Here is a 57,671-nt window from a genome sequence, read left to right as displayed (position 1 = left end):
CGCCGCTCAGCGAGACTGTAGGATCCCGCCAATCCTGACGCGGGGCTCCCACCGCCACTGGGCCCGAACGAGAGTACGAGCACCCTTCATGCGTGAGCGCCTGGAAGAAGCACCTCCCCCCACGGGCGACCTGCCCTCGGAACCCCTCAGCCACAGCCTCAAGCAGCGCCACCTGACCATGCTGGGCCTCGGCGGCGTCATCGGCGCCGGGCTCTTCGTCGGCTCCGGCGCCGGCATCGGCATCGCCGGTCCCGCGATCATCTGCTCCTATCTGCTCGCGGGCCTGCTCGCGATGCTGGTGATGCGGGCGCTGGGCGAGATGTCGGCCGCGATGCCCGCCTCGGGCTCGTTCTCCGTCTACGCGGAGCGGGCGCTCGGGCGCTGGGCCGGCTTCTCGGCGGGCTGGCTGTACTGGTTCCTGCTGGTCGTGGTGCTGGCCGTGGAGGCCACCGGCGCGGCGAAGATCGCGAACGGTTGGGTGCCCTCGGTCGACCAGTGGGTCTGGGTGCTGCTGTTCATGGTGGTCTTCACCGTGAGCAACCTGGCCGCCGTGAAGAACTTCGGCGAGTTCGAGTTCTGGTTCGCGGGCATCAAGGTCGTCGCCATCGTGCTCTTCCTGATCCTCGGCACCCTCGCGGTCTTCGGCTTGCTCCCGGACACGGAACCGGTCGGCACGGCCAACCTCACCGGCCAGGGCGGTTTCTTCCCCGAGGGCTTCGGCGGAGTGGTCGCGGGCATGCTCGCCGTCATCTTCGCCTTCGGCGGCCTGGAGGTCGTCACCATCGCCGCCGCCGAGTCGGACGACCCGGCGCGGTCGGTGTCCCGGGCGGTGCGCAGCGCGGTGTGGCGCATCCTCTTCTTCTACGTCGGCTCGATGGTGGTCATCGTGACCCTGCTGCCGTGGAACTCGCTGAAGCCGGGCGAGAGCCCGTACGTCGCCGTCCTCGACTCCATCGGCATCCCGGGAGCCGGCCAGATCATGAACATCGTGGTGTTCGTGGCCCTGCTGTCGGCGCTGAACGCGAACCTGTACGGGTCCTCGCGCATGGTCTTCTCGCTGGCCGAGCGCCGTGAGGCGCCGCAGGCGCTGCTGAAGGTCTCGGGCGGCGGGGTGCCGCGCCGGGCGGTGTTCGCCTCCGTGGCCTTCGGCTTCGTGTCCGTGGTGCTCAACCTGCTGTGGCCGGACACGATCTTCCTCTACATGCTCAACGCGGTCGGCGCGGTGCTGCTGTTCGTGTGGGCGCTGATCGCCGTCTCGCAGCTGAAGCTGCGCCGCCGGATCGAGCGGGACATGCCCGAGCGGCTGACCCTGCCGATGTGGCTGTTCCCGTACGCGACCTGGGCGGCGCTGTTCGGAATGGCGGCGGTGCTGGTCCTGATGCTGTTCGACGATTCCGCGCGGCCTCAGCTGCTGTGGTCCTCGGGTGCGGCCGCGCTGGTGCTCGCCGTGGCGGGGATCCGCGAGCTGCGGGCCCGCAGGGCCTGACGCCGAACCGGACGAACAGGACCCCCGTGCCGCCGGCGCGGGGGTCCTGCCGTTCTCAGGTGCGCAGGTAGGAGGCCCCGTTGACGTCGAGGACCGTGCCGGAGCTCCAGACCGCCGCGGGCGAGGCCAGGTAGAGCACCGCGGAGGCGATCTCTTCCGGGTCCGCGACGCGCCCGAAGGGGCTCTGCGCCCGGATGCCGGCGCCCTCGGGCCCCTCCAGCCGGCCGGCGACCCGCTCGGTGGCGACGAAGCCGGGCGCCACGGAGGCGACGGCGATGCCGTGCGGGGCGAGGGACACGGCGAGGGACTGGCCCAGGGCGTGCAGCGCGGCCTTGGTCGCGCCGTAGGCGGGGTGGTCGGGTTCGCCCCGGAAGGCGCCGCGCGAGCCGACGTTGACGACGCGTCCCTCGCGTCCCGCGTCGATCATGCGGCGGGCGACGCAGTAGCTCAGGTTGGCGGAGCCGAAGAGGTTCACGTCGACGGTCCGCCGCCAGGCCTGCTGCCAGTCCTCGTAGGAGGTCTCGGGCAGCGGGTGGGCGAGCATCACGGCGGCGTTGTTGACCAGGACGTCCACCCCGCCGAGCGCCTCGTCCGCCGCGGCCGCGAGGGCCTCGACACCGGCCGGGTCGGCGAGGTCGGCGGCAACCAGTACGTGTCCCTCCCCCTCCAGCGAGGCGAGGGTCTCCTCCGCGTCGGCCTGCCGGGTCGAGCAGTGCACGGCGACCCGGTCGCCCTGCCGGGCGAAGGCGGTCGCGATCGCCCGGCCGATGCCCCGGGAGGCGCCGGTGACGAGTACGCCCCGGTCGGTGCTGCGAAGTCCTGCCACGGTCCGACCCATCGACTGCCCCCTCGATCCGGTGCGTCCACCACATCCGGTGGCTGAGACGTCGCCGTGAGCGTACGGGCGTGATCGCGAACCGTGAAGTCGTCGTCCGAATATCGGACGCAGAATGTCCGGCGATCGGACGATCGGCAGACTGGCGCAAATGAGCCAGAGCACCCTCACACCCCCCGAAGCACCGCAGACCGGCGCCGGTTCGCCCCTCGGCAACGGACTCAAGCAGCGCCACCTCTCGATGATCGCCCTCGGCGGTGTCATCGGCGCCGGACTCTTCGTCGGCTCCGGCGCCGGCATCGCCGCCGCAGGTCCCTCGATCGTGCTCGCGTACGCCGCGTCCGGGCTGCTCGTGATGTTCGTGATGCGGATGCTCGGCGAGATGTCCGCCGCCAACCCCGCCTCGGGCTCCTTCTCCGTGCACGCCGAGCGGGCGATCGGGCCCTGGGCCGGATTCACCGCCGGCTGGATGTTCTGGATCCTGCTCTGCGTGGGCGTGGCCATCGAGGCCATCGGCGCGGCGCACATCATGACCGGCTGGTTCCCGGGCACCCCCTCCTGGATGTGGGTGCTGGTCTTCATGGCCGTGTTCTGCGGCTCCAACCTCGCCGCCGTCTCGAACTTCGGCGAGTTCGAGTTCTGGTTCGCCGCCCTCAAGATCGGCGCGATCGCGCTCTTCCTGGGCCTGGGCGTGCTGGCCGTGCTCGGCCTGCTGCCCGGCACCGACTCCCCCGGCTCCACCAACCTGCTGCACGACGGCGGCCTCCTGCCCCACGGTGTGGACGGCCTGCTGGTCGGACTGCTGGCCTCCGTCGTCGCGTACGGCGGGCTGGAGACGGTGACCATCGCGGCCGCCGAGTCCGAGGACCCGGTCAAGGGCGTGGCCAAGGCCGTGCGGACCACCATGTGGCGGATCGCGATCGTCTACGTGGGCTCCATGCTGGTCATCGTCACCCTCCTGCCGTGGAACGACCCGGCCGTCACGGCGGACGGCCCCTACGCCGCGACCCTGGACCGCCTGGGCATCCCGGCCGCCGGCGAGATCATGAACGTGGTCATCCTGATCGCCCTGATGTCCGCGATGAACGCCAACGTCTACGGCTCCTCGCGCATGGCCTACTCCCTCGTCTCCCGCGGCCAGGGCCCGAAGGCGCTGGGCAAGGTCAGCGGCGGGGTGCCGCGCCGGGCGGTCCTCGCCTCCTGCGGCTTCGGCTTCGTCACGGTGCTGCTGTCCTACTGGTACCCGGACACCCTGTTCGCCTGGCTGCTGAACATGGTGGGCGGGGTCATCCTGATCGTCTGGGGCTTCATCGCCGTCTCGCAGTTCGTGCTGCGCCGCCGGCTGGAGCGCGAGGCCCCCGAAAAGCTGGTCGTGAAGATGTGGGGCTTCCCGTACCTGACCTGGGTGGCGCTGGCCGGGGCGGCCGGGGTCCTGGTGCTGATGGCCTTGGGCGAGGACACGCGCGTCCAGGTGGTCTTCACCGGCGGGCTCACCGTCGCCCTCGCGGTGACCGGCTGGGCCGTGCAGCGCCGGGCGGCCGCCGCCCGCTGACAGTCCCTCAACCGCAGGTGGGCCCCGTGCGAACGCACGGGGCCCACCCGTGTTTTACAGAGGTAACCCTTACGTGTGGGGTGGAATAGATACTGCTAGCGTGCAGTTGCGCATTAATTGCAATAAGCGATTGGCACGCTGAGGGGACCGGATAACACGCATGGCCATCTACACGCTTCCTGAGCTTCCGTACGACTACGCGGCGCTGGAGCCGGTGATCAACCCGCAGATCATCGAGCTGCACCACGACAAGCACCACGCGGCCTACGTCACGGGCGCCAACAACACGCTGGAGCAGCTGGCGGAGGCGCGCGACAAGGAGAACTGGGGCGCCCTCAACGGCCTGGAGAAGAACCTCGCGTTCCACCTCTCCGGCCACATCCTGCACAGCATCTACTGGCACAACATGGCCAGCCCGAAGACCGGCGAGGGCGGCGGCGAGCCCACCGCGGCCGACGGCCTGGGCGACCTGGCCGACGCGATCACCGAGTCCTTCGGCTCCTTCGCGAAGTTCAAGAAGCAGCTGACCTTCGCGTCCTCCGCCACCCAGGGATCCGGCTGGGGCGTGCTCGCGTACGAGCCCGTCAGCGGCCGTCTGGTCGTCGAGCAGGTCTACGACCACCAGGGCAACGTGGGCGTCGCCAGCACGCCGATCCTGGTCTTCGACGCCTGGGAGCACGCCTTCTACCTTCAGTACAAGAACCAGAAGGTGGACTTCATCGAGGCGATGTGGAACGTCGTCAACTGGCAGGACGTGTCCAAGCGCTACGCCGACGCCAAGGCGAACACCCCGCTGCTGATCCCCGCCAAGGGCTGATCGCAGCACCACGAACCCGTCCGCCTCGTGATCGTCTTCTCAACCTTCACCGGCGGGCGTGTCGAACGGAAGACCCCCGTGAGGACGTGACTCACGGGGGTCTTCTGTGTGGTGTGCCGGCCGGGCCGGCGGGTCCGCCTACTCGAAGGACGGGCTCGCGGTGCGGGTGCGCTTGATCTCGTAGAAGCCCGGAGTCGAGGCGACGAGCAGGGTGCCGTCCCAGAGCCGGGCGGCCGCGTCGCCGCGCGGGGTCGGGGTGACGACCGGACCGAAGAAGGCCACATCGCCCTCGGCGCCCGGCACGGAGATCACCGGGGTGCCGACCTCCTGGCCCACCCGGTCGATCCCGTCGTTGTGCGAGGCCCGCAGGACCTCGTCGTACTCGTCCGAGTCGGCGTACGCGAGCAGCTCGGCCGGCAGGCCGACCTCGGCAAGCGCCTCGGCGATCACCTCGCGGGTCGGGCCCTTCTCGTCGTTGTGGATGCGGGTGCCGAGCGCGGTGTAGAGCTTGCCGGTGACTTCCTCACCGTGCTTCTGCTGGGCCGCTATCACCACGCGCACCGGAGCCCAGCCCTTGGGGCCGAGCAACTCGCGGTAGGTCTCGGGCAGCTCGTCGAGCTTGTTCTCGTTGAGCACCGCGAGGCTCATCACGTGCCAGCGGACCTCGACGTCGCGGACCTTCTCGACCTCGACCATCCAGCGGGACGTCATCCAGGCCCAAGGGCAGAGCGGGTCGAACCAGAAGTCGACCGGGGTCTTCTCGCGCACCTGGGTGTCGGTCATGTCTCTCCTCAGTCTCGGCATGGGTCGCACAAGGGCATCACTGGGCTCACGTTCCCCGTCACCAACCAGTACCGGGTGGCGCGCATTCCCCCGTGCGAGGATTCGACGCAACAACGCGATCACGCACGAAGGAGTGCACGTGCCCGGAGAGAATCTGTCCCGCGACGAGGCCCGCGAGCGGGCCGAGCTGCTGTCCGTCGACGGGTACGAGGTGGTCCTCGACATCCGGTCCGCGGTGGACGAGACCGAACCGGCCGAGGGCCCGCGGACCTTCCGCTCGGTGACGACGGTCCGCTTCCGGGCGGCGGGCACCGGCGCTTCCACCTTCGCGGACCTGATCGCGCCCTCGGTGAACGCCGTGACCCTGAACGGGCGCGCGCTGGACGTGGCCGCCGTCTTCGACGGCGCCCGGATCTCCCTCGACGGCCTGGCCGCCGAGAACGTCCTCGTGGTGGACGCGAACTGCGCGTACAGCCGGACGGGCGAGGGCCTGCACCGCTTCGTGGACCCGGAGGACGGCGAGGTCTACCTCTACACCCAGTACGAGCCGGCCGACGCGCGTCGGGTGTACGCGAACTTCGAACAGCCCGACCTGAAGGCCCCGTACCGCTTCGAGGTGACGGCCCCCGCGGGCTGGCAGGTGTGGAGCAACGGTGCGGAGGAGTCCCGCGAGGCGGGCGTCTGGCGGTTCGCGCAGACCGCGCCGATCTCCACGTACATCACGTGCGTGGTCGCGGGGCCCTACCACTACGTGACGGACTCCTACACGCGCGGGGACCTGACCATCCCGCTGGGCGCGATGTGCCGCAAGGGGCTGGCGAAGCACTTCGACGCCGATGACGTCTTCCTGATCACCAAGCAGGGCTTCGACCTCTTCCACGAGATCTTCGACTACCCGTACCCCTTCGGGAAGTACGACCAGGCGTTCGTGCCGGAGTACAACCTGGGCGCGATGGAGAACCCGGGGATGGTGACCTTCCGCGAGGAGTACATCTTCCGCGGCAAGGTCACGAAGGCCTCCTACGAGCGGCGCTCGAACACGATCCTGCACGAGATGGCGCACATGTGGTTCGGCGACCTGGTCACCATGAAGTGGTGGGACGACCTGTGGCTGAAGGAGTCCTTCGCGGACTTCATGGGCTCCTTCGCACTGGTGGAGGCCACCCGCTTCGACCAGGCGTGGGTCACCTTCGCCAACAACCGCAAGGCGTGGGCCTACCGGGCCGACCAGCTGCCGTCCACGCACCCGATCACGGCCGACATCCGTGACCTGGAGGACGCCAAGCTGAACTTCGACGGCATCACCTACGCCAAGGGCGCGGCGGTGCTCAAGCAGCTGGTCGCCTACGTGGGGCGGGAGGCCTTCCTGGAGGGCGCGCGGCGCTACTTCAAGGCCAACGCGTACGGGAACACCACGCTCGACGACCTGCTGTCCGTGCTCGCGGAGGTCTCCGGGCGGGACATGGCCCAGTGGTCGCGCGCCTGGCTGCAGACCGCCGGCGTGAACGCGCTGACCCCGGTGGTCGCCTACGACGCGGGCGGTCGGGTGACGGAACTGGCGGTCGTGCAGGAGGGCGACGAGCTGCGCCCGCACCGGGTCGCGGTGGGCCTGTACCGGCTGGATCCCGACGGGACGCTGGTCCGCTACGCGCGGGCCGACGCGGACGTGTCGGGAGTGCGGACGGTCGTCACGGAGCTGGCGGGCGCGGAGCGTCCCGACCTGGTCCTGGTCAACGACGAGGACCTCACCTACTGCAAGATCCGGTTCGACGAGCGCTCGATGACCACGCTGCGCACGCACCTCGGCGACCTGACGGACCCGCTCGCCCGGGCCCTGTGCTGGTCGGCGCTGTGGAACCTGACGCGCGACGGCCTGCTGCCGGCGCGCGACTTCGTCTCGCTGGTCCTCGCGCACGCGGGCCGCGAGAGCGACGTCGGCGTCCTGCAGATGCTGCACGCGCAGGCCCTGACCTCGGTCACCCACTACGCGGCCCCCACCTGGCGCGAGCAGGGCGGCCGGGAGCTCGCGGCGGGCGCGCTGCACGAGCTGCGGGTCGCGGCGCCGGGTTCGGAGCACCAGCTGACGTGGGCCCGTTTCTTCGCGGCGAGCGCGGCGACGGAGGGCGACTTCCAGCTGCTGCTGGGACTGCTGGAGGGCTCGGCGCGGATCGACGGGCTGGAAGTGGACCAAGAGCTGCGCTGGGACTTCCTGCTGCCGCTGGCCGCGCACGGGGCGGTGGACGAGGCCGTGCTCGCCGCCGAACTGGCGCGCGACGACACGGCCTCGGGCAAGCGGCACCAGGTGCGGTGCCTGGCGGCGCGGCCCTCGCAGGCGGTGAAGGACCAGGCGTGGGCGGCGGTGGTCGAATCGGACGCGCTGTCCAACGCGCTGGTCGAGGCGACGATCGCGGGCATGCAGCAGTCCTCGCAGCGGGGTCTGCTGGCGGGCCACGCGGGGCGCTACTTCGAGGTGATCGAACGGGTGTGGGCGGACCGGTCGATCCAGATCGCCATGGACGTGGTGAAGGGGCTGTACCCGTCGCTGCAGAGCGACTCCGCCACGTTGGACGCCACCGACGCGTGGCTGTCGGCCCACTCCTCGGCTCCGCCGGCCCTGCGCCGCCTGGTGCTGGAGTCCCGCGACGACCTGGCCCGGTCCCTGCGCGCCCAGGCTTGCGACGCGACGGCTGCCCACTAGCTGCGGCACCGCTGCGGGGACGCTGCCCCCCGAACCCCGGTCCTCGAACGCCGGACGGGCTGAAAGATTCAGCCCCGCCCGGGGGCCCCTCCCAGCGGTAGCTGGGGGAGTTCGAGGCGCGGGGTCTGGGCGGAGCCCCAACAACGGCGTAGCGGTAGCCCATACGGGCGCACTCCATCGGCAGTCGAACGCCCGTACTTTAGCCCCGGCTTGTCCGGATTTGTCGACGGGCGTGTAACAGGGGTTAGTAGGGCCGCGGCCCGAGGGAATCACCGCGTCATGAACCACAACGCGCCCCTCCCCCTCGCCCACCTCACCGGCAGCCGCCCCCGCGTGCTGACCCTCGCGCAGCTGCGCGAGCACGGCGTCACCGCCTCCGACGCGGCCGAGCGACCCTGGCAGCAGATCCTGCCCGGGGTGTTCCTGCTCCACTCCGGCCCGGCGACCAGCGAGGAGCGGCTGCACGCGGCGCTGCTGTACGCGGGGCAGCGCGGCGGGGAGGTCATGATCACCGGGCTGGCGGCGCTCGCCCTGTACCGGTTCAGCGCCGCGCCCCCACTGCTCGCCCTCTCGCACATCGACGTCCTGGTGCCCGGCACCCGGCGGCTGCGCTCCACCGGGGACGTGCGGATCGTACGGACGCACACCCCGCCGAGGTCCCAGGAGGTGACCGGACTGCCGGTGGCCCCCGTCGCGCGGGCCGTCGCCGACGCCGTCACCCAGCTCTCCGACGCCGTCACGGTACGCCGCCTGCTGAGCGAGACCGTCCGCGGCGGGCACTGCGAACCGGCCGCCGTCGTGCGGGAGCTGACGGTGGCCCGGCTGCTGAACCGGCCGCACGTGGTCGACGCGGTCGAGTCGCTGCTCGCGGAGGGCCGGGCCATCGCCGAGGACCGGCTGTACCACCTCGTACGCGGCTGCGAGCTCCCCGACCCGGTCTGGAACGTCGACCTGCGCCTGCCCGGCGGCCCGCACCTCGGCGGGGTCGACGCGTACTGGCCCGAGCACTCCGTCGCCGTGGAGATCGACACCCGCGCCCCGCGCCAGGGCGAGGACGAGCAGTGGTCCGAGTCCGTGCGCAAGCGCGAGACGCTGGAGCGGCTCGGGGTGACCGTCATCCACATCACCCCGCGCAAGCTCCGCGACTGGCCCGAGCAGCAGGCCGCGGTCATCCGGACCGCCCTGACGGCCGCCGACGACCGGGAACCCGCGGCCTACCTGGTGGTCCTGCCCAGGTGAGGCGAGTATTCCGGGGTGCTCCACAGCAACCGCCCGGGATGCACGCCCTCCACCACCGACTCCACCCGGAAGCGGGTGCGGCGGCTCCCGTCGGCCCCGAACTCCGTCCGGGCCCGGCCGCTGAGCTGGAGGACCGCCCCGCTCTCCCAGTCCGGGAAGAGCAGCCCGGCCCGCGGATCGGCCGTCAGGTTCCCCAGCGTCAGGAACATGGCGTTGCCCGCGTAGTCCGGCCAGGCCAGCTCGACCGGCGAGAGCACCTCCACGAAGCCCGGCAGCCCGCCCCGGTGACTGGCGTCGGCCCCGTCCGCCTCCGCCGTGGTGGCGATGAAGAAGGTGTCGGCGCCGTGTACGGTCCGCTGCTGGCCCGGGGTCAGCGCCTCCCCGCGCCGCACCACACCCGCCCCCTGCCGGACGAGCTCCAGCGGCTGCCGCGCTTGCAGGTACTTCGGGCAGTTGGCGAAGACCTGTTCGACCTCGACGGCGAAGCCTCCCCGCGTCACCTCCAGGGTCCCGTTCAGCCGCATCCGGCGCCGGGTGCGCGGGTCGAGCGCGATGGTCCCGACCCGGGTCCCGGCCGTGGCCAACGCCCCGGCGAGCGGATCTCCCACCGGTGGACCGCCGGCGACCGCGACCCGGTCCGGCCCGGTGGCCCGTACGAAACCGGGCGCACCGGTGAGCAGGGTGGCCCACATCCGCCCCGCGCCGTCGGCGGCGCCGACGACCAGGTGCGGCTGGAGCCCGAGGAAGGCTGCGGCGACGTCCCGGACGCCCGTGCCGATCGAGCGGCCGACGTGCTCGGCGAGGTCCCGTACGCCGACCCGCTCCTGCACGGCCAGCGCGCCCCAGTGGTATGCCCCGGACATGAAAAGCACCTCCGTCGCAAGAAGCCGCGGCTAGAAGAAGCCGCAGGTGGGGGCGGATTCGGTGGGGGCGGGTGCGCCTTCCGCGCCGGTCGGGACCGAGATCTCCAGACGGGTCCCGTCGGGGTCGTGGAAGAAGATGCCGCCCGAGGCCGCGCCCTCTCGGTGGGCGACGACGCCCTCGTAGGCGAACTCGACGCCCAGGTCGTGCAGCCGCGCCTCGTACTCCCGCACCTCTTCGACGGCACCGGCGGAGAACGCCAGGTGGTGCAGACCCGCCGCAGTGGGAGCGTACGCGCCCTCGGCCTGCTGCCAGAGGGTCAGGACGAGCTCACCGTCCTGGCCGAGGAAGGCGAAGCGGCGGTCCTCCTCCTTGCCCTCGCCCAGCACCTCGAAGTCGAGCGCGCCCCGGTAGAAGGCGAGCGAGCGCTCCAGATCGGTGACGTTCAGGCCCACGTGCCCGGTGCGGAGCTTGCTGATGGCAGTCGTCATGACGGGTTCCTTCCCCCAGAGGACCGCACGGCGTTCCCCTGCGGTTCTAACCCTCTAAAGTGAGATTAGAGGTTAGGTGCACCCCTGTCAACCGGTCACGTACCCTTCAGGGGTTAGCACGGCTCGAGGAGACGAAAATGACGGCGGCGGACCCACGACCCCTGACCGGGGAGCCGGTCGCGCTCGACCTGCTGAACACGCGGTGGATGCGGGAGGGCGAGCTCACCGACCTGTTCGCCGGCGCCTTCGGGCTCGGCCGGGTCGAGGGGCTGCGGATCTGGCTGGAGTCCACCGGGCTGGCCGACCGCTTCCGCGCCGACGCCTCGACCCTCGTTCACCTGATGACCGCCCGCGAGGCCCTGGCCCGCGCGGTCGCGGATCCGGCGGACGAGAGCGCCCGCGCCCTGATCGACGCGGTGCTGGACCACGGCCGCATCCGCGCCACCCTGACGGCCGAAGGGCCGGGCGAGCGCGCCGAGTTCGACGATCCGACCTGGGGGCCCGCCTGGACGGCCGCCCGGAACTACCTGGAACTGCTGAGCACCGCGCCCGACCGGATCCGCACGTGCGCCTCCGAGACCTGCGTCCTGTACTTCCACGACACCTCGCGCAACGGCACGCGGCGCTGGTGCTCGATGGCCGCCTGCGGAAACCGGGCGAAAGCCTCGCGCCACTACGCGCGCACGCGCGAGCGCTGAGCGCTCGAAATCTGTCACACCTGCACCGGGGCGCGACCGCGTCCCGGTGCTGACGCATGGCCACCAAGTCGATAAATCGACCGATCAGCCCCTGCGGTTCGCACCACTGTGCCCCGGTAAGGCCGTGCTGGCGCATTCTTCGCGCTGGCGAGGTTCCGCCATGGCAGGTCTCGGTCAATGACAACTCTCCCCAAAGAGCTGTCGCTTAGGCCAAGCTGACCGGTCATCCGGCACCGAAATCCGGACCGTATCTTTCACTTACCAGGGATGCTGATGACCCTCGAATCCCCCAGTTCCATATCCGGGGCCAGACGCGTCGCGCGCGTCGCGGCCGCGGCCGGTCTGGTCGCCGCGCTCGCGGCCACCGGCGCCGGGCCCGTCTTCGCGGCGACCGGCGCGGACACCCCGGGCACCTCGCCCGCGGTCAAGTCCGCAGACCAGAAGCTCGGTTCGGCCGACGCCGAGCTCCTTCAGCAGGCCAAGGCCAAGGGCGACGCGAACGTCACCGTCATGGTCGCGACCGCCCCCGGCCAGACCAAGCAGGTGGCGGACCAGCTCGGCTCGGTCCAGGGTGCCTCGGTGGGCCAGACGTACGACAACCTCGGTTACGTGCGCGCCACCCTGCCCACCGACAAGGCCGACGCCGCGCTGAAGGCGGCCACCAAGCTGTCCTCGGTGCACGGCATCGACCTGCGGCACGAGATCCAGCTGCCGGACCCGCGCCCCGACGCGGACCGCGAGACCGGCACGGTGAAGAAGACCGCCGCCGAGACCTACGCGGCGCCGGACAAGAACACCCCCGCGAAGAACCCGTACAACCCGTCCTTCGAGACCGGTGCGGTCGACTTCGTGAAGGACAACCCGCAGGCCGACGGCCGCGGAGTGACCATCGGCATCATGGACTCGGGCATCGACCTCGGTCACCCGGCCCTGCAGAAGACCTCCACCGGCGAGCGCAAGATCGTCGACTGGGTGACGGCCACCGACCCGATCACCGACAACGACGCCACCTGGCGCCCGCAGATCACCCCGGTCACCTCCAGCGGCGGCAGCTTCACCGCGGGCGGCCAGAGCTGGAAGGCCCCGGAGGGCAGCTTCCAGTGGAGCCGCTTCAGCGAGTCGATCACCGCCACCGGTGACATGAAGGGCGACGTCAACCGCGACGGGGACACCACCGACCGGTTCGGCCTGCTCTACGACGCCGCCGCCGGCACCGTCCGCGTCGACACCGACCAGGACGGCGACTTCACCAACAACGAGCCGATGAAGCCGTACAAGGACGGCTACCAGATCGGCTACTTCGGCACGGACAACCCGGCGACCGACGTCGCCGAGCGCATCCCGTTCGTGATCGAGATCCGCAAGAACGTCCCGATGGACCCGCTGGGCGGCGACTGGGTCGGCAAGAAGGCCGACTTCGTCAACGTCGGCATCATCGAGTCCGAGCACGGCACGCACGTCGCCGGCATCACCGCCGCCAACAGCCTCTTCGGCGGCCAGATGAACGGTGAGGCGCCCGGCGCCAAGCTCGTCTCCTCGCGGGCCTGCTCGTGGTCCGGCGGCTGCACCAACGTCGCGCTGACCGAGGGCATGATCGACCTCGTCGTCAACCGCGGCGTGGACATCGTCAACATGTCCATCGGTGGCCTGCCGGCGCTGAACGACGGCAACAACGCGCGCTCCGAGCTCTACAAGAACCTCATCGACACCTACGGCGTCCAGCTGGTCATCTCGGCCGGCAACTCGGGCCCGGGCGTCAACACCATCGGCGACCCCGCCCTCGCGGACAAGGTCATCTCCGTGGGCGCGTCGGTCTCCAAGGAGACCTGGGCCGCCAACTACGGCTCCGGTGTGAGCACGAAGTACAACATGTTCCCCTTCTCCTCGCGCGGTCCGCGTGAGGACGGCGGCTTCACGCCGACCATCAGCGCCCCCGGCGCGGCCATCAACACCATCCAGACCTGGCTGCCCGGCGCCCCGGTGAAGGAGGCCGGCTACACCCTGCCGGCCGGTTACGGCATGCTCCAGGGCACCTCGATGGCCTCGCCGCAGGCCGCGGGCGCAAGCGCCCTGCTGATCTCGGCCGCCAAGCAGAACAACATCAAGCTGACGCCGGCCTCCCTGCGGGTCGCGCTCACCACGGCCGCCAAGAAGATCGACGGCGTTCCCGCGCACGCGCAGGGTTCGGGTCTGATCGACATCCCCGGCGCGTGGGAGTCCATCCAGCGCGACGCGAAGGCCAACGAGTTCACCGTCAAGGCGCCGGTCGACACCGCGATCGACCAGTTCCTGAAGACCCCGGGCTTCGGCACCGGCCTGTACGACCGCGAGGGCGGCCTCAAGGTCGGCCAGAAGAAGGTCTACAACGTCGTCGTCACCCGCACCACGGGCGTCAAGTACGGCACCCGGCACGACCTGAGCTGGCGCAACAACGACGGCACCTTCAAGGTCATCGGCGGCTACGACTACGTCACCCTGCCGCTGAACAAGCCCGTCACCATCAAGGTCGAGGCCAACGCCAAGACCGCCGGCGTCCACAGCGGCATCCTGCAGCTGGACGACGAGACCACCGAGGGCATCGACAAGCAGATCCTGACGACCGTCGTGGCCGCCGCCCCCCTGGCCGCGCCGTCGTTCGCCCTGTCCGAGACCTCCTCGGTGCAGCGCAACAGCCACAAGTCGTACTTCGTGACGGTCCCGCCGGGCGCCAAGAGCCTGGAGGTCGCCCTCGGCGGTCTCGCGGCGGGCGCCCAGACGCGCTTCATCGCGATCCACCCGCACGGCGTGCCGGTCGACCCGACGGCCACGACCAACTGCTACCCGAACTACGACAACCCGGCCAACACCTGCCGCCCCGACGTCCGCTCGTACCCCGAGCCGACCCCGGGCGTCTGGGAGATCGAGGTCGAGGCCCGTCGTACGTCGCCGGTGCTCGACAACCCGTTCAAGCTGGACGTCTCCGTGCTCGGCGCGGCCTTCGACCCCGCGGTCAAGGTCCTGCCCGAGGTGAAGCAGGGCACCCCCGCCCCGGTCCAGTGGAGCGTCAAGAACGCCGGCGCGGCCATCTCCGGCGGCAAGCTCGCCGGCGGTCCGCTCGGTTCCGCGAAGGTCGCCAAGCCGACCATCGCGCCCGGCCAGACCCACTCCACCGAGATCGCGGTCCCCGCGGGCACCTCGCGCCTCGACGTCGCGATCGGCAAGGTGTCCGACACCGCCGCCGACCTCGACCTCGAGGTCTACAAGGACGGCATCAAGGTCGGCTCGGCCGCCGACGGCGACTCCGAGGAGGCCGTGAGCCTGGTGAACCCGGCCGCGGGCACCTACACCGTCAAGGTGATCGGCTACGCGATCCCGTCCGGCTCCACCACGTACGACTACCGTGACGTGTTCTTCTCGGCCGCCCTGGGCTCCGTCCAGGTCGACGAGGCCGCCGCGGTGAACCTCGCCACCGGCGCCACCGCGCAGGTCTCGGCGAACGTCCTGGTCAGCAGCGCGGCCCCCGAGGGCCGGCAGTTCTTCGGCCAGGTCCAGCTGCTCAACGCCCGCGGCACCGCCGCCGGCACCGGCAGCGTGCAGATCGAGAAGGTCCTCCCGTAGGACCCCGCAGTACGGAAGACCCCGAGGGGGCGGCGCTCTGACGAGCACCGCCCCCTCGGGCCGTTCCCCCGGTCCTGCGACGTGCGGTCCGACTACGTGCCGAGCGGGCGCAGCGACTCGGCGTAGGTGCCGACCGCGTGCGCGATCACGTCCAGGTTGGTGTCGAAGACCTTCAGGTCCAGGTTCTTCAGGTCGTCCCCCGCCCCGTGGTAGTTCGGGTCGTACGGGGCCCCGGCCGTACCGCCGTAGCGCCCGGCCTGCTCGACGGTCTTGATGCCTTCGGCGCCGGTGAAGGTGCCTCCCGCCGGGATGCCGTTCGCGATGAACGGGCCGTAGTCGGAGCGGCCGTCGAAGTCACTGCCCTCGTGCGGCTTGCCCTTCTTGTCGAGGAAGCCGTTGATCAGCGCCTCGATCTCGGCCGAGCCCGCCGGTCCCGCGCCCGCGCCCGTCTTGTCCGAGTCGTCACCGTCGTAGACGAACTGCACCGGGTTCGGCGAGGCGATCATGTCGAAGTTCAGGTACAGCGCGATGTCCTTCTTCTGCTTCTCGGACAGCTGCGCGACGTAGTGCTCCGAGCCCAGCAGGCCCAGCTCTTCCGCCGACCACCAGCCGAAGCGCACCTTGTTGGCCGGCCCCTTGCCCTTCTTGTTGGCGCCCTCGTCCGCGAGCTTCAGGGCCACCTCCAGCAGCCCGGCCGAACCGGAGCCGTTGTCGTTGATGCCCGGGCCCTCGGGCACCGAGTCCAGGTGGGCGCCCACGGTCACCACGCGGTCGGAGCGGCCGCCCCGGGTCTCGGCGATCACGTTGCGGGTGGTCTTCTTCACGTGCTCCTGGTCCAGCTCCAGCCGCACGCTCACCTCGCCCTTCGCGGCGGCCGCGGTCAGCGCCTCGCCGTCGGCCAGCGTGATGCCGGCGCTCGGGATGATCCCCTCGGCGGGCGAGGAGAACCCGCCGCGCACCGGGGTGGTTCCGCTGTGGTTGTAGACGATGACGCCGAGCGCGCCGGCCGCAGCCGCGACCCGCTGCTTCTCGACGAAGGTGCACGCACCCCGCTTGACCAGGGCGATCTTCCCGGCGAAGGCGCCGGCCGGGTAGTCGTCGGCCGTGCAGCCGGGGGTCTCGTCGACCCGGGCCGGGGCGAGCGGCGCGGCCAGGCCGCCGGCCGGGGTGGATTTGGTGAAGGTGAAGGCGGCGGTGGCCAGCTCCCGGGAGTCCGGGCCGAGGACCGTGGTCTTCTCCGCCTTGGTGTGCGCCTCGTAGATGTCGAAGTCCTGGTACGAGACCTGGTACCCGGCCTTCTTCAGCGTGTCGTACACGTAGGCGGCGGAGGCCGCGTGGCCCGGCGTACCGGCGGCGCGGTTGCCGCCGTTGGCGTCGGCGATCTGCTGGAACTTCTTCAGGTGGCGGTAGGCGCCCTTGGCGGTGACCTCCTCCACCAGCTCCTTGGCCAGCCGGCCCTCGCGCGGGTGGGCGGCCGCCGGCGCGGCGGTCAGCAGGACGGGCGCGGCGACGGCGGCGGCCGCGAGGGCGGCGAGCGCCGGTATGGACCGGCGGCGGTGGCGGATGGCGCGCACGGTGGATCTCCCCGAATCGGTGGTTCGTTCTGCGGTCGGTCATGTCCGGATAGCGGTCATGACCGACCGGACGCTAACCGGCTCCGACCAGGCAAAACGGGTGTTCAGGGGCCCTGCAACAGGCCCGCCACGAACTCGCCACGGGGGTTCACATTCGGGACACCGTCCGCACCTCGGACAATGGATTGGACAAGGCTCGTGGGGTGATACGCATGATGGCTCCACGCGCGCCCGCGTCGTACGGAGCAAAAGGAGTCACCGTGAGGGTCGGAATCGTCGGAGCCACCGGTCAGGTCGGCGGAGTCATGCGCAGCATCCTCGCCGAGCGCAAGTTCCCGGTGGACGAGCTGCGCCTGTTCGCCTCGGCCCGGTCCGCCGGCTCGACGATCGCGTGGGAAGGCCGGGAGATCACCATCGAGGACGCGTCCACCGCCGACTACGCGGGCCTGGACATCGTGCTCTTCTCCGCGGGCGGCGCCACCTCCCGGGCGCTGGCCGAGAAGGTCGCCTCCCAGGGCGCCGTCGTGATCGACAACTCCTCCGCCTGGCGCGGCGACCCGGAGGTCCCCCTCGTGGTCTCCGAGGTCAACCCGCACGCGGTCAAGAACCGCCCCAAGGGCATCATCGCGAACCCGAACTGCACCACCATGGCCGCGATGCCGGTGCTGCGCCCGCTGCACGACGAGGCCGGCCTGACCGCCCTGGTCGCCACCACCTACCAGGCCGTCTCCGGCTCGGGCCTGGCCGGTGTGGCCGAGCTCAAGGGCCAGGCCTGCGCGGTCTCCGAGCACGCCGACCAGCTGACCTTCGACGGCGGCGCGGTGGAGTTCCCCGAGCCCGCCGTCTACAAGCGCCCGATCGCCTACAACGTGGTGCCGCTCGCGGGCAACCTGGTCGACGACGGCTCCTTCGAGACCGACGAGGAGCAGAAGCTCCGCAACGAGTCCCGCAAGATCCTGGAGATCCCGGAGCTCAAGGTCTCCGGCACCTGCGTGCGCGTGCCGGTCTTCGCCGGCCACTCCCTCCAGGTCAACGCCCGCTTCGCGCACCCGATCAGCGTCGAGCGCGCCTACGAGCTGCTGAAGGACGCCCCGGGCGTCGAGCTCTCGGAGATCCCGACCCCGCTGCAGGCGGCGGGCAAGGACGCCTCGTACGTGGGCCGCATCCGCTCCGACGAGACGGTGGAGAACGGCCTCGCGCTGTTCCTCTCCAACGACAACCTGCGCAAGGGCGCGGCCCTGAACGCGGTGCAGATCGCCGAGCTCGTGGCCGAGGAGCTGCGCGGCTGATCCCGCTCGTCCGACGCGGGGGCGGCACCGTCACGGTGCCGCCCCCGCGCGCGTTTTTTCGCCCGTGGATTAGTCCGAGGCGGCGGCGCTGTCCGGATGGCAGGATGGCCGGGCAACGTCACCATCGAAGGAGATGAACGCGTGCCAGGCACGAATCTCACCCGTGAAGAGGCTCAGCAGCGGGCCAAGCTGCTGACCGTCGACTCCTACGAGATCGAACTCGATCTCAGCGGCGCACAGGAGGGTGGCACCTACCCGTCCGTGACCACCGTGCGCTTCCAGTCGGCCGAGGCCGGGGGCGAGACCTTCATCGACCTGGTCGCACCGGCCGTGCACGAGGTCGTCCTCAACGGCAAGTCGCTGGACGTCGCGGCGGTCTTCCACGACTCCCGGATCGCCCTGCGCCACCTGGCGGCCGGGGCCAACGAGCTCCGCGTCGTCGCGGACTGCGCGTACACCAACACCGGTGAGGGCCTCCACCGCTTCGTCGACCCGGTCGACCAGCAGGCCTACCTCTACACCCAGTTCGAGGTTCCGGACGCGCGGCGGGTCTTCGCCAGCTTCGAGCAGCCCGACCTGAAGGCCACGTTCCAGTTCACCGTGACGGCTCCCGAGGGCTGGACGGTCATCTCGAACTCGCCGACGCCCGAGGCCGCGGACGTCAAGGACAACGTCTGGCGCTTCGAGCCGACCCCGCGCATCTCCTCGTACATCACCGCGCTGATCGTCGGCCCGTACCACTCCGTGCACAGCTCCTACGAGGGCCCGGACGGCCAGTCCGTACCGCTCGGCATCTACTGCCGCCCCTCGCTGGCCGAGTTCCTGGACGCGGACGCGATCTTCGACGTCACCCGGCAGGGCTTCGACTGGTTCCAGGAGAAGTTCGCCTACGACTACCCCTTCGCCAAGTACGACCAGCTCTTCGTCCCGGAGTTCAACGCGGGCGCCATGGAGAACGCGGGCGCGGTCACCATCCGCGACCAGTACGTCTTCCGCTCCAAGGTGACGGACGCGGCGTACGAGGTGCGCGCGGAGACGATCCTCCACGAGCTCGCGCACATGTGGTTCGGCGACCTGGTCACCATGGAGTGGTGGAACGACCTGTGGCTGAACGAGTCCTTCGCGACGTACACGTCGATCGCCTGCCAGGCGTACGCCGAGGGCTCGAAGTGGCCGCACGCGTGGACCACCTTCGCCAACTCCATGAAGACCTGGGCGTACCGGCAGGACCAGCTGCCCTCCACGCACCCGATCATGGCCGACATCCGTGACCTCGACGACGTCATGGTCAATTTCGACGGCATCACGTACGCCAAGGGCGCCTCGGTGCTCAAGCAGCTCGTCGCCTACGTCGGCACGGACGCCTTCTTCAAGGGCGTGCAGGCGTACTTCAAGGCGCACGCCTTCGGGAACACGCGCCTGTCCGACCTGCTGGGCGCCCTGGAGGAGACCTCGGGCCGCGACCTGACCGCCTGGTCGAAGGCGTGGCTGGAGACGGCCGGCATCAACATCCTGCGCCCGGAGGTCACCACCGACGCGAACGGTGTGATCACCGCCTTCGGCATCCGGCAGGAGGCGCCCGCGCTGCCCGCCGGCGCCAAGGGCGAGTCCACCCTGCGACCGCACCGCATCGCGGTCGGCCTGTACGAGCTCCAGGACGGCGCCCTCGTGCGCACCGACCGGATCGAGCTGGACATCGACGGCGCGCTCACCACGGTGCCGGAGCTGGTCGGCCGCACCCGTCCGGCGGTCTTCCTGCTGAACGACGACGACCTGTCCTACGCGAAGGTCCGCCTCGACGAGGAGTCCCTCGCCACCGTCACCGCGCACATCGGCGACTTCACCGAGTCCCTGCCGCGCGCCCTGTGCTGGGCCTCCGCCTGGGACATGACGCGTGACGGCGAGCTCGCCACCCGCGACTACCTCGCGCTGGTGCTCTCGGGCATCGGCAAGGAGTCCGACATCGGCGTGGTCCAGTCGCTGCACCGCCAGGTGAAGCTGGCCATCGACCTGTACGCCGACCCGGCGTGGCGCGAGGAGGGCCTGGCGGCCTGGACCGAGGCCACCCTGGAGCACCTGCGCGGGGCCGAGCCGGCGAGCGACCACCAGCTGGCGTGGGCGCGGGCCTTCGCGGCCACGGCCCGCACCGAGGGGCAGCTGACCTACCTGTCGGCGCTGCTGGACGGCGCGGCGGAGATCGAGGGCCTGGCCGTCGACACCGAGCTGCGCTGGACGTTCCTGGAGCGGCTCGCCGCGACGGGCGTCGCCGAGGAGCCGGCCATCGCGGCGGAGCTGGAGCGGGACGCGACCGCGGCCGGCGAGCGCCACGCGGCGACCGCCCGGGCGGCGCGCCCGACGGCGGAGGCCAAGGCCGAGGCGTGGGCTTCGGTGGTGGAGTCCGGCGACCTGCCGAACGCGGTGCAGGAGGCGGTGATCGGCGGCTTCGTCCAGACCGACCAGCGCGAGCTGCTGGCCCCGTACACCGAGAAGTTCTTCTCGGCGGTCAAGGAGGTCTGGGAGACCCGTAGCCACGAGATCGCCCAGCAGATCGCGGTGGGCCTCTACCCGGGGCTCCAGGTCTCGCAGGCGACGCTGGACGCGACGGACGCGTGGCTGGCCTCGGCCGAGCCGAACGCGGCCCTGCGCCGTCTGATCTCGGAGTCCCGCGCGGGCGTCGAGCGCGCCCTGAAGGCCCAGTCCGCGGACGCCGCCGCCGCTGCCGCTCAGGCCTGACGGCTCGCGCCGTAGCCGGGGCTCCGCCCCGGACCCCGCACCTCAATCGCCGGCGGGGCTGGGTTTTCCAGCCCGCCCGGCGTTTGAGGGTACGGGCGCACAGCGCACGTACGGGGTCCGGGGCGAAGCCCCGCGGTCAGCGGGCGGCGGCGACGGTCCGCAGGGCCGTGAGGACGTGGGACAGCGCGGGCGCGGATTCGGCGCCGCGGCGGACCGCGGCGAGCACGTGCCGCGTCGGGCGGTCCCGCGACAGCACCCGGACGGCCACGCCCGAGGCGCGGCTCGACACCATCCGGGGGACCAGCGCCACCCCCATCCCCGCCTCGACCATGGCCAGGATCGCGGTCCAGCCGGCGGCCGAGTGCGCCTGTTCCGGGACGAATCCCGCCGCCTCGCACGCGGACCGGGCGATCTCCGACCAGGGGCCGCTGCCCCCGTAGATCCACGGGTCGCCGGACAGGTCCGCCAGCCGCAGGTCGGGCGCGGCCGCCAGCGGGTGGTCCGGAGGGAGCGCCACGTCCAGCGGGTCTTCCAGGAGCACGGCCCGGGTGAACCGGGGATCCCGCGCGGTGGGCGCATGGGCCGTGAGGGACAGCGCCAGGTCCACGTCCCCGGCCGACAGGAGCTCGTAGGCCTCCGCGGCCTCCGTTTCCCGGACCCGGACCTCCACCCCGGGGCGGGTCCGCCGCAGCACGGCCACCGCGGGGACCACGAGCGCCGGTACGGCGGTGGAGAAGGCTCCGACCCGTACCTCGCCCGTGTCCCCGGCGAGGTATCCGGCCAGTTCCGCGTCGGCCCGCTCCAGCTGCGCGAACACCGCCTCCGTGTGCCGCAGGACGAGGTGGGCCGCGTCCGTGAGCCGCACCCGGCGGCCCTCTGCCTCCAGCAGGACCACGCCCAGTTGCCGGGCGAGGTTCGTCAGTTGCTGCGAAACGGCCGAGGGCGTCATGTGGAGCGCCTCGGCCGCCCTGGTCACGGTCCCCTGTTCGGCGAGGGTCCGCAGGATCCGCAGCTTCTTGATGTCCCACTCGGTCATGGGCCCGAACCTACCGCCGGGCACTCCCCAGCCCGACCCCTGCGAGGATGAGCGCCATGCAGAGCAGCTGCGCCGGTCCGGTCCGCTCGCCCAGCAGCAGGAGGCCGAGCCCGGCCACGCACACCGGCTGGAGGTAGTAGACGACTCCCGCCCGGGCCGCGCCGATCATCGAGACGGCCTTGTTCCAGGCGAAGAAGGCGACGGCCGAAGAGAACACCCCGACGTACAGCAGCGGTCCGACCGTGCCGGTGGTGACCTCGAAGCCGCCCTGGACGGAGACGGAGACGGCGTAGGCGGGTGCCAGCATCAGCGCGCCGAGCACGAAGGTGGTGATCAGGAAGGCCAGTCCGCCGAGTTCGGCGGGCCGCCGCCGCAGCAGGGCGCTGTACGTGGCGAAGGAGAGAGCGGCGGCGAACATCCACAGGTCCCCGGCGCCGAAGTCGAAGCCGAGCGAGCCGTCCCCGACGAGCAGCAGCACCCCGAAGGCGGCAAGCAGGATACCGAAGGTCCGCCGCTTGCCGAGCCGTTCGCCGCCGAGGCGGGCGTAGAGCGCCATGATGACGGGCGAGGCGGCCATGATCATGCCCATGTTGGAGGCGGAGGTGGTCAGTCCGGCCTGGTGCACGAGGGTGTTGTAGAGGGTGACGCCGAACAGCGAGGCGAGGGCGACGAAGCCGAAGTGCCGCCGGATCAGGGCCCGCTGCTGCCAGGCCTGGCGGGCGGCGAAGGGGGCGACGGCGAGCAGGGCGATGATCCAGCGCCAGAAGACCGCCTGGACGGGCGGGACGGTCTCGGCCATGCCCCGGGTGGCGACGAAGCTGCCGGACCAGACGACCGTCGCGAGCAGGGCGAGGAGCACGCCGAGCCCGGCAGCACCCTTCTTCCCCGTGCTGCCGGGCTCGGCGTGCGAAACGGTACGGACGCGGTCCATGACGGCCACTGTGGGTCTGCTCCTCGGGATGGGCTGGTGGGGGTGCGTGGACTACCGTCGCACCGTCTCATCCGTCAGGTCCATCGAAATGTTCTGATCATTCTTTTCAGGAGAACTGAACGATTGGGGCTTGCGGGCGGCTGCCAGCTGACCGGCGACGGTGGCCCCGAAGGCGATCGCCATCCCGACGAGCTGTACCGGCGAGAGCGCCTGCCCGAGGGCGGCCCAGCCGATGACGGCGGCGGTGAGCGGGGAGAGCGGGCCGAGCAGGGTGACCGAGGTGGCGCTGAGGGCTCCGATGCCGCGGAACCAGAGCCAGTACGCGATCCCGGTGTTGATCAGCATCATGTAGCCGTAGCCGAGGAAGGCCTTGCCGTCGAGCGCGGGCGGGGCGCCCTCGACGAGGGCGGCGACGGGAATGATGAACAGTCCGCCCGCGGTGAGCTGCCAGCCGGTCATCGCCAGCGGGCCCACGCCCTCGGGGCGGCCCCATCGCTTGGTCATCACGGTGCCGGCGCCCATGGAGGCGGAGGAGATCACACCGGCGACGATGCCGACCGCGTCGAGCCGGGCCTCGGCGGTCAGGACGACCATGCTCACGCCGAACGCCCCGACGACGGCGGCGAGCACGGTACGCAGGCTCGCCCGCTCCCCGAGGACGAGCGCGGCCAGCCCTACGACGAACAGCGGGCCGGCGGCGCCCAGTACGGCCGCGACCCCGCCGGGGAGCCGGTAGGCGGAGAGGAACAGCAGCGGGAAGAACGCTCCGATGTTGAGGATGCCGAGGACGGCGGACTTCCACCACCACTGGCCCTTGGGCAGGGTGCGGGCCAGGGCGGTCAGCAGGAGTCCGGCGGGCAGGGCCCGCATGACCCCGGTGAACAGCGGCCGGTCGGGCGGCAGCAGCTCGGTGGCCACGGCGTAGGTGGAGCCCCAGGAGATGGGGGCGAGTGCGGTCAGGGCGACGGTGGTTAAACGCTTCATGGCGGGTGGCTCCTGGATCGGACGGGGGAAGCGGAGGGGAGGATCGGCGGGGCTCAGGCGGCGACGGTCACGGGGGCCGGCGCGGCGGCGGGGGCCCGGGGGCCGCCGGGGGCTCGGCGTACACGGCCTCGGCCGGCAGGTGCCGCTCCAGTCGGAGCAGCGCCAGGGCGGCGCCGAGGGCGGCGACGGCCAGGACGGCCCAGGGCAGGCGGCCGTCGACGGCGAGCAGGGCGGTGAAGAGGGAGGGGGCGAGCGCACCGGCCAGCGAGTAGGACAGCTGGTAGGTGGCGAGGTAGCGGCCACGGACGGCCTCGGGGGCGGCGGAGACCGACAGGGCGCCGCCGGAGGGGCTGTGGACGAGCTCGCCGAGGGTGTAGACGACGACGATGACCAGCAGGGCGACCAGGGTGGCGCTCTGGCCGGGCCGCAGGGTGCCGAGCACGATCTGCCCGACGAAGGCGGCGGCGAAGAGCAGGGCGCCGAGGGCGGCCGAGCGGGTGCGGCGGGCGCCGGAGCGGCGGACCCGGCCCGCGACCAGTACGCCGATCCCGGCGCACAGCACGGTGTTGACGGTGAAGGCGGCTCCGGTGAGGGAGTCGGGGGCGCTCAGCCAGGTCGAGAGGTAGAGGGGGAAGAGGACGGAGAGGGCGGAGTAGCCGAGAGCGGTCAGGAAGTTGGCGGCGGTGAGCCCGAGGAAGGGGCGGTCGCGCAGGACGGTGCGGTACCCGACGACCCCGGCCTGCGCGGCACCGGCAGTGCCGGCCCCCGGGACCGCCCGGACCACCCGGACCGCCCGGACCGCCCGGACCCGACTGACGAGCAGTCCGGCGAGGGCGAAGGCCGCGGAGTTGCCCCAGGCGGTGTACGTGAACCCGCCGGTGCCCCACAGGGCCAGCACCCCGGAGACGAGCAGGGCTCCCGCGCCCATCCCGGCGTTCTGCAGGGCCCGGGTGGACGCCTGGAGCCGGTCGCGGGCCGTGCCCCGCGCCACCTCGCCGATCAGGGACTGCTGGACGATGCTGAAGGAGCGGTCGGCGAGCGCGGTGACGAGGGCGACGGCCGCGAAGGCGGGCAGGGAGCTCGCGAAGGGGTAGAGGGCGAAGCCGAGCGCCCGTATCCCGTAGAGCACCAGGTTGGCCCGCTTGGCGCCGAACCGGTCGACGGCCGTGCCGGCCAGCGGCATGAACGCCAGCGCGGCCAGCCCGGTGACCGTCATGACCAGGCCGACGAGGGTGAGGGAGAGGCCGGTGACGTGGTGGAAGAAGACCAGCGAGAAGGGGACGTACATACCGATCCCGACCGAGCTGATGCCGATCCCGAGGAGCAGCGACCGCTCCCCCGCGACCTTCGCTCCCTCTGACGCGGCTGCCTTCCTCATGAACACGTCCATGACCTCTCCCCCGGACTTGATTGCTTGTAAGTAGCTTAGCGCTAAGCTACTTATCGTCAAGCAACTTTCTTGCGAACGATCTCGGGGAAGCCGGATACTGCACGCATGAGTGACGACAAGGACGCAGTGGATGCGATCACTGCCCAGTGGTTCGCCGTGCGCCCCGACCTGGAAACGGCTCCCATGGCCGTCTTCGGGCGCATCTACCGGATCGCCAAGGCCATGGGCGACGCGATGGAGCAGTGCTACTCGCGTTTCGGCATCTCGCGCGGCGAGTTCGACGTCGTGGCCACGCTGCGCCGGTCGGGCGAGCCCTACACGCTCTCGCCCCGGCAGCTCTCGGCCACCCTCATGCTCACCACGGGCGGCATGACCGGGCGTCTGGACAAGCTGGAGAAGGCCGGGCTGCTCTGCCGCAAGCCCGATCCGCACGACCGGCGGGGGCTCCAAGTGACGATCACCGACCGCGGCCTGGCACTCATCGACGAGGCCGTCGGCGCCGGTCTGGAAGTGCAGCGCGCCGCGCTCACCGGGCTGACCGACGACGAGGTCGCCGTACTCACCGGCCTGCTCCGCCGGCTCCTGGCCGCAGTCTGAGGGTACGACGAGGCGCCGGGGGTCGTCGCGCGGCCGAAACGAATCGGCGGTGCGGACCCCCGGCGCCCGGAAAGGTCTACCGGTCCCGGCCCCGTGGGGCCGGACCTGCTCAGGCCTGCTTCGGCTTCCGGTCCGACGACTTGTCGAGGACCATCACGAGAGCGACGATGCCCAGGAAGATCGCGATGGGCAGGGCCACGTACAGGCCGATCGTCTCGCCGATGCTCAGGCCCGGACCCGGGTCGTCACCGTCGTCGCGGGTGAGCGCGAGGGCGGGAGACGTCATCAGCAGCATCATCAGCGCGGTTCCGGCCGTGACGGCGCCGGCGCGCAGAGCGTTCTTCTTGTCCACGGTGCAAACGTAGCGAACACCTAAACGGGGCGCGCGCCCGGGGGTGCCGTACGAGGCCGCACGCCCTCCCCCACCGCGCCCAGCAGGGCGTTCGCCCGCGGCGAGGACACGAGCTCCTCGAGGGTCAGCGGCCGCCCCGAGGCGTCGGCGACCGGCAGCCGCCAATTGGGGTACTGGTCCCAGGTGCCCGGCAGGTTCTGCGGCCGCCGGTCCCCCACCGCGTCCGGCAGCCATACCCCGACCAGCCGTGCGGGGGTGCGCAGCAGGAAGGCGTACAGGGCCCGTACGGCGGCCTCCTCGCCCTTGGTGTCCAGCCCGAGCCCGTCCAGCAGCTCCAGCCACTCGGCGGTGTCCGCGGCGTCCTCGGCGCGCTCCAGCTCGGCCGGGCGGGTCAGCAGGCCGAGCCGGTCGCGCAGTTCCACGTGGCCCCCGGCGAGTTTGGCGGCCGTGGGCGGCAGGTCGTGCGTGGTGACGGTGGCCAGGCAGTCGGCCCGCCAGGCCTGCGCGGCCAGCGGCTCCCCGGCGCCGTCCCAGTCCCGCTCGAACCAGAGCACCGAGGTGCCGAGCACCCCGCGCCGGGCCAGCTCCTGACGGACCCGCGGCTCCACCGTCCCGAGGTCCTCGCCGATGACCAGGGCGCCCGCCCGGTGGGCCTCCAGGACCAGGATCGCCAGCATGGCCTCGCCGTCGTAGCTGACGTACGCGCCCTCCGCGGGCGGGGTTCCCTCCGGGATCCACCAGAGCCGGAACAGACCCATCACGTGGTCGATCCGCAGGGCGCCCGCGTAGCGGAACACCCCGCGCAGCAGGGACCGGAAGGGGGCGTAGCCGGTGGCGGCCAGTACGTCCGGGCGCCACGGCGGCAGCCCCCAGTCCTGGCCGCGGGCGTTGAAGGCGTCCGGCGGGGCCCCGACCGAGATGTGCCGGGCGTAGCAGGGCGACCCGAAGACGTCGGAACCCTGCGGGTGCACCCCGACGGCGAGGTCGTGGACGATGCCGACCGCCATGCCGGCCCCGCGGGCGGCCCGCTGGGCGGCGGCGAGCTGGCCGTCCGTCAGCCAGACCAGCCAGCGGTGGAAATCGGCCCGCTCCTTCGGGTCCTCCTCCCCCGCGTGCCCGGCGCACCAGGTGGCGTGCACGTCCAGCGGAGCTCCCTGTTCGGCGCAGAACGCCCGGTAGGCGGCTTCGCGTTCGGGCGTGCGCGGGACGGCGTACAGCAGCTCCAGGGCGGACCGCTTGAGTTCCCAGACGGCGTCCCGGTCGATCAGCGCGCCCTTCTCCAGGACCTGGCGGCGCAGTTCCCGGCCGCGGGCGGCGAGCTCGTCGAGGGCCCGACGGTCGGGACAGTCGGCGTATTCGGGGACGTCCTCGATCCGCAGGTGGACGGGGTCGGGGAAGCGCCGCGAGGACGGCCGGTACGGGGACGGGTCGGTCGGGGCCCCGGGCACGGCCGCGTGCAGCGGGTTGACCTGGATGAACCCGGCGCCATGGGTACGGCCCGCCCAGCGGGCGAGCTCCGCGAGGTCGCCGAGGTCGCCCATGCCCCAGGAGCGCTCGGAGAGCAGGGAGTAGAGCTGGACGAGCAGCCCGTGGGCCCGCTCGGGCGCGGCCGGGGCCCGCTGCGGGGCCACGACCAAGGTGGCCTCGGCGCTGCGCCCGTCGGGTGCCTCGGCGATGAGCCGGTGGACGCCCAGCGGCAGTGCGGGGCCCCATGCGAGCACCTCCCCCGTCTCCTCGGCCAGCACCCGCACCCGGCTGCCGGGGGGCAGCGCGGCGGGCTCCGGGGCCACCCGCTCCCCCTGCCAGAGCACCAGCGTGGGCGGCAGCAGCCGCTCGGCCGCTTCCTGTGCGGCGGACTCGGCGCCCGCCCGGATGCTCGCCGCGTCGTCGGTGACCACCCCCAGCAGTCCGAGGACCGCCCTGACGGTGGTCTCCGGTACCGGGACGGTGACGTCCGCGGCGGGCCGGTAGTCGGTGGCGACTCCGTACTGGGCAGCGAGCCGTGCCAGGTCGTCCATCTGCGGGCGCTCCTTCGTGCGTGCGGGCATCAGGGCATGAAGATGTGTCAGATGATGGGGGCACAAGGGTGGTTCGGGAGGGTGGGACGCCGCCGGGGAACACCGCGTCCATACCCACTCGGAGGCACCGCATTCCTGCCGCATCCGGGGCAGATCACCCACCCGCATTGACACTCCAGCCGCACGGATGGTGGGCTCAGGCTCATTCGTACGAGTGGGGGACGACTCGGGACAAGGAGGCTCTGTGCAGCTCAGGGGTAAGGGGCGGAACACCGCCGCCGCCATGGCGGTGATCGGCACGCTGCTGGGCGGTGCCGTGTCCTCCGCGCCACCCGGGACCTTCGCGGCGCCCACCACACCGGACAAACCGGCGCCCGGAGCGGGCCCCGGAGCGACCCCCGTGACCGCTGTCGCCGGGCCGGTCCTCGACCCGGGAGCCGACACCCCCCGGGCCGCCACCGAGGGGCCCGCCGTGTGGCCGCGGCCGCAGTCGATGACCGCCGATCCGGCGCGCGAGCTGCCGCTGGGCACCGAGGCCGTACTGGTCGCGGGGGCCGGCGCCGACCCGTACGCCGTCAAGGTGGTGCGGGACGCCCTGCGCGCGGCGGGCGTAAAGACCGTCCACGAGTCGGCCCCCGGCGCTCCGCTGCCCGCACGGGGCACCGTCGTACGGCTCCAGGACGCGGACGCGGAGCAGGCGCTGCGGGCGCTGGGCGCGGCCGCGCCGTCGGACCTGCCGGCCGGGGGTTACCGGCTGGCCGCGGGCCGCCACGCCGGGCGGGACACGATCGCGCTGGCCGGCATGGGCGCGGAAGGACTCTTCCACGCGGCGCAGACCCTGCGCCAACTGCTCGCGGCGGGCGGCGGGAAGATGCCCGGCGTACTGGTGCGGGACTGGCCGGCCGCGCCGGTGCGCGGGATATCCGAGGGCTTCTACGGCCAGCCGTGGACCCAGGAACAGCGCCTCGCCCAGCTCGACTTCATGGGGCGCACCAAGCAGAACCGGCTGCTCGTCGCCCCCGGCGACGACCCGTACCGCACGACGGGCTGGCGCCAGGACTACCCGCAGGAGCAGCAGGCGGAATTCCGCGCGCTGGCCGAACGGGCCCGCGCCAACCAGGTCGTCCTGGCCTGGGCGGTGACCCCCGGGCAGTCGATGTGCCTGTCCTCGGAGGCCGACCGGGCGGCGCTCGCGCGCAAGCTGGACGCGATGTGGGACCTCGGCTTCCGCGCCTTCCAGGTGCAGTTCCAGGACGTCAGCTACTCCGAGTGGGGCTGCAAGGCCGACCGGGAGCGGTACGGGAAGGGCCCGGCGGCGGCCGCGAAGGCGCACGCGGAGGTCGCGGGCGGACTGGCGGCGCACCTGGCCGCCCGCTACCCGGGAGCGCCCGCGCTGTCGCTGCTGCCGACGGAGTACTACCAGGAGGGCGCCACCACGTACCGGACGGCCCTGGCGGGCGCGCTGGACCCGCGGGTGGAGGTGGCCTGGACGGGCGTGGGCGTGGTGCCGCGCACGATCACGGGCAAGGAGCTGGCCGGCGCGCGCGCCGCCCTCGGGCACCCGCTGATCACCATGGACAACTACCCGGTGAACGACTGGGATCCGGGCCGGATCTTCCTCGGCCCGTACGCGGGCCGCGAGCCGGCGGTCGCGGGCGGTTCGGCGGCGCTGCTGGCCAACGCGATGCCGCAGGGCACCCTGTCGCGGATCCCGCTCTTCACGGCGGCGGACTTCGCGTGGAACCCGCGCGGCTACCGACCCGGCGAGTCCTGGGCGGCGGCGGTGCGGGAACTGACGGGCGCCGACCCGAGCGCGCGCCAGGCGGTGGCGGCGCTCGCCGGGAACACCGCGTCGTCCGGGCTCAAGCAGGAGGAGTCGGCGTACCTGAAGCCGCTGGTCGAGCAGTTCTGGAAGGCCCGCGCCGCGGGCGATCCGGCGGCCGGGACCGAGCTGCGCAAGGCGTTCACGGTCCTGCGCGAGGCCAAGGACCGACTGCCCGCCTTGTCGGGCGAGGCGGGTCCCTGGCTGGAGCGCCTGGCGCGCTACGGAACGGCGGGCGAGCTGGCGGTGGACGTCCTGCAGGCCCAGGCCCGGGGGGACGGGGCGGCCGCGTGGAAGGCCTCCCGAGCCCTGGCCGAGGTCCGGGAGGCACTGGCGAAGCCGGGATCGGCCCGGGTGGACAAGGCCGTCCTGGACCCCTTCCTGACCAAGGCGGTGGCCGAGGCCGACGCCTGGACCGGCGTCGCCCGCCAGACCGGCACGGTGACGAAGGAGGCCGAGGCCTGGACCGTACGGCTGGACGCCCCGCGCCCGGTGTCGGCGGTGACCGTGATGACCGACCCGTTCCCCGCCGGGGCGCGGGGCGCCGCGGTGGAGGCGCACGTACCCGGCGAGGGCTGGCGCAAGATCGCGGACGCCTCGGCCTCGGGCTGGACCCAGGTGGAGACGGCGGGGCTGCGCGCGGACGCGGTGCGCCTGTCCTGGGCCGGGTCCGCGCCCGCGGTGCACCAGGTGGTGCCGTGGTTCGGGGACGGCCCGCGGACCCGGTTCGAGCTGGCGGACGGGGCCGCGGCCGACGCCGAGATCGGCGGCGCCGCCCAGCGGGTCTCGGCGACGCTGTCCGCGCTGGGTCCGGGCGAGGTCCGCGGCCCGCTGTCGGCGCGGCCGCCGGCGGGCATCGAGGTCCGCCTTCCGCAGGTCGCGGTGGCCCCGCGGGGCAGCCAGGTCTCGATCCCGCTGGAGGTCAGCGTCGCTGCGGGCACCCCGCCGGGCAGCTACCAGGTGCCGGTGGCCTTCGACGGGGAGTCACGCACCCTGACGGTGCGTGCGGTGCCCCGTACCGGCGGCCCCGATCTGCTGCGGACCGCGCGGGCGACCTCCTCGGCGAACGAGACCCCCGACTTCCCGGCCTCGGCGGCCGTGGACGGCTCGGCGGCCACCCGCTGGTCGTCGCCGGCGGTGGACGGCGCGTGGTGGCGGGCGGAACTGCCCGCCCCGGCGCGGGTGGGTCGGCTGGAGCTGCACTGGCAGGACGCGTACCCGTCGGCGTACCGGGTGGAGACCTCCGCGGACGGGGTGACCTGGCGCCCGGCGGCGGCCGTAACGGCCTCGCGGGGCGGCCGCGAGTCGCTCCGGATGGACGCCCCGGACACCCGTTTCCTACGGGTCACGTGCGAGACCCGCGCCACGCGGTACGGCTGCTCGCTCTGGTCGGCGGAGGCCTACGCGGTCACCCCATAACCCGGCCCTCCCCGCCCAGCCCCGCCCCGCCGGCCCACCCCAGCCCCGCCGGCGATTGAGGCGCGGGGTCCGGGGCGGAGCCCCGTGAAGCCGGGCCGCAGGTCCCCGACGGGCGCAACCCCCACGGAACCGGCGGCCCAGCGGGAGCTAACCGGCCGCGACCCCGATCCGCTCCAGCGCGTCCTCGGCCCCGTACGGCTGGAGGTACGGCATCCACCGTGGATCCCGGTGCCCCGTGCCGATGATCCGCCACGCCAGCCCGGACGGCGGCGCCGGCTGGTGGCGCAACCGCCAGCCGAGTTCCAGCAGGTGCCGGTCGGCCTTGACGTGGTTGCACCGGCGGCACGCGGCGACGACGTTGTCCCAAGCGTGCTGGCCGCCCCGGCTGCGCGGAATGACGTGGTCGACGCTGGTGGCGACGGCGCCGCAGTACATGCAGCGACCGCCGTCCCGCGCGAACAGTGCGCGCCGGGTGAGTGGAACGGGCCCCCGGTAGGGGACCCGCACGAAGCGCTTGAGCCGTACCACGCTGGGCGCGGGGACGACCCTTGTCGCGCTGTGCAGATAGGCGCCGGATTCCTCCAGGGAGACCGCTTTGTTCTCCAGGACGAGGACGAGCGCGCGGCGGAGCGGTACGACGCCGAGGGGCTCGTACGACGCGTTGAGGACCAGGACGTGCGGCACGGACTGCCTCCTTGTACGCCGGCGGCGCGTGGCTCGCGCCGGGACGATCTGCTCTCCAGTCTCTCCTTACGGCTGGTCGAAGCGCCACCACTCGCCCGTAACGGGTCCGAGGTGTTTTCAACCACAGTCAGTCATCCCCAGGTGAGTCTGGTCTCTCCCTCGAACACGGCACCAAGGTGAAGGGATTGCCCCGTTAGTGTGGTTGGTCTGCCCCGCATGTCCCCGGATCCGTCCGGGGGTCACCCGGTTCCGCGGGCAGACCGCTACACCTGGAGGTTCCCGTCGTGCCCTGGCCCGCCGCCCTGCTGCCGCTGGCAGCCGACGTTCCGGACGCGCCCGCATCGGTCAAGGAGGCGCAGGAGAGCGTCACCGAGGCCGCCAGCTTCATCGAGCAGAACTGGGCCACCTGGCTGAGCATCGGCCTGCGGATCCTGCTGATCGTCGTGATAGCTGCGGTGATCCGCTCGGCGGTCCGCAAGGCGCTGACCAAGCTGATAACCCGGATGAACACCAGCGCCGAGGCGGTGGAGGGCACCGCTCTGGGCGGACTGCTGGTCAATGCGGAGCGGCGGCGCCAGCGTTCGGAGGCGATCGGCTCGGTGCTCCGGTCGGTGGCCTCGTTCCTGATCCTCGGTACGGCCGCGCTGATGGTGCTGGCCGCGCTGAAGATCGATCTGGCCCCGCTGCTCGCGAGTGCCGGTGTGGCCGGTGTGGCGATCGGTTTCGGCGCCCGGAACCTGGTGACGGACTTCCTGTCCGGCGTCTTCATGATCATGGAGGACCAGTACGGCGTCGGCGACAAGATCGACGCGGGCGTGGCCTCGGGCGAGGTCATCGAGGTCGGACTGCGCGTGACCAAGCTCCGCGGGGACAACGGCGAGATCTGGTACGTGCGCAACGGCGAGATCAAGCGGATCGGCAACCTCAGCCAGGGCTGGGCGACCGCGGCCGTGGACGTGCAGGTCAAGCCTTCGGAGAACCTGACGCGGATCCGCGAGGTGGTCAAGGAGGTCGCCGAAGCCATGGCCAAGGAGTCCCCGTGGGACGAGCGCCTGTGGGGTCCGGTGGAGGTGCTGGGCCTGGACGAGGTACTGCTCGCCTCGATGACCGTGAAGGTGTCCGCCAAGACCATGCCCGGCCAGCAGTTCGCGGTGGAGCGGGAGCTGCGCTGGCGGATCAAGGAGGCCTTCGACGCCGCGGGCATCCGGATCATCGGCGGCCTGCCGGCCGCCGACGAGGACGAGGAGGCCGCGGCGGACCCGTCGGCCTCGGTCGCCGCGCCGTCCGCCCTCGCGAACCCGACCTCCCCGCAGTCGCTGGCCACGGCCCCGATCCCGCCGCCGGCCGGCCCGCGGATCACGAAGTAGCCGCTCGGCCGCGCAACCGCTCAACCGCACGTCGCACGAGCCCCGCTCGCCCCGCTGCCCCGCAGGTCATCCGTGAAATGACACGACCTGCGGGGCAGCGGCATTGACACACTTCAACAGGTGATAGGAAACTTACCTAACAGATCACCTCGGTGAGGGAGAGCCGCTCGATGCCCGCCGCCACGCCCGGAACGCCCAGCCTGTTGCGCGCCATGAACGACCGGGCCGCACTCGAACTCCTGCTGACGCACGGCCCGCTGTCCCGGACCCGCATCGGGCACCTGACCGGGCTGTCCAAGCCCACCGCATCGCAGCTGCTCGCCCGCCTCGAAGCGGTCGGGCTCGTCGTGGCCACCGGCACGGACGGCGGACGGCCCGGCCCCAGCGCCCAGCTCTACGAGATCAACCCGCGGGCCGCCCACGTCGGCGGTCTCGACGTCACCCCGGAACGGGTGCTGGCGGCCGTCGCCGACCTCACCGGCACGGTGGTCGCCACCCACGAGGTCCCCTACACCGAGGGCGCGGACGCCGTCGCCCAGGTGACCGAGGCCCTCGGCGGCGCCGCCCGGGCCGCCGGGCTGCACCCCACCGACCTGCGCCGGGTGGTCATCGGGACACCGGGCGCCTTCGACCCGCAGACCGGCCGCCTGCGCTACGCCAGCCACCTCCCCGGCTGGCACTCCCCCACCCTCCTGGAGGAGCTGGCGGCCGCCCTGCCGATGGCCGTCGAGTACGAGAACGACGTCAACCTCGCCGCCGTCGCCGAACAGCGGCTCGGGGCCGCCCGCGGCCACGAGGACTTCGTCCTGCTGTGGAACGAGGAAGGGCTCGGCGCCGCACTGGTCCTGGGCGGCCGGCTGCACCGCGGCTGGACCGGCGGCGCCGGCGAGGTGGGCTTCCTGCCGGTGCCGGGCCGACCCCTGGTCCGGCAGGTCACCCGGGCCAACTCCGGCGGGTACCAGGAGCTGGCCGGTGTGGAGGGACTGCCCCGACTCGCCGCGGAACTGGGCGTGGACCCCGCGGACGCCCCCGGTGCGCCCGGGGCCGCCGGGGCCCCCGGAGCCACGCACGGACCGGAGGTCGCCGCCGCCGTCACCCTGCTCGCACGGGCCGCCGCCGCCCCTCAGGGGGCGCACCTGAAGTTCCTCCGGGCGTACGCCACCGCGCTGGCCACCGGTCTCGCCTCGGTCGTCGCCGTGCTGGACCCGGAGATCGTGGTCCTGTCCGGGGCGGCGATCAGCGCGGGCGGCGAACCGCTGCGCGCGCTGCTGGAGGCCGAACTCGCCGAACTGGCCCCCTCCCGGCCCCGGCTGGTCCCCGGCGAGGTGCGGGAGCGGCCCGTCCTGCACGGCGCGTTGGAGAGCGCGCTGGCCGCCACCCGGGACGAGGTGTTCGACACCTCGGGCTGAACCGCCCGGCACCCGCCGCCCGCGCCCTCCCCCCTACCGCGCCCCCGCGCCCCCGTACCCCTGCACCCCGTACCCCGGCACCCGCACGGCCCACCGCCACCCCCACCCGGCACCCCCCACGGAAGTTCCTCCTGCAGAGAGCGAGCCCCGCCATGCCCAGAACCGGACGCCTGACCACCGCCACCGCCGTCCTCGCGGCGATATCCGCCCTCGCCACGGCCTGTACGGGCCAGGGCGCGGACACCGCCTCCGACGATCCCACAGCGGACGTCACCCTCAACTTCTGGCACGGCTGGTCCGCGCCGAGCGAGGTCAAGGCGATCGAGGAGAACATCGCCCGGTTCGAGAAGGCGCACCCGAACGTCAAGGTCCGGGTCACCGGCGACATGACCGACGACAAGGTCAACCAGGCGCTGCGGGCGGGCGGTGACAAGGCCCCCGACGTGGTCTCCTCCTTCACCACCGACAGCGTGGGCAAGTTCTGCAACTCCCGCGCCTTCGCCGACCTGAACCCCTTCCTCGAAAAGTCCGGGGTGGACAAGACGAAGGTCTTCCCCAAGACCCTGCTGGAGTACACGCAGTTCGAGGGCAACCAGTGCACGCTGCCGCTGCTGCACGACGCGTACGGCCTCGTCTACAACAAGACCGCCTTCGCGGCCGCCGGCATCACCGAACCCCCGCAAACCTGGAGCCAGTTCACCGAGGTCGCACAGAAGCTCACCAAGGCGGATTCGTCGGGCCACTCGTACGAGCAGGTCGGCCTGATGCCCACCTTCCACGGCTACGAGACCAAGCCCATGCGGCTCGCCGCCCAGTGGAGCCCCACCTACTTCACCCCCGACGGCAGGTCCGGCCTGGCCGCGGACCCGGCCTTCGCGAAGATGCTGACCGCACAGAAGGACCTGGTGGCGAAGCTCGGCGGCTACGAGAAGCTGGAGCGGTTCCGCAACACCTTCGGGGACGAGTGGAGCGCCGAACATCCCTTCCACACCGGCCAGGTGGCCATGCAGATCGACGGCGAGTGGCGGGCCCCGATGGCCAAGGAGGCCGGCGCCCCCTTCGAGATCGGCACCGCGCCGCTGCCCGTCCCCGACGAGCAGGCCGACGACTACGGCAAGGGCTACCTCTCCGGCACGATCATGGGCATCGCCGCGGGCAGCAAGAAGCAGAACGCCGCCTGGGAGCTGGTCAAGTACATGACGACCGACACCGAGGCGGTGGTGGCCTTCGCCAACGCCATCCACAACATCCCGTCCACGTTCGCCGCCCTGGAGTCCCCGAACCTCCAGGTGACCCCGGAGTTCAAGACCTTCCTCGACATCGCCCGGCACCCGAAGTCCAGCACCACCCCGGCCAAGGCCGACGGCGGCACCTACCAGCTGACCTTCACGGACTTCGCGTACGCCGTCGAGAAGGGCGACGTCGGCGACATCCCGGCCGGTCTCGCCAAGACCGACCAGCAGATCGACACGGACATCGCGAAGGCGAAGTAGCCCGATGACCGGCGCCCACCCCCTGCGCTCGAAGCGGCGGCGCTCCGCCCTGCGGACCGTGGCCTTCCTGTCCCCCTGGCTGATCGGCTTCGCCGTCTTCTTCCTCTACCCGCTGCTGTCCACCCTGTACTTCTCCTTCACGCGGTACGACGGCTTCCGGCAGCCGGCCTTCAACGGCCTGGACAACTGGAGCTACGTCTTCACGGACTATCCGCTCTTCTGGCCGGCCATGCGCAACACGCTGTGGCTGGTCCTGGTGATGGTGACCTGCCGGGTCGCCTTCGGCCTCGGCATCGGCCTGCTCATCACGAAGATCAAGACGGGGACCGGGATCTTCCGGACCCTGTTCTACCTGCCCTACCTGGCCCCGCCGGTCGCCGCGACCCTGTCCTTCGTCTTCCTGCTCAACCCCGGCACCGGCCCCGTCAACACCCTGCTGGACGCGGTGGGACTGCCCACCCCCGGCTGGTTCACCGACGCCGACTGGTCCAAGCCGGCCCTGACCGCCCTCGCCCTGTGGGGGGTCGGCGACCTGATGGTCATCTTCATGGCCGCGCTGCTCGACGTACCCAAGGAGCAGTACGAGGCCGCGGAGCTGGACGGGGCCGGCGCCTGGGCGCGGTTCCGGCACATCACCCTGCCCAACATCTCGCCGATCATCATGTTCGCGGTGGTCACCGGGGTCATCCAGGCCATGCAGTACTACGCCCAGCCGCTGGTGGCGGGGAAGGTCGCGGCCGGGGTGATCGGCGGCTCGGGCCAGCAGTTCGAGCCGGGCTATCCCGACAAGTCCACCCTGACGCTGCCCCAGCTCGTCTACAACCTCGGGTTCCAGCGCTTCGACTACGGCACCGCGTGCGTCGTCGCGCTCGTCCTGTTCGCCCTCTCCACGGCCTTCACCGCGCTCCTGATGCGGCGCCGTGGCGGTCTGATCGGAGCAGGTGAATGAGCAGCGCGCACACCGGCCGGAGATCCTCCGGGGCGGTACTGCACTGGGTCGGGGTGCACTCGCTCGGCGTGGCCGCCGCACTCTTCTTCGTCCTCCCCTTCGTCTTCCTCCTCCTCACCTCCCTGATGGGCGACCGGCAGGCCCTGACCCGCGACCTGTGGCCCGACACCTGGGAATGGGGCAACTACGCGAAGGTGTGGCACACCCCGGGCTTCCTGACCTGGTGGCGCAACACGCTCCTGTACGCCGGACTCGGCACCCTGTTGACCGTGGTCTCCTCCGTGCCCGTCGCGTACGCGCTCGCCAAGTTCCGCTTCCGCGGGCAGCGGCTCGCGCTGCTCCTCGTGATCGCCATGATGATGCTGCCGCCCCAGGTGGTGGTCATCCCCATGTACCTCTTCTGGGCGAAGCAGCTCGACCTGTCGGGCACCTTGTGGCCGCTGATCGTCCCGATGGCGTTCGGCGACGCCTTCTCCATCTTCCTGCTCCGCCAGTTCCTGCTGACCATCCCCGACGAGTACCTGGACGCGGCCCGCGTCGACGGCTGCGGCGAGGTGCGCACCCTGCTGCGCGTCGTCCTGCCGATGGCCCGGCCCGGGATCGCCGCCGTCGCGCTCTTCCAGTTCTTCTTCGCCTGGAACGACTACTTCGGCCCGCAGATCTACGCCTCCGACAACCCGGCCGCCTGGACCCTCAGCTACGGACTGGAGTCCTTCAAGGGTGCGCACCACACCAACTGGAACCTGACCATGGCCGCGACCGTACTGGTCATGGCCCCGGTGATCGTCCTCTTCTTCTTCGCCCAGAAGGCGTTCGTCGAGGGAGTCACCCTGACCGGCGTGAAAGGCTGACGATGAAACTCGCAGTGGTGGGCGGCGGTTCCACCTACACCCCCGAACTGGTCGACGGCTTCGCGCGGCTGCGCGACACCCTGCCCGTCAGCGAGCTCGTGCTGATCGACCCGGCCGCCGAACGACTGGAGCTGATCGGCGGCCTGGCCCGGCGGATCTTCGCCCGGCAGGGCCACCCCGGACGCATCACCACCACCTCCGACCTCGACGCGGGCATCGACGGGGCCGACGCGGTCCTGCTCCAGCTGCGCATCGGCGGGCAGGCCGCCCGGCTCCAGGACGAGACCTGGCCGTTGGAGTGCGGCTGCGTCGGCCAGGAGACCACGGGCGCGGGCGGGCTCGCCAAGGCGCTGCGCACGGTCCCGGTGGTCCTCGACATCGCCGAGCGGGTCCGGCGGACCAACCCGGACGCATGGATCATCGACTTCACCAACCCGGTGGGGATCGTCACCCGGGCCCTGCTGCGGGCCGGCCACAAGGCCGTCGGTCTGTGCAACGTCGCGATCGGCCTCCAGCGGAAGTTCGCGGCGCTGCTGGACCTAGCGCCGGCCGACATCCACCTGGACCACGTGGGCCTCAACCACCTGACCTGGGAGCTCGGCGTGCGCCGGGGCGGCCCGGACGGCGAGGACCTGCTGGCGACCCTGCTCGCCACGCAGGGCGAGGCCGTCGCCGGGGACCTGCGGCTGCCGCGGGCGGTGCTGGACCGGCTCGGCGTCGTGCCCTCGTACTACCTGCGCTACTTCTACGCCCACGACGAGGTCGTCCGGGAGCTCGGGACCAAGCCCTCGCGGGCCGCCGAGGTCGCCGCGATGGAACGCGAACTGCTCGCCCTGTACGGGGATCCCGCGCTCGACGAGAAGCCGGCGCTGCTGGCGAAACGGGGCGGCGCCTTCTACTCCGAGGCCGCCGTGGACCTGGCCGCCTCCCTGCTGGGCGACGGCGGGCCGGCCGTGCAGGTGGTCAACACGTACAACAACGGCACCCTGCCCTTCCTGCCGGACGACGCGGTGATCGAGGTGCAGGCCCGCGTCGACGGATCCGGCGCCGTTCCGCTCGCGGTGCCCCGGCTGGACCCGCTGTTCTCCGGGCTGGTCTCGCACGTGAGCGCGTACGAGGACCTCGCGCTGGACGCGGCCCTGCGCGGCGGGCGCGAACGGGTCTTCAAGGCACTGCTGGCGCACCCGCTCGTCGGACAGTTCGACCTGGCCGAAGGGCTGACCGACCGGCTCCTCGCGCACAACAAGGAGCACCTGCCATGGGCGTGACCCTCCCCCCGGTGCTGGCGATCGACGCGGGCAACAGCAAGACGGACGTGGCGCTCCTCGGCACGGACGGCTCGGTGCTGTGCTCCGGCCAGGCCGGGGGCTTCCAGCCGCCGCGCACGGGCGTGGCCGCGGCCGTCGACGTGCTGGCCGAGGCGATGGCCGACGCCGGGCTGCGCGCGGGCCGCGGGGCCGGGCCGTGGGCCGAGCACGTGTCGGCCTGCCTGGCCAACGCGGACTTCCCGGTGGAGGAACGGAAGCTGGCGCGCGAGATCAAACGCCGTGGCTGGGGCCGGACCACGACGGTCCGCAACGACACGTTCGCGCTGCTGCGTTCCGGGCTGCCGGCGGGCGCCGGCCCGTGCGGTGTGGCGGTGGTGTGCGGGGCGGGCATCAACTGCGTCGGAATGGCCCCGGACGGGCGCACCGCCCGCTTCCCCGCGGTCGGGCGGATCTCCGGCGACTGGGGCGGCGGGGGCGGACTGGCCGAAGAGGCCCTGTGGTGCGCGGCCCGGGCCGAGGACGGGCGGGGCGGGCCGACGGAGCTGGCCCGGGCGCTGCCCGCACACCTCGGCCACGCGTCGATGGCGTCGCTGATCGAGGCCATGCACCTGGGGCGGGTGGAGCACGCGCGGCGGCACGAGCTGACACCGGTGCTGTTCGCGGTGGCGGCCGCGGGGGACCCGGTGGCGCTGTCGCTGGTGCACCGGCAGGCGGACGAGGTGGTGGCCATGGCATCGGTGGCTCTGGGTCGCCTGGGTCTGCTGGAGCAGGAGGTACCGGTCGTGCTGGGCGGCAGTGTGCTGGCCGCCGGGCACCCGCAGCTCAACGACCGGATCGCGGAGGGCCTCGCCGAACGGGCCCCGCACGCCCGGATCCGCGTGATCACGGCGCCACCCGTACTCGGCGCCGGGCTACTGGGCCTGGACGCACTCGACGCCCCGCCCGGGGCATACGAAAAACTCCGTGCCCATTTCGGGTGAACCCGCCCCGGAAACCGTCCGGTCTGGAACCGTGGCGCCCCTACGGACGTATTGACGGTGAAGGGGCGACGAAGGGGGCCCTCGGGGACGGATCGCCCTGGATCCAGCACCGGGTGCTGTGGTCGACCGGCACTACGGCCATACTGCTGCGCAGGGGGTGCCTCCCAGCGTCGGCTGGAGGACGACAGGACCGAGGGGGAGGTCACGGTGGCGATCACATCACGCGCGCCCGCGCCCGGGGGCGGTGCTTCCGTGCCGTCGGTCGGGCCGACGGCACCACCGCCCGACGGGCCGCCCGGGCGGACCGCCTGGGCCGAGGGCGTGGAGCGGCTGCGCGAGGCGGCGACCACCGAGCCGGGCCGACTGCGGATCATCGGCGCGGTACTGGCCGCCCTGATCATGCTGTTCGGCACCGTGAGCGTCTGGGAGATCTCCGACCGGGCCGCGGCCGCCGACGACGTGGTGGGCCGTAGCCAGCCGCTGAGCGCGGACGCGGCGAGCATCTACCGCTCCCTGGCGGATGCCGACACGACCTCCTCCAGCGGGTTCCTGCTGGGGGCCCAGGAGCCGCGCGAGGTCCGCCAGCGGTACGAGAAGGACATCGCCAACGCCTCCAAGCTGTTGGTGAGCGCGGCCGCCAACACCGGCGGCAACGAGGACTCCCGCCGGCAGATCACCGTGCTGAGCGAGCAGCTCCCGCGCTACACCGGCCTGATCGAGCAGGCCCGGGCCACCAACCGGCAGGGCCTGCCGCTGGGCGGCGCCTACCTCCGTTACGCCAACGAGCAGATGACCACCCAGCTGCTGCCCGCCGCCCAGCGGCTGTACGAGTCGGAGACCAAGCGGCTCTACACAGACCACGACGACGCCCGGTCCTGGCCACTGGCCTCGATCGGTCTGGGCCTGCTCACCCTCGCCGCCCTCGTCTGGGCGCAGCGGCGCAACTACCTGCACACGAACCGGGTCCTCAACCACGGGCTGGTGGCCGCGACGGCCGCGTCGGTGGTGGTCCTGCTGTGGCTCGCCGTGGGGCACACGGTGGCACGGTCCTCGTTGAGCGAGGCACGGGCGGACGGGCAGGAGTCGATGAAGGTGCTCAACGACGCGCGGATCGCGTCCCTACAGGCACGGGCCGGTGAGAACCTGACCCTGATCGCGCGGGGCGCCGTACTGGCCGAGGACAAGAAGTCCGACAAGTACGACGTGGACTTCACGAACAACATGAAGCAGTTGGACGCCGGGCTGGCGACCGCGCTGCGGCTCGCCGACGACGCGGCCGGCCGGGACCCCGTCAGCCGGGCCGAGGACGGCGTGAAGCAGTGGAAGCAGCGGCACACGGCGGCCCGGGAGGCGGACTTGAAGGGGGACTACGAGGCCGCTCTGCCCCAGGTCGTCGGGGACGAGAAGCACAAGGAGAGCAGCGGCGCCGCCTTCGACACGGTGGACGCCTCCCTGGAACAGGCCGTCGCCCACGAACAGCAGGAGTTCACCCGGGCCGCCCAGGACGGGATCGGCGCGCTGGGCGGATTGGTGACGGGCGCCGCGGCCCTGGTGGTCGTCGGTGCGGCAGCAGCCCTGCTCGGCATCGGGCGCCGGCTTTCGGAGTACAGGTGAGCGCGATGCGGATACGAGCGGAGCGGGCCGCCGAAGGCCACGGGAACCACGAGAACCACGAGAACCATCAGGCCCGGGAGAGCCGGCCGGGCCGGGCCCGGCGGGCGGCGACCGCCGGCGCGGCGTCCGGCCTCCGCCGCGCCGCGGGCCGGCTGCGCGGCTGGGGCGGGGTGAGCGCCATGGCGGTCGCCTGCGCGACGACCGCCGCCGTCGTCCTGCTGCCGCTGGCCCACGCGACGCCCGACACCGGCCGGCCGGTCCACCGGCCCGCCACGACGGCGGGGGCCCCGGCCGCGCCCTGGGCCCTCACCGACACCTGCCAGGACCCCGAGGCCAGCCTGCGCCCCTCCGACGTGGACGGGGCGACCATCGCGCGGATCAAGGCGGCCGGCAAGCTCGTCGCCGGCGTGGACCAGAACAGCTTCCGCTGGGGCTACCGCAACCAGACCGCCGAGGGCAGCCGCCTCGACGGCTTCGACATCGACCTGGTCAAGGCCATCGCCAAGGACGTCCTGGGCGACGAGAACGCGGTCATCTACCGGGCCATCCCCACCAGTCAGCGCATCCCCGCCCTCCAGGAGGGGCGCGTCGACATCGTCGTACGGACCATGACCATCAACTGCAAGCGGCTGGAGGACGTCGCCTTCTCGACGGCGTACTTCGAGGCCGGGCAGCAGGTGCTGGCGCCCAAGGGCTCGCCGATCACCGGGTACGACCCCTCGCTGAAGGACCGGCGGATCTGCTTCGCGGCCGGTTCCACGGCGGAGGCGGCCCTGAAGGCCCAGTCGTACGGCTCGGTGCCGGTCACCGTCGCCAACCAGCTGGACTGCCTGGTCCGGCTGCAGCTGGGCGAGGTCGACGGCATCATCACGGACAACGCCCTCGCGGCCGGTCAGGCCGCCCAGGACCCGTCGGTGCAGCTGGTGGGTTCACCCTTCACCCGTGAGTTCTACGGGGTGGCGATGAACAAGGACGCCTCGGACCTGGTCCGCAGGGTCAACAGGGTGCTGGAGAACTACCGCGCGGGCGGCGGTGACAGCCCGTGGATGAAGGCGTACCTCAAGCACCTGCAGCCCGTGCTGCCCGGCGTGACGGCGCCCCCCGCACCCAAGTACCGGGACGGCTGAGCCCCGTGACGGTTTCGGACACGGGACCGGGCGCGGGGCAGGATACGAGGACGGACACGGAGGCGGCAGCGGAAGCGGAGGCACAGTCGGTGGAGGCGGGGTCTGCAGTGATGGACCGGGACGACGTCGACCGCGCCCTGGCCCGGTTGGGCGCCGAGCACGAGGCCGTCGAGACCTCGCTGCTCGCCCTCCAGGACCACGCCGGACGCCGGCTGCTGGAGGGCGCCGCGCTGAGCGGGACCACCAAGGAGCGGTGGACGACCGCCGACGCGGACATCACCCGGCTGTGGACGTACTTCGACGCCTACAGCGGGGCCCTGACCGCCGCCCGGGAGGTACGGGAGCGGCGCCGCTGGCCGAACCGCGAGGACCTGATCGAGCTGACCGAGCGGCTGCGCGGGCCCGGAGTACTGATCGCCGGGGCCGCCACCGAGGGCGTCGCGCTGGCGGAGCGGCTCTCGCTCGCCGAGCTGGTGGCCCGGATGAACGGCCTGTACGCGCGCTCGCTGGACGTGGTGGTCGCCGCCGACGCCGTCTGGTCGGCGCTGCCCGCCCGGATCGACCTGCTCGCCGCCGAACTGCACCGCACCCGCTCGCTCGCCCACTCGGTGGGCGTGCGGCCGGGCGAGCACCCCTCCGGCGACGACTTGGAGGACATCACCGCCGAGCTGACGCAGCTGCGCACCCAGGTGATCGCGGACCCGCTGGCCTTCTGGCTGCCGGCGACGGGCAGCTCGGCGCCCGGCGGCGGCCGTCCGGACACCGGGCGCTACGACCGGGCCGCGCTCGCGCTGGAGGACGTACGCCGCGAGATCGAGGCGGTGCTGGACGTACGGCAGGACGCCGAGCAGCGGCTGATCGCCCTGCGGGACGTGCTCTCGCGGGCCGACCGGACCCTGGCGGAGGCGCGGACCGCGCGCGGCGAGGTACTGGCGAAGATCGCCGCGTCCGAGGTGCCCGCGGTGAGCGGCCCGCCCACGGCGCTCCAGGAACAGCTCGCGGCGGCGGCCGAGCACCGGCGCCAGGCCCGCTGGCACCGGCTCTCGCCCCTGCTGGAATCGCTGGAGGAGCGCGCCGAGGAGGAACTCCGGCGGGCCCGTGAATCGTTGACCGCAGTGACGGCACCCCTGGCCGTACGGGCCGAGCTGCGCGGGCGGCTCGACGCGTACAAGGCGAAGGTGGCCCGCCACGGAATGGCGGAGGACCCCCTGCTGATCGAGCGGTACGACGCCGCCCGGCGGATGTTGTGGAGCGCGCCCTGCGACCTGCGGGCCGCCGAGCAGGCCGTCCTGCGCTACCAGCGGGCGACGGCGGAGTCGTTGGCCGCGCCCCAGGACCGGCCCGAGCCACCGCGACACCAGGAACAGCGGCCCGACGGGCCGGGGGAGGAAGACGCATGAGCCCGATCGGAACCGCGTGCGTGCGTCCCGGCTGCCCCGGGACCTACGAGGACATGGGCGGCGGCGAGGTCTACTGCGACACGTGCGGGCTGGCGCCGATCGGCTCGGTCGCGGCGGGCGCGGACGAGCTGGTGTCGCCGCCGACGGGGATGACGAGCGCGGCCCGGGGCTCCCTGGGCTCCGGCGGGTCCCGCGGCTCGATGGGCTCGCAGGGCTCCCACGGCTCGGCGCGGTCCTCGGCCTCGGCGCGGTCCTCCCGGTCCTCCTCCTCGCGCCGCTCGGTGTCCGGGCGGCTGTCGCGCTCGGTGTCGGGGACGACGTCCACCCGTTCGGTATCGGTGCGCAGTTCGGGCTCGGCGGCCTCGGGCCGCAGCCGGCTGGGCGCCGGACTGGTCAACGTGCCGGAGGTGCCGCGTCCGAATCCTTCGACCGCGGTCCTGGAGAACCCGGAGGTGCCGGAGCGCAAGCGGTTCTGCTCGCGCTCGGACTGCGGGGCCCCGGTGGGCCGCTCCCGGGGCGACCGTCCGGGCCGGACGGAAGGGTTCTGCACCAAGTGCGGGCACCCGTACTCCTTCGTGCCCAAGCTGCGCTCCGGTGATGTGGTGCGCGGCCAGTACGAGGTGGCGGGCTGCCTCGCGCACGGCGGCCTGGGCTGGGTGTACCTGGCGGTGGACCGGGCGGTCGCGGACCGGTGGGTGGTGCTCAAGGGCCTGCTGGACACCGGGGACCAGGACGCGATGGAGGCCGCGATCTCGGAGCGGCGCTTCCTCGCGGAGATCGAGCACTCCAACATCGTGCGGATCTACAACTTCGTGGAGCACCTGGACCAGCGGACCGGTTCGCTGGACGGGTACATCGTCATGGAGTACGTCGGCGGCAAATCGCTGAAGGAGATCGCGAACGAGCGGCGCCGGCCGGACGGGCGGCGCGATCCGCTGCCGGTGGAACAGGCGTGCGCCTACGGCATCGAGGCGCTGGAGGCGCTCGGCCACCTGCACAGCAGGAACCTCCTGTACTGCGACTTCAAGGTCGACAACGCGATCCAGCAGCAGGACCAGCTGAAGCTGATCGACATGGGCGCGGTACGGCGGATGGACGACGCCGAGTCGGCCATCTACGGCACGGTGGGCTACCAGGCCCCCGAGGTCGCGGAGCTGGGCCCGTCGGTCGCCTCCGACCTCTACACGGTGGCGCGGACGCTGGCCGTGCTGACCTTCGACTTCCAGGGCTACACCAACGTGTTCGTGGATTCGCTGCCGGATCCGGAGCACATCGAGGTGTTCCGGCGGTACGAGTCCTTCTACCGGCTGCTGGTCCGGGCCACCGATCCGGACCCGGGGCGGCGGTTCTCGTCCGCGCAGGAGATGGCGGACCAGCTGACGGGCGTGCTGCGGGAGGTGGTCGCCCTGCAGACGGGCCGGCCGCGGCCGCAGCTGTCGACCCTCTTCGGCCCGGAGCTGCGGGTTCCGGACACCGAGCTGTTCGCCGACGCGGGCGACACCGCCGTCTCCCGGCTGGGCTACCGGCCGATCGCCTCCCGGCGCGGTGGCCGGCTGTTCGGGCTCGCCGGCCGCGGCCGGGCGGCGGCCGGCGCGCACGCGCCCGGCGGCACCGCCGTGGCCGGTGCGACGGCCGCCGGTGCGTCGGGCCCGCAGGGCCGTACGCCCGTCGGTGGGACCCCGCCCGGTGGCACGCCCGTGCCCGGGGCGGCCGGCGGCGGCGCGGCGGGTCCGTGGGGACCTGCGACGGGCGCTTCGGGGGCGGGCCTGGCCGGGCTCGGCACCACCGCCACGCATGTGACCGGTGCGCCGGTGCCGGGTCCGCGGCCCGCGCCTCCGGCTGCGGTCCAGGGCTCGGGGGCCGGGGCTTGGGCGGGGGCCGGGGCCGCACCCGCGCCCGTACTCCTGCCCTTGGAGCCGGCCTCCGCGAGAGCGACGCCCCTCGACGCGCGCGACACCGCGCTGGCCCTGCCCGTACCGCTGGTGGACGCGGCCGACCCGAACGCCGGTTTCCTGACGGGTCTGCTGGCCTCCGCGCCGGGCGACCTGTTGGGCGCCCTGAGCGCGGCGCCGGCCGACTCGGCCGAGTTGCGGCTGCGGGAGCTGCGGGCCCGCCTGGAGCTGGGCGAACTGCCCGAGGCCGGGCACACCCTGGCGGAGCTGGAGGCCCGGCATCCGGACGACTGGCGGGTGGTGTGGGCCCGTGGCATCGCCTCGCTGGCCACCGGTGACGACGAGATAGCGGCCCTGTCCTTCGACGCGATCTACGACGCCTTCCCGGGCGAGCCCGCGCCGAAGCTGGCCCTCGGGCTGTGCGCGGAGGTGCTGGGCCAGCTGGACAACGCCGCCGAGTACTACCGCCTGGTCTGGATCACCGACCCGGGATTCGTGAGCGCGGCCTTCGGGCTTGCCCGGGTCCAACTGGCCGCCGGGGACCGGGACGCAGCCGTGCGCACGCTGGAATCCGTACCGGAAGCGTCCATCCACTACACCGCCGCGCGGGTGGCGGCCGTACGGGCACGTCTGCGCGACCGGTCCCCGCAGGAGCCGCTGTTGGCCGACCTGGCGGCCGCAGCGGACCAGGTGGAGGCCCTGCGGCGGTTCGGACTGGACCCGGAACGGCAGGAGCGGCTCGCTACGGAGGTTCTGGGCTCGGCCCTGGACTGGGTACTGTCGGGTAGCCGGGGTTCCGACCCCGGCCGGACCTCGCTGCTCGGCAGTCAACTGGACGAGCGGGGCCTGCGCTTCGGACTGGAGCGCTCGTACCGCGTCCTCGCACGGCTGGCGCGGCGTGGCGAGGAGAGGATCGAACTGGTGGAGCGGGCAAACCGTTTCCGTCCCCGGACGTGGGTGTGAGTGATGTCGATGCATCGGCTGTCGGGCTGCCCCAGCTGCGCGGAACCCCTGGAGGAGGGTGACCGTTTCTGCGGCGTCTGCGGCTACGCCGTGAGCGCTCCTCCCCCAGCCGCCGTGGACCACCCGACCATCCCCATCCCACCGGCACCCGCGGCGCCACCGGAACCACCGGCCCGGCCGGCCCGGCCGGCCGCCGCGGGCGCCGCGGCGGGCGGTTACGGGAGCCCGGCCCCCGGTGTCCCGCACGCCGCGGTCGAGCCCGCCCCCGGCTGGGGCAGTGTGGCCGCGGCCGCGCCGACGCTGGTCGGCGACCCGGCCGCCTGGACCACCACCCCGGCGGAACCGGAGCCGGAACCGGAGCCTCGGCAGGGCCCGGCGGGGGTCACCTACGCGACCTCCGGCCACGGGAACCCGTACGGCACCGGCACCCCGCCGGAAGGCACCCCGTGGGGCGCGGCGGAGCACCCGTACGGCGCCGCGGACGGCCCCGAGACCCGCCACGACCGGCCCGGGGGCGACCCGGGCACGCCTGCGGAGGGGATGCCCTGGGGCCCGGGCGAAACCCCGTACGAGAATCCGCCCCAGCCCGGCGGACCGGCCGGCGGGAAGACCTGCGTCGCCTGCCGCGCCGGGCACGTCGACACCGACGGGTACTGCGAGCACTGCGGGCACGCGCAGCCCCGCGAGCGCGACCACATCGAGGAGGAGCTCGGGAGCGTCGCCGCCGTCACCGACCGGGGTCTGCGCCACCACCGCAACGAGGACTCGTTCGCCGTGTCGGCCACCGCCCTGCCCGACGGCTCCGCCACCACCGTGGCCATCGTCTGCGACGGCGTCTCCTCCGCCAGCCGCCCCGACGAGGCGTCGGCCGCCGCGGCCGTCGCCGCCAACGAGGCGCTGCTCGACGCGCTGCCGCGCGGCGCCCACCCCCAGGAAGCCATGCACGAAGCGATCCTGGCCGCCGCCCGCGCGGTGAACGCCCTGGCCCCGGAGACCCCCGGCGCACAGAACGCCCCCGCCTGCACCCTGGTCGGCGCCGTCATCGGCGGCGGCCTGCTGACCATCGGCTGGGTCGGCGACAGCCGTGCCTACTGGATCCCCGACGACCGCGCCGCCCTGCCCCGCCGCCTCACCGAGGACGACTCCTGGGCCGCCCAGATGGTCGCCGCCGGTCTGATGGGCGAGGCCGAGGCCTACGCGGACGTCCGCGCGCACGCCATCACCGGCTGGCTGGGGGCCGACGCGTACGACCTCGACCCGCACACCGCGACCTTCAAGCCCGACCACCCCGGTGTGGTGGTGGTCTGCACCGACGGACTGTGGAACTACGCGGAATCCGCGCGGGAGATGGCCCAGGTGGTACCCGCCGACGCCGCGACCCGCCCGCTGCACAGCGCCCAAGTACTGGTGGGGTACGCACTCGACGGCGGCGGCCACGACAACGTCACCGTGGCGGTCGTGCCGTTCGCCACGCACCCCGAGCAGGAACCGGGACCGGATGCGGAGCCGGGCCCGGCGGCAGGACCGGAATAGGAAGTGGAAGCGCGCCCGCAGGTCTGACCCGCCTGCCCGAGCCCCCTAGGAGTCCAACCGATGGCGAATTTCGCCAAGCCGAGTGCCCCACGGTTCAGCGTGGAGGTGTACCAGAACGAGTTCCTCCCCGAGGGCGGACGGGACGTCCACGCCATCGTCACGGTCACCGCCACCGGCGGTGCCACCGCCACGCGCGCGCCGGTCTCCGACGGCACGGCGGCCGTGGTGCTCATGGTCGACTGCTCGGGGTCCATGGAGTACCCGCCCGAGAAGATGCGCGGCGCCCGTGAGGCCACGGCCGCCGCCATCGACACCCTGCGCGACGGCACCGCCTTCGCCGTGATCGCCGGTACGCACGTGGCCAAGGAGGTCTACCCCGGCCAGGGCCGCCTCGCCATGGCGGACGCGAGCACCCGCGCCCAGGCCAAGGAGGCCCTGCGCGGGCTGAGCTCCGGCGGCGGCACCGCCATCGGCACCTGGCTGCGCCTCGCCGACGGCCTGCTGCGCGGCTCCACCGCCGCCATCCGGCACGGCATCCTGCTCACCGACGGCCGCAACGAGCACGAGGAGCCGGCCGTGCTCCGCGCCACCCTCGACGCGTGCGCCGGCCGCTTCACCTGCGACGCCCGCGGGGTGGGCACCGACTGGGACGTCAAGGAGGTCACCGGGATCGCGCACGCGCTGCTCGGCTCCGCCGACATCGTGGCCGACCCGGCCCACCTCGCCGAGGACTTCACGCGCATGATGGAGAACGTCATGGGCAAGGAGGTCGCGGACGTCGCGCTGCGCCTGTGGACCCCGGTCGGCGTGGAGATCCAGTACGTCAAACAGGTGGCTCCCGTCCTCCAGGACCTGAGCGACCGCCGCACCGAGGCGGGCCCGCGCGCCGGCGACTACCCGACCGGGTCGTGGGGAGACGAGTCCCGCGAATACCACGTGTGCGTCCGCGTCCCGACGGCCACGGTGGGCCAGGAGATGCTCGCCGCCCGCGCCACGCTCGTGCTGCCGCCCGCGGCGGGCGGTCCGGACGGGAAGCCGACCGTCCTGGCCCAGGGCCTGGTGCGCGCCGTGTGGACGGACGATCTGGCGGCGTCCACCGCCATCAACGCGCAGGTCGCCCACTACACGGGACAGGCGGAGCTCGCAGAAGCCATCCAGCAAGGTTTGGAAGCCCGCAAAATGGGCGATGTCGGTGGTGCCACGGCCAAGCTGGGGCGTGCGGTACAACTGGCGAGTTCCTCCGGGAACGCCGACACAGCACGACTCCTGGCGAAGGTGGTGGATGTGGTGGACGCAGTGGCGGGTACTGTGCGGCTGAAAGCGAAGGTCGCCGATGCCGACGAGATGACTCTTGACACGCGTTCGACGCAGACCGTCCGAGTGAAGAAGACCTGAGAAGACCTGACGTGATGACGCAGGGAGAAGAAGGGGGAAGCGCCGCCATGCCGACCTGCCCGAACGGGCACCAGTCCGCGTCCGACGACTGGTGCGAGGTCTGCGGCCACCGCATGGCTGCCTCGGAGGGACCGCCGCCGGTACCCTCCTACGGCTACGGCTTCCCCCCGACCGCCGGTGAACCGACCGCCCAGGCCGAGCTCTGCCCGCAGTGCCGGACCCCGCGCGAGGCCATGGCCCCGTTCTGCGAGGAATGCCGCTACAACTTCCTCACCCGTACCCCGACCTCGTACGCGCCGCCGGCCCCGGAACCGGGGCCCCAGGCGACGGGGGCCGGCGTCGGTGGCGGTGCCGGTGCCGGTGCCGGAGGCCGCGGTACGCCTCCGCCGCCCGTGCCCGCTCCCGGGACCTACTCCCAGGACCACTTCGAGTACCAGGGCTCGCGGCCGTCCCGGGTCAACCGGCCGGCCGAGCCGCTCCAGCGCGAGGACGACTGGCTGCTGCCGCCGCCCGCACACGAGGCGCCGCTGGAGTACCAGCAGGCCCCGCAGCCCCAGTACCAGCAGCAGCCCCCGCCGCCGCAGCAGCGGGAGTACCAGCAGGAGTACCAGCAGCAGGGACCGCCGCCCCAACAGCAGTACCAGCAGCAGCCTCCGCCGCAGCACCAGCCCTTCCCGCCGCAGGGCGGGGGCGCCTGGAGCGCGACGGTCGGCCCCGACCGCTCGTACTTCATGGCGATGATGCAGCGCAGCGGCCCCGAGGCCGCCGGGCTCAACCTGCCCGCCTACTCCCCGGAGCAGCACCTTCCGCTGTCCGGCGGCCAGATCACCATCGGCCGCCGCCGCGCCTCCACGGGCGAGTCCCCCGACATCGACCTGTCGGTGCCCCCGGAGGACCCGGGCGTCTCCCACCAGCACGCGGTGCTCGTCCAGCAGCCCGACCTCAGCTGGGCGGTGGTGGACCAGAACTCCACCAACGGCACCACCATCAACGGCGGCGAGGAGCCGATCCAGCCCTACGTCCCGGTCCCCCTCACCGACGGCGACCGCGTCCACGTGGGCGCCTGGACAACGATCACGATCCGCCGCGGCTGATCCCGCTCCTGTGGATCCACGACCGCCGGGCCCTTCACCGGGGCCCGGCGGTCCCCGCCGGGCGGACAGCCCGGATATGCGCGTACTAGTCTGCGCGGGTGCAGCGCCTCGCCCTCTTCGACCTCGACGACACGCTCATCGACCGCCGTCGCGCGCTCGAGGCGACGCTGACGCGATTCGCCTCCCGCCACGGCCTCACGGTAGATGAGCGGGACGCGCTCCTCGTCCGGCTGGACGAGCGTGCCGGCGCCGCGGACTTCTCGGTGATCCGCGAGCTCCACGGCCTTTCCCCCTCGGCCCGGACGTTGTGGCAGGAGTACCTGGCGGACATGGCGGCCTTCTCCGTGTGCCCGGACGAGGTACTGGACGGTCTGGACGACCTGAAGGGGCACGGCTGGCGGATCGGCATCGCCACGAACGGCTCCGCCGACATCCAGCGGGCCAAGCTGGAGGCCACCGGCATCGCGCAGCGGGTCGACGCCGTGTGCGTCTCGGCGGATCTGGGGCTCCGCAAACCCGACCCCCGGCTGTTCGCCACCGCTGTGGAGCTCTGCGGCGCTACCCCGAACGGCGGTGGCTGGATGGTGGGCGACGACCCCGTCAAGGACATCGCGGGCGGGCGTTCCGCCGGGCTCGCCACCCTGTGGATCGGCACCCCCGACCGCTGGCCGGGGGATCTGCACGTCCCCGACCTGACGGCCCCCACGGTGCTGTCTGCCATCCGTCTGCTCCTGGAACACACGGCCGAAGGGGGCACACGATGACAGGACCAGCCATTACGGTCGGACTGCTGCACCCGGGCAGCATGGGGGCTGCCTTCGGCGCACAACTGCGCGCACGGGGGGTCACCGTCCTGTGGTGCCCCGACGGCCGGAGCATCGCCACGCGAAGGCGTGCCGAGCAGGCCGACCTGGAGCCCGCGGACTTCTCCGGCCTCTTGGACCGCGCGGACGTGGTCCTGTCCCTCTGCCCTCCGGCCGCAGCCGAAGAGCTCGCCGCACAGGTCGCCGCACACGGCTTCGCCGGGCGCACGTACGTGGAGGCGAACGCGATCTCCCCGGGCCGCATGGGGCGCATCGCCGCCCTCCTGCCGCGCGCGGAGACGATCGACGCCGCCGTGGTCGGTTCCCCGCCCGTCGGTGGCAAGAGTCCGACGCTCTACCTCTCCGGGGAACGTCGCAGTACGGGCGAAGTCGAGCGGCTCTTCGCCGGTACCGACATCCGTACGCACGACCTGGGCACCGAGGTGGGAGCGGCGTCCGCCCTCAAACTTTCCTACTCCAGCTACCAGAAGGCGTCACGCGTCCTGGCCGCCTTGGCCTACGGCGCTGCGCAGGCGCACGGTGTCGGCGATGAGCTCTTGACCATCGCGGCGAAGCGGACGGGCAGCTACCTGACCGAGACGAGCTACATCCCCAAAACCGCCGCCCGTGCGTGGCGCTGGGGCCCCGAGCTCGCAGACGCGGCCGCGCTGCTCACCGATGCGGGCCTTCCCGACGAGCTGATGCTGGCCGCCGCGTCGACGCTCGGCCATTGGGACGGCGCGCGCGACGCCACCCTCACCGTCGAGGAGGCCCTGGAGCTGCTGCGCGGCGATCCGGACCGTAGCTGACGCCCGCGCTGTCCCAGGGAAGGCCGGCGTCAGCGCACCAGTTTGCGGATCACGATGCCCACGGTCAGGGTCGTGAAGAGCAGGCCACCGCCGGTACAGCCCACGGCGAGCGCCGTCCAAGCGTGCGTCTTCAGCTCGGACGGGGCGCCCACACCGACGTTCAGCCACAGGGCGCAGGCCAGGACGAGCGCCCTCCCCGCGGCCACCAGGTCGAGGAGACCACCGCCCTGTGGGTCCCGTGCGGCACCGGAGAGATGCAGGGCAACAGCCGTGGACAGCATGGCAGCGCCCAGGGTTCGCGCCGGGTTCCGCGCTCTCACACCCCACCCGAGGACGCCACCGAGCAGGGCACGCCCCGCGAGTCGCCGGAGCAGTGGCCCCTCGGCCGCCTCCCGCTGCCGGGTGAAGTAGTACAACTGATCGCCCTCCGACATGCGGCGGCGCCCGGTCAGTGTGGAACGCACCGCCTCCAGGGCCCCGGGGCTCACCCGGGTGAACACCCGGTCGAGGAAACCGGTGACGTGCTCGTCGTTCCGGAAGACCACATCGCCGAGGTCCACTTCCTGGACACTGCTCGTCCCCGCCAGCCGGTACCGGGCCGGGCCCACGGGCACTGCGAGCGCCCGGACCGAGGTGTCCACGAGCTCCACCACCACCGGAGACACCTCATCGGCGCTGGCGGCGAGGCTGGAGATGCTGGACGACCGGAAGACCAGCTCCGCGGCGGCGCCGGTGGTGGTGGGGGCGGTGTCCGGCGCCGTCTGCCGCCGCTGCGCGGGCACGGTCTCCGCGTGGCGCAAGCCCCGTACCACCACCGGGCCCCGGACCTCGCTGTCGAGCAGCGCGCTGGCCTCGGCAGGCACCACCATGCCGTTGATGCGCAGACCGTCCCGGCAACGCACCCCCGTACCGCGGAAGGGTGCGTCCACGCGGACCCGTCGCAGCAGCAGGGCGGCGACGTCGACCTCGTCGAGGGTGAGGGACGCCAACCACAGGTCGTCGAGGGTGATGGTTTCGGTGACGTGCACGTTCTCCAGGGACACCTGAGGCCGGCGCTGCCGCCCAACGGCAGCTTGGCTGCGCAGGGCCAGCGTGGCCGCCCGCAGTCGTTTGAGCTGGACCGGCCCGCGCATCGCCGAGATCTGCACCGAGTCGGACACGCGCACGCCCTCGAAACGCGTCGGCCCGCAGGAGTGGACGTCCAAGGCCTCCAGGGCCGTCTCGCTCACATCGACCTCGGTGTTGCGAGGGGTGTTGCGAACAACAAGCCGGCCGATCCGAGAGTTGCTCACTAGCAGGGCATCGGCAGTGCAGTGGTCGACGACCAGCTCCTCGATGACGCACGAGCGCAGGGTGACCGCCCCCGCCACGTTCACCCGGTGGAGGGCCAGCCTGCCGGCAGTGAGCGAATCCAGAACCAGGGGTTCGTCGATGTCCCTCTGCCGGATCGTCAGGTCCCGCTCCCGGCCTGTCGACGCGTCCAGGTCCGCCGCACGTGCCAGCTCGTCGAGCGTGCTGATCGTCCCCATGTGTGTTCCCTCCCCACCGTGATGTACGGACCGCCCCGCAACGTCGTACCCGCGCCCTCACCGTTCGACGGTCGCGGCCTCCCCGAGGAAGGCGGCCAGGCCCGCGGCCCGGTGTCGCTCCCCGCGGTGGTGCGCATGGGCCCGGGCGATGCTCTCGGCGGCCCCGGCCGGGTCGGTGTGATCGGTGCGCATCAGCAGGTCGAAAGGCTCCTCGCCGTCGGGCACCGTGCCCAGATCGGCCAGCGCCTCGTCCCAGGCGGCGAGCCGGTCCCCGGTGTCCCGGTCGCCCCTGCCTCGGGACCGCTGCTCGCACACGTCACGGGGCACCCACAGGAGCACGCACAGCCACGGCTGTCGAACGGCACCGGTGAAGCTCCGCAGGTGCCCCATGCTGCCGATGTGCACGAGCGGAATGCGACCGGCCCTGGTCATGGTGTCCAGGTCGTCGCGGTCGATGGCGTACGTGTTGCCGTACCGCCGGGTCTCCAGCACCACACGCCCCGCGGCGCGCAGGGCGGCCAGTTCCTCGCCGTCGGCCATGCGGTAGCCGGTGGTGCGCCCGGACCCCACCTTGATCTTGGTCAGCTGACCGTACCGCGCGTCCAGACCCGTCAGCGCGGCACTGACCGTGTCCTTGCCCGCCGTCGGAGGGCCGAAAAGGACGACCCCTCCAAGGCTCCCTTCACCCTGCGCGTTCGCCTTCGTGTTCACGTTCACGCCAGCGCCTCGCCGTATCGACGGGACAGGACCATGGCCACCGATTCCACCTGCTCGGCGAGCGGTGTCATCGCGGTGATCCGGTTGTCGACGAAGTGGAACTCCCCGACCGGACGCCGCTCCAGGGAGATCGAGGCGAGGTACTGCCGCCAGTTCGCGAGCTTCCACGTGTCCCGTGCCGCGTTGCGCGAAGTGAGCCTCTCACGCATCGACGACGCGTCGCTGTCCACCCACACCACCTCCAAGCCGGCGCCCAGACGCGAACAGTGGCGACGTGTCCGGGCGTACCACTGGTCGTCGACGACCTCGGCGAGGAAGGGCGCCACGGCGACCACCGGCACCCCGCACTCGAGGTTCTCCCAGCACGCCTTCATCAGAGACTCGTACTCCAACGGGCGCACGTTCTCGGCGTAGACGCTGCTCTGCCGGTCATCGGGGTCACCGTTGAGATAGGACAACAACGACTCCGTGAGCGGCCTCGTCAAGGTGTCCTTGTCCAACAGCGGCCAACCGGTCGCCTGCGACATCATCTTCCCCGCCTCGGATTTGCCGGATCCGGCATATCCAGCGACGAGGACGAGCGCGAGTCCGTGCTCGTCGGCCTCCGAACCGATACTCAACGATGCTCCCCCGGGGCGTGACATGAGCGTTCCATCTTCGGAACTGTAGCGCCAACTGATCAACATCACGCCGGAGTTCAATATCCGTGGCCAACACGACCGACGCCGAGCACCGTCCGACCCGCGGCTGATTCATCCCTCCCCCAGGGGCCAGACGTACGGCCCCTGGGGATCGTCCAGCCACGACCATTGGCCCTCGGTGCTGACCGAGACCCCGAAGCGTTCCCGGGCCGGGCGGCCCTCGCGGCGCCACAGGTCCAGGGCCTCGCGGGGGTGCAGGGCGCCCGCGGTCAGCACGAGCATGAACTGGAAGCGCTCGTTCTCCACCAGCTCGTACGGAAGCCCGTATTCCGTACCGGCCGGGGCGGGCGGCCGGGCGGCCGTGGCCCCGCGCAGCGGGACGAAGTACGCCGACGTGTGCAGGAAGTTGCCCTCGGCGAAACCGGCGTCCCGGACGGTCAGCGCGATCAGGCCGGTCGACAGCGGCGCCAGGATCCGCGCCCCGGGCCGGCACTGGCCGAGCCAGGCGTGCGGGACCAACGGCAGCGTGCAGGTCACCATGATCCGGTCGAACGGGGCCCGGGCGGGGCAGCCGCGCGCGCCGTCCCCGGTGACCACCACCGGGTGGTAGCCGAGCTCGGCCAGGTGCGCCCGCGCGGACTCGGTGATCTCCTCGTCCAGGTCCACGGTGGTGACGTGCTCCTCGCCGAGCCGGTGGCAGAGCAGGGCCGCGTTGTAGCCGGTGCCCGCGCCGATCTCCAGGACGTCGTCGCCGTCGCGCACGTCCAGGGCGGCCAGCATCTTCGCCATCAGGGACGGCTGGCTGCTGGAGGAGACCTGCAGGCCGTCGCGCATCCGCGTCGCAAGCGGGGTGTCGACGTAGACCCCGCGGAGCCAGCGGGCCCGGCGTTCGGGGTCGGGGTCCTCGGCCCACAGCCGCTCGTGACCGGCACCGCGACCGGTCCAGAAGTACGGGACGAACACGTGCCGGGGCACGGCGGCGAAGGCCGCCCGCCAGCGCGGATCCTCCAGCACCCCGGCGGCGGTCAGCTCCCGCACCTGGGCGGCGTGCGCGGTCTCCCGCAGGTCCCGGGTCTCGGTGTGCGCGGTGTGTGCGGCCATGCCTCCACTGTCCTTCGGCGGGCCGCCGCGTGCGAGCGCGCGGGCCCGGGGGATGGTCCTAGGACCTCGGTCCTGGATCCGGGCGTCTGAGACGATGGTCGGGTGAATGAGATTCCGCGGGGCACGCTTCAGGAGCAGACCTTCTACGAGCAGGTGGGCGGCGAGGACACCTTCCGCCGCCTCGTCCGACGCTTCTACGAGGGGGTCGCGGAGGACCCGCTGCTGCGCCCGATGTACCCGGAGGAGGACCTGGGCCCCGCCGAGGAGCGGTTCGCGCTGTTCCTGATGCAGTACTGGGGTGGTCCGACCACCTACAGCCAGCACCGCGGCCACCCGCGCCTGCGGATGCGGCACGCGCCGTTCCAGGTCGACGCGGCCGCTCACGACGCGTGGCTGCGGCACATGCGGGTCGCGCTGGACGAGCTGGGCCTGGCGCCGGAGCACGAGGCGCAGCTGTGGAAGTACCTGACGTACGCCGCCGCCTCGATGATCAACACGGCGGGCTAGACACCCCTAGCGGACTTTCCGGGAAACAGACCGGTCAGACCCGATCAAACCGGTCAGACCGGCCGGACCTGGAGGGCGCCCAGGCCGCCGGTGACGCCGGGGCGGCGCATGGCGACCGATCCGTACGGGGTGCGCAGCCGCAGCCAGGTCCCGGCGGTGAGCAGCGCCACGGGGGCGGGGTCGCCGGGCAGGGGGGCGGGAGCGGAGGCGGGCACGGCGGCCCGTACCGGCCGCAGGAAGCCCAGGGACTGCGCGGCGTGCACGGCGCGCAGCGGGAGCTCTGTGTCGCCCAGGGTGCGGGACCAGATCTCGCGGCCGATGCGGTCGCGCTCGGACCGGGTGC

Annotated in this window: 45 protein-coding genes (1 of these 45 only partly in view); 28 read left to right on the top strand and 17 right to left on the bottom strand. The window is 72.5% G+C overall.

What is annotated here, in order from left to right; all coding sequences use genetic code 11:
• Nucleotides 1–88 precede the first annotated feature (88 nt).
• A complete protein-coding gene (locus OG594_RS07535; RefSeq protein ID WP_266596464.1) occupies nucleotides 89–1,486 on the top strand; it encodes an amino acid permease in 1,398 nt (465 codons plus the stop codon).
• Between the two features lie 55 nt (nucleotides 1,487–1,541).
• On the opposite strand, the gene OG594_RS07530 is transcribed toward OG594_RS07535, so the two are convergent.
• Nucleotides 1,542–2,312, bottom strand: a complete 771-nt coding sequence (locus OG594_RS07530; protein ID WP_266596462.1) for an SDR family NAD(P)-dependent oxidoreductase — start codon at nucleotides 2,310–2,312, stop codon at nucleotides 1,542–1,544.
• Nucleotides 2,313–2,472: 160 nt separating this feature from the next.
• On the opposite strand from OG594_RS07530, the gene OG594_RS07525 reads away from it, so the two are divergent.
• Nucleotides 2,473–3,873, top strand: coding sequence for an amino acid permease (locus OG594_RS07525; protein WP_266596460.1), 1,401 nt, complete (start codon nucleotides 2,473–2,475; stop codon nucleotides 3,871–3,873).
• A 160-nt stretch (nucleotides 3,874–4,033) separates the two neighbouring features.
• Nucleotides 4,034–4,690, top strand: a complete 657-nt coding sequence (locus OG594_RS07520) for a superoxide dismutase (protein ID WP_030016698.1) — start codon at nucleotides 4,034–4,036, stop codon at nucleotides 4,688–4,690.
• Between the two features lie 138 nt (nucleotides 4,691–4,828).
• On the opposite strand, the gene OG594_RS07515 is transcribed toward OG594_RS07520, so the two are convergent.
• Nucleotides 4,829–5,473 (bottom strand): DsbA family protein, encoded by a 645-nt coding sequence (locus tag OG594_RS07515; protein ID WP_266596458.1) that lies wholly within the window; start codon nucleotides 5,471–5,473, stop codon nucleotides 4,829–4,831.
• A 139-nt stretch (nucleotides 5,474–5,612) separates the two neighbouring features.
• Between OG594_RS07515 and pepN (OG594_RS07510) the strand changes: the two genes are divergently transcribed.
• Together pepN (OG594_RS07510) and OG594_RS07505 are read left to right on the top strand one after the other, a co-directional pair.
• On the top strand, nucleotides 5,613–8,171 hold the full coding sequence (gene pepN / locus OG594_RS07510) for an aminopeptidase N (protein ID WP_266596455.1): 2,559 nt from the start codon (nucleotides 5,613–5,615) through the stop codon (nucleotides 8,169–8,171).
• A gap of 279 nt (nucleotides 8,172–8,450) precedes the next feature.
• Nucleotides 8,451–9,410, top strand: coding sequence for a hypothetical protein (locus OG594_RS07505; RefSeq protein WP_266596453.1), 960 nt, complete (start codon nucleotides 8,451–8,453; stop codon nucleotides 9,408–9,410).
• Here the strand turns inward: OG594_RS07505 and OG594_RS07500 are convergent.
• Together OG594_RS07500 and OG594_RS07495 are read right to left on the bottom strand one after the other, a co-directional pair.
• Complete coding sequence (locus OG594_RS07500; RefSeq protein ID WP_266596451.1) at nucleotides 9,386–10,273, bottom strand: pyridoxamine 5'-phosphate oxidase family protein; 888 nt, start codon at nucleotides 10,271–10,273, stop codon at nucleotides 9,386–9,388. The genes OG594_RS07505 and OG594_RS07500 overlap by 25 nt on opposite strands.
• A 30-nt stretch (nucleotides 10,274–10,303) precedes the next feature.
• On the bottom strand, nucleotides 10,304–10,762 hold the full coding sequence (locus OG594_RS07495; protein ID WP_266596449.1) for a VOC family protein: 459 nt from the start codon (nucleotides 10,760–10,762) through the stop codon (nucleotides 10,304–10,306).
• 137 nt (nucleotides 10,763–10,899) lie between these two features.
• On the opposite strand from OG594_RS07495, the gene OG594_RS07490 reads away from it, so the two are divergent.
• Nucleotides 10,900–11,460: a CGNR zinc finger domain-containing protein gene (locus tag OG594_RS07490; RefSeq protein WP_266596447.1), complete on the top strand. Its 561-nt coding sequence runs from the start codon at nucleotides 10,900–10,902 to the stop codon at nucleotides 11,458–11,460.
• A 273-nt stretch (nucleotides 11,461–11,733) separates the two neighbouring features.
• Nucleotides 11,734–15,057 carry a S8 family serine peptidase gene (locus OG594_RS07485; protein ID WP_266596445.1) on the top strand — a complete coding sequence of 1,108 codons (3,324 nt, stop codon included), beginning with the start codon at nucleotides 11,734–11,736 and terminating at the stop codon, nucleotides 15,055–15,057.
• A gap of 92 nt (nucleotides 15,058–15,149) precedes the next feature.
• Here the strand turns inward: OG594_RS07485 and OG594_RS07480 are convergent, their stop codons facing one another.
• Nucleotides 15,150–16,631, bottom strand: a complete 1,482-nt coding sequence (locus tag OG594_RS07480) for a M28 family metallopeptidase (RefSeq protein ID WP_266596443.1) — start codon at nucleotides 16,629–16,631, stop codon at nucleotides 15,150–15,152.
• 260 nt (nucleotides 16,632–16,891) lie between these two features.
• Here OG594_RS07480 and OG594_RS07475 point away from each other — a divergent pair, with 260 nt between their 5' ends.
• Complete coding sequence (locus OG594_RS07475; protein ID WP_266596441.1) at nucleotides 16,892–17,920, top strand: aspartate-semialdehyde dehydrogenase; 1,029 nt, start codon at nucleotides 16,892–16,894, stop codon at nucleotides 17,918–17,920.
• A 141-nt stretch (nucleotides 17,921–18,061) separates the two neighbouring features.
• A complete protein-coding gene (pepN, locus tag OG594_RS07470) occupies nucleotides 18,062–20,653 on the top strand; it encodes an aminopeptidase N (RefSeq protein WP_266596439.1) in 2,592 nt (863 codons plus the stop codon).
• 136 nt (nucleotides 20,654–20,789) lie between these two features.
• Here the strand turns inward: pepN (OG594_RS07470) and OG594_RS07465 are convergent, their stop codons facing one another.
• The 4 genes from OG594_RS07465 to OG594_RS07450 all read right to left on the bottom strand — a co-directional run bounded on the left by OG594_RS07465 (nucleotide 20,790) and on the right by OG594_RS07450 (nucleotide 24,982).
• Nucleotides 20,790–21,689, bottom strand: a complete 900-nt coding sequence (locus OG594_RS07465; protein WP_266596437.1) for a LysR family transcriptional regulator — start codon at nucleotides 21,687–21,689, stop codon at nucleotides 20,790–20,792.
• A 10-nt stretch (nucleotides 21,690–21,699) separates the two neighbouring features.
• Complete coding sequence (locus tag OG594_RS07460) at nucleotides 21,700–22,620, bottom strand: DMT family transporter (RefSeq protein WP_266596435.1); 921 nt, start codon at nucleotides 22,618–22,620, stop codon at nucleotides 21,700–21,702.
• Nucleotides 22,621–22,671: 51 nt separating this feature from the next.
• The gene (locus OG594_RS07455) at nucleotides 22,672–23,604 is read right to left on the bottom strand and encodes an EamA family transporter (protein WP_266596433.1); all 933 of its coding nucleotides are present in this window, start codon (nucleotides 23,602–23,604) and stop codon (nucleotides 22,672–22,674) included.
• Nucleotides 23,605–23,671: 67 nt separating this feature from the next.
• Nucleotides 23,672–24,982: an MFS transporter gene (locus OG594_RS07450; protein ID WP_266596431.1), complete on the bottom strand. Its 1,311-nt coding sequence runs from the start codon at nucleotides 24,980–24,982 to the stop codon at nucleotides 23,672–23,674.
• 117 nt (nucleotides 24,983–25,099) lie between these two features.
• Here OG594_RS07450 and OG594_RS07445 point away from each other — a divergent pair, with 117 nt between their 5' ends.
• Nucleotides 25,100–25,591 carry a MarR family winged helix-turn-helix transcriptional regulator gene (locus OG594_RS07445; protein WP_266596429.1) on the top strand — a complete coding sequence of 164 codons (492 nt, stop codon included), beginning with the start codon at nucleotides 25,100–25,102 and terminating at the stop codon, nucleotides 25,589–25,591.
• Nucleotides 25,592–25,700: 109 nt separating this feature from the next.
• Here OG594_RS07445 and OG594_RS07440 read toward each other — a convergent pair whose 3' ends face one another.
• Both OG594_RS07440 and OG594_RS07435 read right to left on the bottom strand, forming a co-directional pair.
• Complete coding sequence (locus OG594_RS07440) at nucleotides 25,701–25,943, bottom strand: hypothetical protein (protein ID WP_266596427.1); 243 nt, start codon at nucleotides 25,941–25,943, stop codon at nucleotides 25,701–25,703.
• Between the two features lie 20 nt (nucleotides 25,944–25,963).
• Complete coding sequence (locus tag OG594_RS07435; protein WP_266596425.1) at nucleotides 25,964–27,991, bottom strand: 4-alpha-glucanotransferase; 2,028 nt, start codon at nucleotides 27,989–27,991, stop codon at nucleotides 25,964–25,966.
• A gap of 214 nt (nucleotides 27,992–28,205) precedes the next feature.
• On the opposite strand from OG594_RS07435, the gene OG594_RS07430 reads away from it, so the two are divergent.
• Nucleotides 28,206–31,202 (top strand): beta-N-acetylglucosaminidase domain-containing protein, encoded by a 2,997-nt coding sequence (locus tag OG594_RS07430; RefSeq protein ID WP_266596423.1) that lies wholly within the window; start codon nucleotides 28,206–28,208, stop codon nucleotides 31,200–31,202.
• 147 nt (nucleotides 31,203–31,349) lie between these two features.
• Here the strand turns inward: OG594_RS07430 and OG594_RS07425 are convergent, their stop codons facing one another.
• On the bottom strand, nucleotides 31,350–31,886 hold the full coding sequence (locus OG594_RS07425) for an HNH endonuclease (RefSeq protein ID WP_030011969.1): 537 nt from the start codon (nucleotides 31,884–31,886) through the stop codon (nucleotides 31,350–31,352).
• Between the two features lie 284 nt (nucleotides 31,887–32,170).
• On the opposite strand from OG594_RS07425, the gene OG594_RS07420 reads away from it, so the two are divergent.
• The 16 genes from OG594_RS07420 (at nucleotide 32,171) to OG594_RS07345 (ending at nucleotide 52,833) form a co-directional block, all read left to right on the top strand.
• The gene (locus OG594_RS07420; protein WP_266596421.1) at nucleotides 32,171–33,253 is read left to right on the top strand and encodes a mechanosensitive ion channel family protein; all 1,083 of its coding nucleotides are present in this window, start codon (nucleotides 32,171–32,173) and stop codon (nucleotides 33,251–33,253) included.
• Between the two features lie 170 nt (nucleotides 33,254–33,423).
• Nucleotides 33,424–34,662 carry an ROK family transcriptional regulator gene (locus tag OG594_RS07415; RefSeq protein WP_266596419.1) on the top strand — a complete coding sequence of 413 codons (1,239 nt, stop codon included), beginning with the start codon at nucleotides 33,424–33,426 and terminating at the stop codon, nucleotides 34,660–34,662.
• A 152-nt stretch (nucleotides 34,663–34,814) separates the two neighbouring features.
• Nucleotides 34,815–36,155, top strand: a complete 1,341-nt coding sequence (locus OG594_RS07410; RefSeq protein WP_266596417.1) for an ABC transporter substrate-binding protein — start codon at nucleotides 34,815–34,817, stop codon at nucleotides 36,153–36,155.
• A 4-nt stretch (nucleotides 36,156–36,159) separates the two neighbouring features.
• Entirely contained in the window at nucleotides 36,160–37,104 is a 945-nt protein-coding gene (locus OG594_RS07405) for a carbohydrate ABC transporter permease (protein ID WP_266596415.1), read from the top strand.
• The gene (locus OG594_RS07400) at nucleotides 37,101–37,955 is read left to right on the top strand and encodes a carbohydrate ABC transporter permease (protein ID WP_266596413.1); all 855 of its coding nucleotides are present in this window, start codon (nucleotides 37,101–37,103) and stop codon (nucleotides 37,953–37,955) included. The genes OG594_RS07405 and OG594_RS07400 overlap by 4 nt, the downstream gene beginning before the upstream one ends.
• A gap of 2 nt (nucleotides 37,956–37,957) precedes the next feature.
• Nucleotides 37,958–39,223 carry a 6-phospho-beta-glucosidase gene (locus tag OG594_RS07395; RefSeq protein ID WP_266596411.1) on the top strand — a complete coding sequence of 422 codons (1,266 nt, stop codon included), beginning with the start codon at nucleotides 37,958–37,960 and terminating at the stop codon, nucleotides 39,221–39,223.
• Entirely contained in the window at nucleotides 39,214–40,203 is a 990-nt protein-coding gene (locus OG594_RS07390; RefSeq protein ID WP_266596409.1) for an N-acetylglucosamine kinase, read from the top strand. The genes OG594_RS07395 and OG594_RS07390 overlap by 10 nt, the downstream gene beginning before the upstream one ends.
• 321 nt (nucleotides 40,204–40,524) lie before the next feature.
• Complete coding sequence (locus tag OG594_RS07385; RefSeq protein ID WP_266602697.1) at nucleotides 40,525–41,817, top strand: hypothetical protein; 1,293 nt, start codon at nucleotides 40,525–40,527, stop codon at nucleotides 41,815–41,817.
• A gap of 179 nt (nucleotides 41,818–41,996) precedes the next feature.
• Nucleotides 41,997–42,944, top strand: a complete 948-nt coding sequence (locus OG594_RS07380) for a glutamate ABC transporter substrate-binding protein (protein ID WP_266602695.1) — start codon at nucleotides 41,997–41,999, stop codon at nucleotides 42,942–42,944.
• Nucleotides 42,945–43,054: 110 nt separating this feature from the next.
• Nucleotides 43,055–44,344: a hypothetical protein gene (locus OG594_RS07375; protein ID WP_266596407.1), complete on the top strand. Its 1,290-nt coding sequence runs from the start codon at nucleotides 43,055–43,057 to the stop codon at nucleotides 44,342–44,344.
• A complete protein-coding gene (locus OG594_RS07370) occupies nucleotides 44,341–47,199 on the top strand; it encodes a serine/threonine-protein kinase (RefSeq protein ID WP_266596405.1) in 2,859 nt (952 codons plus the stop codon). Before OG594_RS07375 ends, OG594_RS07370 begins: the two co-directional genes overlap by 4 nt.
• A 3-nt stretch (nucleotides 47,200–47,202) precedes the next feature.
• Nucleotides 47,203–48,732 carry a protein phosphatase 2C domain-containing protein gene (locus tag OG594_RS07365; protein ID WP_266596403.1) on the top strand — a complete coding sequence of 510 codons (1,530 nt, stop codon included), beginning with the start codon at nucleotides 47,203–47,205 and terminating at the stop codon, nucleotides 48,730–48,732.
• Nucleotides 48,733–48,792: 60 nt separating this feature from the next.
• Nucleotides 48,793–50,127, top strand: a complete 1,335-nt coding sequence (locus tag OG594_RS07360; protein WP_266596401.1) for a VWA domain-containing protein — start codon at nucleotides 48,793–48,795, stop codon at nucleotides 50,125–50,127.
• Nucleotides 50,128–50,174: 47 nt separating this feature from the next.
• Nucleotides 50,175–51,221, top strand: a complete 1,047-nt coding sequence (locus OG594_RS07355; protein WP_266602693.1) for an FHA domain-containing protein — start codon at nucleotides 50,175–50,177, stop codon at nucleotides 51,219–51,221.
• Nucleotides 51,222–51,319: 98 nt separating this feature from the next.
• Nucleotides 51,320–51,985, top strand: coding sequence for an HAD family hydrolase (locus tag OG594_RS07350; protein ID WP_266596399.1), 666 nt, complete (start codon nucleotides 51,320–51,322; stop codon nucleotides 51,983–51,985).
• Nucleotides 51,982–52,833, top strand: a complete 852-nt coding sequence (locus OG594_RS07345; RefSeq protein WP_266596397.1) for a DUF1932 domain-containing protein — start codon at nucleotides 51,982–51,984, stop codon at nucleotides 52,831–52,833. Before OG594_RS07350 ends, OG594_RS07345 begins: the two co-directional genes overlap by 4 nt.
• Before the next feature lie 29 nt (nucleotides 52,834–52,862).
• Here OG594_RS07345 and OG594_RS07340 read toward each other — a convergent pair whose 3' ends face one another.
• The 4 genes from OG594_RS07340 to OG594_RS07325 all read right to left on the bottom strand — a co-directional run bounded on the left by OG594_RS07340 (nucleotide 52,863) and on the right by OG594_RS07325 (nucleotide 56,821).
• Complete coding sequence (locus OG594_RS07340; RefSeq protein ID WP_266596395.1) at nucleotides 52,863–54,362, bottom strand: hypothetical protein; 1,500 nt, start codon at nucleotides 54,360–54,362, stop codon at nucleotides 52,863–52,865.
• A gap of 57 nt (nucleotides 54,363–54,419) precedes the next feature.
• Nucleotides 54,420–55,079: a guanylate kinase gene (locus OG594_RS07335; protein ID WP_266596393.1), complete on the bottom strand. Its 660-nt coding sequence runs from the start codon at nucleotides 55,077–55,079 to the stop codon at nucleotides 54,420–54,422.
• Nucleotides 55,076–55,699, bottom strand: a complete 624-nt coding sequence (locus OG594_RS07330) for an AAA family ATPase (RefSeq protein ID WP_266596391.1) — start codon at nucleotides 55,697–55,699, stop codon at nucleotides 55,076–55,078. The genes OG594_RS07335 and OG594_RS07330 overlap by 4 nt, the downstream gene beginning before the upstream one ends.
• A gap of 132 nt (nucleotides 55,700–55,831) precedes the next feature.
• Nucleotides 55,832–56,821: a methyltransferase domain-containing protein gene (locus OG594_RS07325; RefSeq protein WP_266596389.1), complete on the bottom strand. Its 990-nt coding sequence runs from the start codon at nucleotides 56,819–56,821 to the stop codon at nucleotides 55,832–55,834.
• A gap of 102 nt (nucleotides 56,822–56,923) precedes the next feature.
• On the opposite strand from OG594_RS07325, the gene OG594_RS07320 reads away from it, so the two are divergent.
• Entirely contained in the window at nucleotides 56,924–57,328 is a 405-nt protein-coding gene (locus tag OG594_RS07320; RefSeq protein ID WP_030715938.1) for a globin, read from the top strand.
• Between the two features lie 53 nt (nucleotides 57,329–57,381).
• Here OG594_RS07320 and OG594_RS07315 read toward each other — a convergent pair whose 3' ends face one another.
• On the bottom strand, nucleotides 57,382–57,671 hold the 3' end of the coding sequence (locus OG594_RS07315) for a hypothetical protein (RefSeq protein WP_266596387.1). The gene runs 430 nt beyond the window's last position; 290 of the gene's 720 nt are visible here — the last part of the coding sequence; its start codon lies off the right edge, out of view; its stop codon occupies nucleotides 57,382–57,384.

The sequence above is a fragment of the Streptomyces sp. NBC_01214 genome (assembly GCF_026340975.1).
In the GTDB taxonomy this organism is placed as follows: domain Bacteria; phylum Actinomycetota; class Actinomycetes; order Streptomycetales; family Streptomycetaceae; genus Streptomyces.
This window is presented reverse-complemented; position numbering and strand designations above follow the sequence as displayed.

What these genes read in the sequence shown, in the direction of transcription:
- OG594_RS07325 (WP_266596389.1), bottom strand. Translation starts at nt 56,821, where the DNA reads ATGGCCGCACACACCGCGCACACCGAGACCCGGGACCTGCGGGAGACC.
- OG594_RS07490 (WP_266596447.1), top strand. Translation starts at nt 10,900, where the DNA reads ATGACGGCGGCGGACCCACGACCCCTGACCGGGGAGCCGGTCGCGCTC.
- OG594_RS07435 (WP_266596425.1), bottom strand. Translation starts at nt 27,991, where the DNA reads ATGCCCGCACGCACGAAGGAGCGCCCGCAGATGGACGACCTGGCACGG.
- OG594_RS07445 (WP_266596429.1), top strand. Translation starts at nt 25,100, where the DNA reads ATGAGTGACGACAAGGACGCAGTGGATGCGATCACTGCCCAGTGGTTC.
- OG594_RS07455 (WP_266596433.1), bottom strand. Translation starts at nt 23,604, where the DNA reads ATGAAGCGTTTAACCACCGTCGCCCTGACCGCACTCGCCCCCATCTCC.
- OG594_RS07495 (WP_266596449.1), bottom strand. Translation starts at nt 10,762, where the DNA reads ATGACGACTGCCATCAGCAAGCTCCGCACCGGGCACGTGGGCCTGAAC.
- OG594_RS07355 (WP_266602693.1), top strand. Translation starts at nt 50,175, where the DNA reads ATGCCGACCTGCCCGAACGGGCACCAGTCCGCGTCCGACGACTGGTGC.
- OG594_RS07465 (WP_266596437.1), bottom strand. Translation starts at nt 21,689, where the DNA reads ATGACCGAGTGGGACATCAAGAAGCTGCGGATCCTGCGGACCCTCGCC.
- OG594_RS07485 (WP_266596445.1), top strand. Translation starts at nt 11,734, where the DNA reads ATGACCCTCGAATCCCCCAGTTCCATATCCGGGGCCAGACGCGTCGCG.
- OG594_RS07525 (WP_266596460.1), top strand. Translation starts at nt 2,473, where the DNA reads ATGAGCCAGAGCACCCTCACACCCCCCGAAGCACCGCAGACCGGCGCC.
- OG594_RS07515 (WP_266596458.1), bottom strand. Translation starts at nt 5,473, where the DNA reads ATGACCGACACCCAGGTGCGCGAGAAGACCCCGGTCGACTTCTGGTTC.
- OG594_RS07365 (WP_266596403.1), top strand. Translation starts at nt 47,203, where the DNA reads ATGTCGATGCATCGGCTGTCGGGCTGCCCCAGCTGCGCGGAACCCCTG.
- OG594_RS07340 (WP_266596395.1), bottom strand. Translation starts at nt 54,362, where the DNA reads ATGGGGACGATCAGCACGCTCGACGAGCTGGCACGTGCGGCGGACCTG.
- OG594_RS07400 (WP_266596413.1), top strand. Translation starts at nt 37,101, where the DNA reads ATGAGCAGCGCGCACACCGGCCGGAGATCCTCCGGGGCGGTACTGCAC.
- OG594_RS07520 (WP_030016698.1), top strand. Translation starts at nt 4,034, where the DNA reads ATGGCCATCTACACGCTTCCTGAGCTTCCGTACGACTACGCGGCGCTG.
- OG594_RS07500 (WP_266596451.1), bottom strand. Translation starts at nt 10,273, where the DNA reads ATGTCCGGGGCATACCACTGGGGCGCGCTGGCCGTGCAGGAGCGGGTC.
- OG594_RS07535 (WP_266596464.1), top strand. Translation starts at nt 89, where the DNA reads ATGCGTGAGCGCCTGGAAGAAGCACCTCCCCCCACGGGCGACCTGCCC.
- OG594_RS07345 (WP_266596397.1), top strand. Translation starts at nt 51,982, where the DNA reads ATGACAGGACCAGCCATTACGGTCGGACTGCTGCACCCGGGCAGCATG.
- OG594_RS07410 (WP_266596417.1), top strand. Translation starts at nt 34,815, where the DNA reads ATGCCCAGAACCGGACGCCTGACCACCGCCACCGCCGTCCTCGCGGCG.
- OG594_RS07395 (WP_266596411.1), top strand. Translation starts at nt 37,958, where the DNA reads ATGAAACTCGCAGTGGTGGGCGGCGGTTCCACCTACACCCCCGAACTG.
- OG594_RS07360 (WP_266596401.1), top strand. Translation starts at nt 48,793, where the DNA reads ATGGCGAATTTCGCCAAGCCGAGTGCCCCACGGTTCAGCGTGGAGGTG.
- OG594_RS07460 (WP_266596435.1), bottom strand. Translation starts at nt 22,620, where the DNA reads ATGGACCGCGTCCGTACCGTTTCGCACGCCGAGCCCGGCAGCACGGGG.
- OG594_RS07415 (WP_266596419.1), top strand. Translation starts at nt 33,424, where the DNA reads ATGCCCGCCGCCACGCCCGGAACGCCCAGCCTGTTGCGCGCCATGAAC.
- OG594_RS07505 (WP_266596453.1), top strand. Translation starts at nt 8,451, where the DNA reads ATGAACCACAACGCGCCCCTCCCCCTCGCCCACCTCACCGGCAGCCGC.
- OG594_RS07450 (WP_266596431.1), bottom strand. Translation starts at nt 24,982, where the DNA reads ATGAGGAAGGCAGCCGCGTCAGAGGGAGCGAAGGTCGCGGGGGAGCGG.
- OG594_RS07390 (WP_266596409.1), top strand. Translation starts at nt 39,214, where the DNA reads ATGGGCGTGACCCTCCCCCCGGTGCTGGCGATCGACGCGGGCAACAGC.
- OG594_RS07405 (WP_266596415.1), top strand. Translation starts at nt 36,160, where the DNA reads ATGACCGGCGCCCACCCCCTGCGCTCGAAGCGGCGGCGCTCCGCCCTG.
- OG594_RS07370 (WP_266596405.1), top strand. Translation starts at nt 44,341, where the DNA reads ATGAGCCCGATCGGAACCGCGTGCGTGCGTCCCGGCTGCCCCGGGACC.
- OG594_RS07380 (WP_266602695.1), top strand. Translation starts at nt 41,997, where the DNA reads ATGGCGGTCGCCTGCGCGACGACCGCCGCCGTCGTCCTGCTGCCGCTG.
- OG594_RS07375 (WP_266596407.1), top strand. Translation starts at nt 43,055, where the DNA reads ATGGACCGGGACGACGTCGACCGCGCCCTGGCCCGGTTGGGCGCCGAG.